At 50.4% G+C, this 49724-nt stretch carries 33 protein-coding genes; 17 read left to right on the top strand and 16 right to left on the bottom strand.

Annotation, left to right across the window (positions count from 1 at the left end; translation table 11 throughout):
- Both ACO6V1_RS05700 and ACO6V1_RS05695 read left to right on the top strand, forming a co-directional pair.
- Nucleotides 1-1709 (top strand): tetratricopeptide repeat protein (locus tag ACO6V1_RS05700; protein WP_422466127.1); only part of this gene is annotated, 1709 nt, incomplete at its 5' end.
- An 88-nt stretch (nucleotides 1710-1797) separates the two neighbouring features.
- Nucleotides 1798-2469 (top strand): hypothetical protein, encoded by a 672-nt coding sequence (locus tag ACO6V1_RS05695; protein WP_422444482.1) that lies wholly within the window; start codon nucleotides 1798-1800, stop codon nucleotides 2467-2469.
- Between the two features lie 77 nt (nucleotides 2470-2546).
- Here ACO6V1_RS05695 and lpcA read toward each other — a convergent pair whose 3' ends face one another.
- The 5 genes from lpcA to dnaA form a co-directional block, all read right to left on the bottom strand.
- Nucleotides 2547-3131 carry a D-sedoheptulose 7-phosphate isomerase gene (gene lpcA, locus ACO6V1_RS05690; protein ID WP_422444480.1) on the bottom strand — a complete coding sequence of 195 codons (585 nt, stop codon included), beginning with the start codon at nucleotides 3129-3131 and terminating at the stop codon, nucleotides 2547-2549.
- 67 nt (nucleotides 3132-3198) lie between these two features.
- Nucleotides 3199-5613: a DNA topoisomerase (ATP-hydrolyzing) subunit B gene (gene gyrB, locus ACO6V1_RS05685; RefSeq protein ID WP_422444478.1), complete on the bottom strand. Its 2415-nt coding sequence runs from the start codon at nucleotides 5611-5613 to the stop codon at nucleotides 3199-3201.
- Nucleotides 5606-6757, bottom strand: a complete 1152-nt coding sequence (recF, locus tag ACO6V1_RS05680; protein ID WP_422444740.1) for a DNA replication/repair protein RecF — start codon at nucleotides 6755-6757, stop codon at nucleotides 5606-5608. Before recF ends, gyrB begins: the two co-directional genes overlap by 8 nt.
- A 98-nt stretch (nucleotides 6758-6855) precedes the next feature.
- Complete coding sequence (dnaN, locus tag ACO6V1_RS05675; RefSeq protein WP_422466125.1) at nucleotides 6856-7959, bottom strand: DNA polymerase III subunit beta; 1104 nt, start codon at nucleotides 7957-7959, stop codon at nucleotides 6856-6858.
- Nucleotides 7960-8021: 62 nt separating this feature from the next.
- Nucleotides 8022-9656: a chromosomal replication initiator protein DnaA gene (gene dnaA, locus ACO6V1_RS05670; protein ID WP_422444474.1), complete on the bottom strand. Its 1635-nt coding sequence runs from the start codon at nucleotides 9654-9656 to the stop codon at nucleotides 8022-8024.
- Nucleotides 9657-10804: 1148 nt separating this feature from the next.
- Between dnaA and ACO6V1_RS05665 the strand changes: the two genes are divergently transcribed.
- The 10 genes from ACO6V1_RS05665 (at nucleotide 10805) to ACO6V1_RS05620 (ending at nucleotide 26014) form a co-directional block, all read left to right on the top strand.
- Nucleotides 10805-13084: a hypothetical protein gene (locus ACO6V1_RS05665; RefSeq protein ID WP_422461244.1), complete on the top strand. Its 2280-nt coding sequence runs from the start codon at nucleotides 10805-10807 to the stop codon at nucleotides 13082-13084.
- A gap of 112 nt (nucleotides 13085-13196) precedes the next feature.
- A complete protein-coding gene (rpmH, locus tag ACO6V1_RS05660; RefSeq protein WP_081622094.1) occupies nucleotides 13197-13331 on the top strand; it encodes a 50S ribosomal protein L34 in 135 nt (44 codons plus the stop codon).
- Nucleotides 13332-13361: 30 nt separating this feature from the next.
- Entirely contained in the window at nucleotides 13362-13739 is a 378-nt protein-coding gene (gene rnpA, locus ACO6V1_RS05655; protein WP_101748624.1) for a ribonuclease P protein component, read from the top strand.
- A 223-nt stretch (nucleotides 13740-13962) separates the two neighbouring features.
- The gene (yidD, locus tag ACO6V1_RS05650) at nucleotides 13963-14301 is read left to right on the top strand and encodes a membrane protein insertion efficiency factor YidD (protein ID WP_347710303.1); all 339 of its coding nucleotides are present in this window, start codon (nucleotides 13963-13965) and stop codon (nucleotides 14299-14301) included.
- Nucleotides 14277-15941 (top strand): membrane protein insertase YidC, encoded by a 1665-nt coding sequence (gene yidC / locus ACO6V1_RS05645; RefSeq protein ID WP_422444469.1) that lies wholly within the window; start codon nucleotides 14277-14279, stop codon nucleotides 15939-15941. The genes yidD and yidC overlap by 25 nt, the downstream gene beginning before the upstream one ends.
- A gap of 220 nt (nucleotides 15942-16161) precedes the next feature.
- Nucleotides 16162-19224: a LysM peptidoglycan-binding domain-containing protein gene (locus ACO6V1_RS05640; protein ID WP_422466123.1), complete on the top strand. Its 3063-nt coding sequence runs from the start codon at nucleotides 16162-16164 to the stop codon at nucleotides 19222-19224.
- Between the two features lie 66 nt (nucleotides 19225-19290).
- Nucleotides 19291-20679 (top strand): tRNA uridine-5-carboxymethylaminomethyl(34) synthesis GTPase MnmE, encoded by a 1389-nt coding sequence (mnmE, locus tag ACO6V1_RS05635; protein WP_422466121.1) that lies wholly within the window; start codon nucleotides 19291-19293, stop codon nucleotides 20677-20679.
- A gap of 127 nt (nucleotides 20680-20806) precedes the next feature.
- A complete protein-coding gene (locus ACO6V1_RS05630) occupies nucleotides 20807-22228 on the top strand; it encodes an F-box/WD repeat-containing protein (protein ID WP_422466119.1) in 1422 nt (473 codons plus the stop codon).
- A 260-nt stretch (nucleotides 22229-22488) separates the two neighbouring features.
- Nucleotides 22489-23997 carry an F-box/WD repeat-containing protein gene (locus ACO6V1_RS05625; RefSeq protein WP_422444461.1) on the top strand — a complete coding sequence of 503 codons (1509 nt, stop codon included), beginning with the start codon at nucleotides 22489-22491 and terminating at the stop codon, nucleotides 23995-23997.
- A gap of 553 nt (nucleotides 23998-24550) precedes the next feature.
- A complete protein-coding gene (locus ACO6V1_RS05620; RefSeq protein ID WP_422461234.1) occupies nucleotides 24551-26014 on the top strand; it encodes an F-box/WD repeat-containing protein in 1464 nt (487 codons plus the stop codon).
- A gap of 86 nt (nucleotides 26015-26100) precedes the next feature.
- Here ACO6V1_RS05620 and ACO6V1_RS05615 read toward each other — a convergent pair whose 3' ends face one another.
- The 6 genes from ACO6V1_RS05615 to ACO6V1_RS05590 all read right to left on the bottom strand — a co-directional run bounded on the left by ACO6V1_RS05615 (nucleotide 26101) and on the right by ACO6V1_RS05590 (nucleotide 33965).
- Nucleotides 26101-28317 (bottom strand): TonB-dependent receptor, encoded by a 2217-nt coding sequence (locus ACO6V1_RS05615; protein ID WP_422444457.1) that lies wholly within the window; start codon nucleotides 28315-28317, stop codon nucleotides 26101-26103.
- 98 nt (nucleotides 28318-28415) lie between these two features.
- Nucleotides 28416-30434, bottom strand: a complete 2019-nt coding sequence (locus tag ACO6V1_RS05610) for an iron ABC transporter permease (RefSeq protein ID WP_422466117.1) — start codon at nucleotides 30432-30434, stop codon at nucleotides 28416-28418.
- Complete coding sequence (locus ACO6V1_RS05605; RefSeq protein WP_422461228.1) at nucleotides 30431-31354, bottom strand: iron-siderophore ABC transporter substrate-binding protein; 924 nt, start codon at nucleotides 31352-31354, stop codon at nucleotides 30431-30433. Before ACO6V1_RS05605 ends, ACO6V1_RS05610 begins: the two co-directional genes overlap by 4 nt.
- Nucleotides 31355-32185 (bottom strand): ABC transporter ATP-binding protein, encoded by an 831-nt coding sequence (locus ACO6V1_RS05600; protein WP_422466115.1) that lies wholly within the window; start codon nucleotides 32183-32185, stop codon nucleotides 31355-31357. It lies immediately after the preceding gene.
- Nucleotides 32186-32301: 116 nt separating this feature from the next.
- Nucleotides 32302-32694, bottom strand: a complete 393-nt coding sequence (locus ACO6V1_RS05595; RefSeq protein WP_422444449.1) for a hypothetical protein — start codon at nucleotides 32692-32694, stop codon at nucleotides 32302-32304.
- Nucleotides 32676-33965, bottom strand: coding sequence for an MFS transporter (locus ACO6V1_RS05590; RefSeq protein ID WP_422466113.1), 1290 nt, complete (start codon nucleotides 33963-33965; stop codon nucleotides 32676-32678). Before ACO6V1_RS05590 ends, ACO6V1_RS05595 begins: the two co-directional genes overlap by 19 nt.
- Before the next feature lie 252 nt (nucleotides 33966-34217).
- Between ACO6V1_RS05590 and ACO6V1_RS05585 the strand changes: the two genes are divergently transcribed.
- From ACO6V1_RS05585 to ACO6V1_RS05570, 4 genes are read left to right on the top strand one after another with little or no spacing between them, the layout of a single operon-like run.
- Nucleotides 34218-36137, top strand: coding sequence for an IucA/IucC family protein (locus ACO6V1_RS05585; RefSeq protein WP_422466111.1), 1920 nt, complete (start codon nucleotides 34218-34220; stop codon nucleotides 36135-36137).
- A gap of 29 nt (nucleotides 36138-36166) precedes the next feature.
- Nucleotides 36167-37195: a GNAT family N-acetyltransferase gene (locus ACO6V1_RS05580; protein ID WP_422466109.1), complete on the top strand. Its 1029-nt coding sequence runs from the start codon at nucleotides 36167-36169 to the stop codon at nucleotides 37193-37195.
- Nucleotides 37192-39030 (top strand): IucA/IucC family protein, encoded by a 1839-nt coding sequence (locus tag ACO6V1_RS05575; RefSeq protein ID WP_422466107.1) that lies wholly within the window; start codon nucleotides 37192-37194, stop codon nucleotides 39028-39030. The genes ACO6V1_RS05580 and ACO6V1_RS05575 overlap by 4 nt, the downstream gene beginning before the upstream one ends.
- Nucleotides 39027-40364 carry a lysine N(6)-hydroxylase/L-ornithine N(5)-oxygenase family protein gene (locus tag ACO6V1_RS05570; protein WP_422466105.1) on the top strand — a complete coding sequence of 446 codons (1338 nt, stop codon included), beginning with the start codon at nucleotides 39027-39029 and terminating at the stop codon, nucleotides 40362-40364. The genes ACO6V1_RS05575 and ACO6V1_RS05570 overlap by 4 nt, the downstream gene beginning before the upstream one ends.
- 143 nt (nucleotides 40365-40507) lie before the next feature.
- Here the strand turns inward: ACO6V1_RS05570 and ACO6V1_RS05565 are convergent, their stop codons facing one another.
- The 4 genes from ACO6V1_RS05565 to ACO6V1_RS05550 form a co-directional block, all read right to left on the bottom strand.
- On the bottom strand, nucleotides 40508-42577 hold the full coding sequence (locus ACO6V1_RS05565; RefSeq protein WP_422466103.1) for an F-box-like domain-containing protein: 2070 nt from the start codon (nucleotides 42575-42577) through the stop codon (nucleotides 40508-40510).
- 212 nt (nucleotides 42578-42789) lie between these two features.
- Entirely contained in the window at nucleotides 42790-43977 is a 1188-nt protein-coding gene (locus ACO6V1_RS05560; protein ID WP_422444435.1) for an ABC transporter ATP-binding protein, read from the bottom strand.
- Nucleotides 43974-45611: an ABC transporter permease gene (locus ACO6V1_RS05555; protein ID WP_422461214.1), complete on the bottom strand. Its 1638-nt coding sequence runs from the start codon at nucleotides 45609-45611 to the stop codon at nucleotides 43974-43976. The genes ACO6V1_RS05560 and ACO6V1_RS05555 overlap by 4 nt, the downstream gene beginning before the upstream one ends.
- Nucleotides 45612-45624: 13 nt before the next feature.
- A complete protein-coding gene (locus tag ACO6V1_RS05550; RefSeq protein ID WP_422444431.1) occupies nucleotides 45625-46635 on the bottom strand; it encodes a Fe(3+) ABC transporter substrate-binding protein in 1011 nt (336 codons plus the stop codon).
- A 672-nt stretch (nucleotides 46636-47307) separates the two neighbouring features.
- Here ACO6V1_RS05550 and mnmG point away from each other — a divergent pair.
- Nucleotides 47308-49188 (top strand): tRNA uridine-5-carboxymethylaminomethyl(34) synthesis enzyme MnmG, encoded by a 1881-nt coding sequence (gene mnmG / locus ACO6V1_RS05545; RefSeq protein ID WP_422444429.1) that lies wholly within the window; start codon nucleotides 47308-47310, stop codon nucleotides 49186-49188.
- 55 nt (nucleotides 49189-49243) lie between these two features.
- Here mnmG and ACO6V1_RS05540 read toward each other — a convergent pair whose 3' ends face one another.
- Nucleotides 49244-49489 carry an ArsR/SmtB family transcription factor gene (locus ACO6V1_RS05540; RefSeq protein ID WP_422444427.1) on the bottom strand — a complete coding sequence of 82 codons (246 nt, stop codon included), beginning with the start codon at nucleotides 49487-49489 and terminating at the stop codon, nucleotides 49244-49246.
- Nucleotides 49490-49724: the final 235 nt, after the last annotated feature.

Below are 49724 nucleotides of genomic sequence, written 5' to 3'. Positions count from 1 at the left end.
AGGATAAAAAACTGAATTATCTTGCCCTTGGCCTACTTTACCAGCGCATGGGAGAGTATCAGAAAGCACTGACCATCATTAAGAAGCTGCGCACTGACCTCTTTGGGCATGAAGACACCCCCTGCGACGACAAGGAGATTGAACTGGCCATTGGTCGGCTATACCAGGACATGGGACGGTATCAGGAGGCACTGACCATCTTTAACAAGCTGCGCACTGACCTCTCCGGGCATGAAAACACTCCCTGTAACGACAAGGAAGTTGAACTGGCCCTTGGTCGGCTATACGAGGACATGGGACGGTATCAGGCGGCACTGACGATCTTTATCAAGCTGCGCACTGACCTCTCCGGGTATGAAGACACTCCTTGCAATGACAAGGAAATTGAACTGACCCTTGGTCGGCTACACCAGGACATGGGACTGTATCAGAAGGCACTAACCATCTTTATCAAGCTGCGCACTGACCTCTCCGGCTATGAATGCACTCCTTGCAATGACAAGGAAATTGAACTGGCCCTTGGTCGGCTATACGAGAACATGGGACGGTATCAGGAGGCGCTGACGATCTTTATCAAGCTGCGCACCGACCGCTCCGGGCATGAAGGCACTCCCTGCAATGACAAGGACATAGAGTTAACCCTTGGTCGGCTATACGAGGACATGGGACGGTATCAGGAGGCGCTGACGATCTTTATCAAGCTGCGCACCGACCGCTCCGGGCATGAGGGCACGCCCTGCAACGACAAGGAGATTGAACTGGCCCTTGGCCGACAATACCAGATCATGGGACGGTATCAGGAAGCCCTGACGATCTTTATCAAGCTGCGCACCGACCGCTCTGGGCATGAAGGCACTCCTTGCAATCACAAGGAAATTGAACTGGCCCTTGGCCGACTATACCAGCTCATGGGACGGTATCAGGAAGCCCTGACGATCTTTATCAAGCTGCGCACCGACCGCTCCGGGCATGAAGGCACTCCCTGCAATGTCAAGGAAATTGAACTGGCCCTTGGTCGGCTATACGAGGACATGGGACTCCATCAGGAGGCGCTCACAATCTTTATCAAGCTGCGCACCGATCGCTCCGGGCATGAAGGCACTCCCTGCAATGACAAGGACATTGAACTGGCCCTTGGCCGACTATACCAGGTCATGGAACAGTATCAGGAGGCGCTGACGATCTTTATCAAGCTGCGCAGCGACTGTTCCGGGCATGAAGTCACCCCCTGCAACGACAAGGAAATTGAACTGGCCCTTGGCGACATTCACATCAATTTAATGAACTGGCATCGGTTTGACCAAATGCAACTTGATGACCAGGGTTTTGCCGGGCCTGAAGTGGACTTGTGTATTAGCATCCGTTACTTCAAAGAGTGTATTTATTCCGGTCAAGACAAGGAAATTTCAGGGCTTTTGACTAAAGCCATTGAGCATGCATGTAATGCAATAGATAAAAGCCAGGATCTCGACGCATCATCTTTCAGTCAGTTAGGGCACTGCCTTCGTATCGTAGCATTATTACCTGTTGGGAAAGCACCGGATCTCTTTTCAAGGGATGAATTGAATAACCTTGTTTCTAACTATTTTACCGAAGCTAACAAACTGGACCCTTACCGACAGGACCAGCTAAAAACTGAAGACTGGAGGAAAATAGAGCGTGCTTTTTTAGCAAGGCTACATGCAGGACTTAAGACTGTCCGAGAATAACCTGGGTTCCGAAAAAATTCAGCCATAGGGAACCAGAGCCATATAAAGATGTCCTAAGGTTTTCAAAGCAGTAAAAACAAGAGATGTTATGAACGTCACTAACGGTGTTTCATGCTCTATATGTCATGACGCAGAAAACTGTGAAATCATCCAACTGAACTGCGGGCATACGTTTGGCCGATCATGTATGCGACTATGGTTATATACTTCTGACCAAAGGCACTGTCTGCTGTGTGAACAACCATTAACTGATTATGATTTGCAGCGGATAAATTATATTCCGTTGTCTGAACGTGTGGTTGCTGTTTCGACCGCAGCCACTAGCATTTTTAAACAACATTGCCCACAAGCTATTATGCGTGGCTTACATATACTCACGTCTGCAACACGTGTGGCTTGTGCCGGGCTTCTTATAGGTTATATTTCCACTGCTGATAAAGATCGCCAGGCTGAGCTCTTAGACGCTTTGCCGAATGCCATTGGTCATACTTTGGCTACTTATGTGACTGTCTGCACTATCCTGGCTCTCGGTTCTGCTGTTGGTTCTTTCGGATCTGCGGGGGGAGTTTCTAAAGTTTTCGGAACTGCTGTCGGGATGACTTCCGGAGCTTTAACATCGGCTTGTGCCTGTGACATATATAGCGATACCAATGGCATCCGGTTCCCCACCACACTTCGCAACGCCATTATAGCTTTAGGGGGGCTCATTGCAGGTACCAGTGCTTTTACCGCCTATGGTATAAAACCGATCAACCGATAAACAGGCCTGACCACAAGGCAAACCACTACCTTCCCGCAGCTACCAGTCCCCCCAAAACTGGTATGACAGTGATTTTTTTATTCCATATATTTTTCAACAAGCTGAATCATAATATGGATTGCCTTGATATGGACCTCCTGAATCCGATCCGCATAACCAAAGTGAGGCACACGAATTTCAACATCCGCCATCCCCGCCATCTGGCCGCCATCTTTGCCTGACAGCAGAATAACCTTCATCCCTTTTGCCCTGGCCGCTGCTACCGCCTTGATAATATTCCCGGAATTACCACTGGTGCTGATGCCAAGCAGTACGTCCCCTTCCCTGCCTACCGCTTCAACGTAACGTGAGAAGACATACTCATAACCAAAGTCGTTGGATACACAGGAGATATGACTGGGATCGGAAATGGCAATAGCCGCATAGCCAGGGCGATTATCGCGGAAACGTCCGGTCAACTCCTCAGCAAAGTGCATGGCGTCACAGTGGGAACCGCCATTGCCACAGGACAGTACCTTGCCACCAGCTTTAAAGCTCTCAGACAATAACCGGGCAGCAAGATCAATGGATTCAAGATTGGCGTCATCATCCAGGAATCGGCTCAGTACAACCCTCGCCTCTTCCAACTCCTGTCGAATCATTGCTTTACATTCTGGAGACATTAGCAGAGCACCTGAGAATCAAAAAAGTAAAAAAAGTGCCGGTTAAAACCGGCACGACTGAACTGGATTAAATATCGAGATTGGCAACATTCAATGCATTGCTTTCGATAAACTCTCTGCGGGGTTCGACATGATCCCCCATCAGCGTATTGAAGATCTGGTCTGCGGCAATCGCGTCTTCAATGGTGACCTTCAGCATTCTGCGGACATCCGGATCCATGGTGGTCTCCCACAGCTGATCCGGGTTCATCTCACCCAGTCCCTTATAACGCTGGATGTAATGGCGTTTGGTGGATTCACTCATCAGCCACTCAAGGGCTTCCTCAAAGGAAGCGACATCCCTCTTTCGCTCCCCTTTCTGGACAAAGGCACCCTCCTCGATCAATCCCTGCAATTTATGACCGAGGGAAACGATCTTGCCATAGTTGGCAGATGAGAAGAAATCCGCATTCCAGCGATAGTGGCTATCGACACCGTGGGCAATAATCGTCACCTTGGGCAACCAGACATTGAGCTCCCGATCTTCCTCTACCGAGAAGGTCATGGTACTGCCGGCGTCTTTCAGGTTCTCAATTCTCTCGCTCAGTTGGGCAACCCAGGACTCCATTATGCTCTTATCAGCCAGGCTCTCCGCCGTCACTTCGGGCATGTAAATCATTTCACGGAGCACCGAGACGGGGTAAATACGGGACAGCTTATCGGCCACTTTATGGACATCTCTGAACTCTTTCACCAGTTCTTCAAGGGGCTGATCGCTGATCCCGGGAGCATTTTCGTTAACATGCAGGCTGGCATTTTCCAGTGCTGACTGGGTCAGGTAACCATCCAGCGCACCATCATCTTTCAGGTACTGCTCCTGCTTGCCACGCTTAACCTTATAAAGTGGCGGCTGAGCAATATAGATGTAGCCATTTTCAATCAGCTCAGGCATCTGCCGGAAGAAGAAGGTCAATAGCAGTGTACGGATGTGCGATCCATCCACATCCGCATCGGTCATGATAATGATGTTATGGTAGCGGAGCTTGTCAATATTGAACTCCGTACGACCAATACCACACCCCAGGGCTGTAATCAGGGTTCCGACTTCCTGGGAGGAGAGCATCTTGTCAAAGCGGGCTTTCTCAACGTTCAGGATTTTACCCTTGAGAGGCAGGATCGCCTGAGTCTTCCGGTTGCGGCCCTGCTTGGCGGATCCGCCCGCCGAGTCACCCTCTACTATATAGAGTTCAGAAAGTGCCGGGTCTTTCTCCTGGCAGTCCGCCAGTTTGCCTGGCAAGCCGGCAATGTCCAGGGCACCTTTACGGCGGGTCATTTCACGGGCCTTACGGGCGGCTTCACGGGCCCTGGCAGCGTCCAGCATCTTACCGACAACCGCTTTGGCTTCCTGGGGGTTTTCTACCAGGTAGTCCGCCAGGTATTTGCCCATTTCTTGCTCTACTGCGGTTTTTACCTCGGAGGACACCAGCTTGTCTTTGGTCTGGGAGGAGAATTTAGGGTCCGGCACTTTGACAGAGATGATTGCCGTCAAACCTTCACGGGCATCATCACCAGACGTAGCCACCTTGGCCGTCTTCTGGAAACCTTCCCGTTCGATATAGCCATTCAGGCTTCGGGTCAGCGCCGCACGGAAGCCCGCCAGGTGCGTTCCACCATCGCGCTGAGGGATATTGTTGGTAAAGCAGAATACCCCTTCCTGGAAGCTGTCATTCCACTGCATGGCCACTTCTACACCAATACCGTCATCCCGGGTGATTTCAAAGTGGAAGACTTTATTGATGGTGCTTTTATTCTGGTTCAGGTGCTCAACAAAGGCCTTCAGACCACCATCGTATTTGAAGTCATCAACCTTGCCGGTGCGCTCATCCGTCAGCTGGATATAGACACCCGAATTCAGGAACGAGAGTTCACGCAGGCGCTTGGCCAGAATGTCGTAACTGAACTGAATATTTGAGAAGGTCTCCGGGGAAGGAATAAAGTGCAGTTCCGTACCGGTGACATCCGTTTCACCAATAATCGTTAATGGCTCTTCCGGAACCCCTTGATGGTACACCTGCTGATGAACCTTGCCATGTCGGCGGATGGTCAGTTTCAGCTGACTGGACAAGGCATTAACCACTGACACACCCACACCGTGCAAACCGCCGGATACCTTATAGGTGTTGTCATCAAATTTACCACCGGCATGAAGCACCGTCATGATTACTTCAGCGGCAGAAACGCCCTCTTCCTCATGAATATCCACAGGGATACCACGGCCATTATCCTTAACCGTGATGGACTCATCCGGGTGGATAATGACCGAAATCTTGTCACAGTGCCCCGCCAGCGCCTCATCGATGGAGTTATCAACCACCTCAAACACCATATGGTGCAGACCGGTACCATCATCGGTATCACCAATGTACATCCCCGGGCGCTTGCGGACAGCATCCAGGCCCTTGAGGACCTTAATATTGGATGCGTCGTAGTTTTGTTCACTCATGCTCTATCTCCAAAGACTCAGCCCGGCGAATACTTTGCTGACCAGGGTTCTCATGTGATGTAACAGTAACCTGCCCATGTTTCACGTGAAACATTTTCAATTCCGTTTCAGGCAACCAGCAATGTTCCAGTGCCTCCTTCTCAACACAGGTGATGAAGGTCTGGCAGTCCATTTTTTGAAACAATCGACAAAGCTTTTGTCGATTAGGGGTATCCAGTTCTGATGGCAGGTCATCGACCAGGAAGATGCACTGTTTGTCTTGCAGCGCTTTGTATAGAAAGCCCTGAGCGAGTTTCAGTGCACAGACCACCAGTTTTAATTGACCTCGTGAGAGGATATCAACCGCACTGCCTTTGCCAATCCGAATCCTTAAATCTGCCCGTTGCGGCCCGGCATGGGTATAGCCCGATTGGACATCCCGTGCCAGTCCGCTACTGAGTACTTCATGCAGCTCTCTCTCCCTATCCCAGCCTCGGTAATATTGGATAGAAAGATTATCCAGATCGGCCAATTCCGAAAGCACCTCATTGAAGACGGGCGTCAGTCTCTGGATATAATCGCCGCGTAACACGTCGATGGCATTGGCTGCTTTGGCAAACTCTATGTTCCACGAACTCAATTCAGAACCGTTTATTCTACCATGACGGAGCAGACTGTTCCGCTGTTTCAGCGCCTTCTGCATGCGTTTCCATAGCGGGAAAAAGTCATGATGTTTCACGTGAAACACGCCCCAATCGATAAAGTTCCTTCTCAGCTTTGGGGAGCCTTCAAGCAAACGGAAGGTGTCCGGATTAATCACCTGTAAGGGCAGTAACCTGGCCAGCTCAGAGGTGGACTTCAGGTTCTCTCCGGACACCCGTATCTGCAGTGTTTCATCCCGAAGGTTTCTGGAAACACCAATCGGTATGGATCCCGATGGCACACCGATTCGACCAAACACCGTGCAGACCTCGGCATCACGATTGATCACCGGTTTAATTCGGGAGGTCCGAAATGATCGGGCGACCCCGAGAAGATGTATGGCCTCAAGCACGCTGGTTTTACCACTGCCATTGAGCCCGTAGAGCACGTTTACAGAAGGGGAAGGGGTAAGCGAAACAGAGGAGAGGTTTCTGATATCGGTTATGGAGAGCTGTTGAATCATATTCTGTTTATTTCCGAACCTGAGTAGCCCGGAAGCCGGATCAGGGCGAGTGTCTGATGCCACAACATCAGACACTGACTACTTCTGCCGACAGGCTGTTACAGCCTCATAGGCATAACAACATAGGTGGAGTCACCAGACTCAGACTCCTCAAGCAGCGCACTGCTGTTCGGGTCGGAGAGGGTCATCTTGATGGCCTCACCAGAAAGCACAGAAAGCACATCCAACAGGTAGCTGACGTTAAACCCGATCTCCATGGAGTCACCATGATAAGCCAGGCTCAACTCTTCTTCGGCTTCCTCCTGCTCCGGGTTGTTAGCCATTACCTTAAGCTGACCATCGGAAAGAATCAGGCGGATACCCCGGTATTTCTCATTGGACAGAATAGACGCACGCTGGAATGCCTGACGCAGTTCCTGGCGATCACCAATAATGATTTTATTGCCGCCTTTGGGAATTACCCGCTCATAGTCAGGGAACTTACCGTCCACCAGTTTGGAGGTGAACATAAAGTCGCCGGTTTTGGCTCTGATATGATTCGCACCCAGGGTAATATGAACACTCTCTTCCCCTTCGGTGAGCAGACGCGCCATCTCAAGAATACCTTTACGGGGCACGATGACCTGATGCTTGTCCTGCTGGTTGATATCGGCATCCACGCTGCACATGGCCAGACGATGACCATCGGTAGCCACCGCACAGAGACAGTTCTGGCTGACTTCGAGCAGCATGCCGTTCAGGTAGTAACGAACATCCTGCTGGGCCATGGCAAAGCCGGTACGATCAATCAGGCGACGAAGACGTGACTGGCCAATGGTAAAGGATACCGATCCGGCCTCCTCTTCAATACTGGGAAACTCATTGGCCGGTAGCGTGGAGAGGGTAAACCGGGACCGGCCAGCCTTTACCTTGACCTTCAGATCATCCTGATGCACTTCAATCAGGGTGTTTTCAGGCAGGGACTTACAGATATCCATCAGTTTTCTGGCCGGTACCGTAATCTCTCCGGCCTCCGCAACATCTTCCAGGGCGACACGGCCAACCAGTTCGACTTCCAGGTCAGTACCGGTTAACGAGAGCTGGTTTCCATCGACTACCATCAACACATTGGACAATACCGGCAGCGTCTGTCTGCGCTCAACCACACCGGCAACCAGCTGAAGTGGCTTAAGCAATGCTTCCCGATTAATGGTAAATTTCATCGCTTTCCTTTCTCTTGATATAAAAAGGTATTCACCTTTTTATGAGGTTGAATAAGGTGGAATTAACTTGTCAGTGAGCGCAACAGGTTTTTGTAATCGCTTTTGATCTCGTTATCCACTTCGACCAGTTCTTTTACTTTACGGCAAGCGTGAAGAACGGTGGTATGATCACGTCCGCCATAGGCATCACCAATCTCGGGTAAACTATGACTGGTCAACTCTTTGGAGAGTGCCATGGCGATTTGCCTTGGCCTTGCCACAGAACGACTGCGACGCTTGGAAAGAATATCCGCCACTTTGATCTTGTAGTACTCAGCAACCGTCCTCTGGATATTATCTATACTGACCTGTTTGTCCTGTAAAGCCAACAGGTCTTTCAGGGACTCGCGGATCAGATCAATATCAATACGGCGTCCCATAAAGTGCGCACTGGCGATCACCCGCTTCAGGGCACCTTCGAGTTCACGCACATTGGAACGGATTCTCTGGGCAATAAAGAAGGCGGCTTCATGGGGCAGTTCCACTTTCTGCTGTTCTGCCTTTTTCATCAGAATGGCGACACGGGTTTCCAGTTCGGGCGGCTCCACGGCTACCGTTAAACCCCAGCCAAATCGGGACTTCAGCCGCTCTTCAACGCCGCTGATCTCCTTTGGGTAACGGTCACAGGTCAGAATCATCTGCTGACCACCTTCCAGCAACGCATTGAAGGTGTGGAAAAACTCTTCCTGTGAACGCTCTTTACCGGCAAAAAACTGGATATCATCAATCAGTAGCGCATCAACAGAACGATAGTACTTTTTAAAGTCATTAATGGCATTCAGCTGCAGTGCTTTCACCATATCCGCAACAAAGCGCTCGGAGTGTAAATAAACAACTCTGGCATTACGGTTCTGCTTGACCAGGAAGTTACCCACCGCATGCATCAAGTGAGTTTTACCCAGACCAACACCGCCGTACAAGAACAGCGGATTGTAGGAAGCACCGGGGTTTTCTGCTACCTGCCGAGCAGCCGCCAGGGCCAGCTGGTTTGATTTACCCTCAACAAAGGTTTCAAAAGTGAACCCAGTGTTCAGCGAACTGTGATGCTTGATAGACCCTTCAACTTCAACCTGCCGCACCGGGACAGGCTCTTCAGGCGTAGCACTCACCGACTCTTTCAGCGGGTTTACCTTGATCTGGGCGGGCTCTTCTGTCTGCCTGCTGTCATCTTCCTGAAAACCGGAGTCTGATACCAGATCCGGCTCAGGGGTATTGTCCTGCGCGACCGTTAAAGCCGACACCAGCTCATGGGTGACCACAGAACGCTCAATAGCGGCATGTTTCAGCGGGTTCTCAATGGGTTTCTCAGAAACGGTCACCGTTGCCGCAGGCTGAATCTCTCTGGGTGGCACTTCCCTGAGCTGAGGCTCTCTTGGCCGTGCAGATCGCTTGCTCAGTGAGGGGGGCCGACGATTGGACACCGCCAACGCGACGGCTGGAGAGTCCCCATCGGACAGTTCATCCAGAATCTCTTCGATTCTTGGCAAAAACTTCTCTTTCACCCAGTCGGCAACAAACCGGTTGGGAGCCAGTAAACACAAATCGTGTTCGTCCCCCATCACTTTCAAAGGGCGAATCCAGGTATTGAATTGCTGAGAAGACAGCTCATCCTGCAGGATATCGATACATTTTTGCCACAGCTCAAGGGGTACAGGCACTCTCCTACTCTCCTACTCTCCCGCTCTCCCACCCATCTCCGGATATAGATAAGGATCAGAATCAGGATCAGGATTTAATACGGGTATCACTGAAGCCGGTCAGACAGCCTGCTGAAGACCTTCAGGTATGAAATAACGATTGGATAGACAAAAGGGAATTGTATCCTTTCTGGCAAAAGTTATCCACACCTGCAAAACAGGACAACAGATCATCCGCCAGTAATAATATCCTTATAATTCAATAAGTTGAAAATAAAACAGCCATAATGCGGAGGAAAATATTGCTTGCTACTCCCTGTGGGTAGGTCCGTTTATGAATGGCAATAAACCTTATGATTTTCCTGTGGGTAAATTGAATAACAAGCGAGCTGTGGATAACAGTCATAATTATCCACAAGCCATCAAGACCAAAACAACAACATACCTCCGGGATTTCTACAAAAAAGCACACATCCTCAAAGGCAGACGATAACTGGCATAAACGGAGTTATCCACAGAAAAAACCTCCCTAAATAATTACATTAAAATCAAAAACACATCACATAAGAGATAACTTATCTATTTATATATCTGTGAATCGCTGCCTGGTGATTAACATTATTTGATCTTTTGTACTAACTTGAACAGGGTGTTCCAAGGCCATACCAACAAAATAAAATTCATTCATTATGTTAGATCCGCTATCAAGGCTAACGGCTGTGCTGGATGCACAAATGCCCATGGCTAACAATGAGGTCACAGGGCACTTGGCTAGCCAGGGTGCTTTCGGGCGATGTGTGAAGGATGCCAGTCAAACAGAAAAGAAACTGCCCGAGCAGTCCGTGGCCAATATAAACTCGACTGCCCGGGAAGGTAGAAATGGATTCAGGCAGATCTCAAAGGGAACCGTTTTTCAGCTGAACCGGTACAAGATAAATCCTTTGTTAGAAATGGAATTTATGCCGACATACGGGGGATTTAAGGCAATCGGGTACTATTGTTGCCTGGATAGGAATCAATTGCAGAGTAAAATCAGTCTGTTCCGTAAAATGATTCCAAAGTTGACCCTGGAAATCGGTCAAATTGCCAGGAACAAAAACTTGTCAATGTTGTCTGAGAGGATTCAGCGTTTGTGTTTTAACTGCATATTCGTGCAGGATGCGTTGAGTTTGGATCCATCGATGAGGAACAACTGCAAGCTCCACAGATTGGAACAGCAGATGTGCCATTATGACGATCAGCTTGTGGAGTGTTTGCTCAGTTACCAGCCAGATACTCCTGATGAACAGCAAGAGCTGTTTATTATGTGTATCTGGTATCTGAGCCTGCTGGTAATTTCTGATAGAGGTCGAAGTGCTAACACTCTGGTTATCAACCGCAAGGTGGTCGCTCTTTTGGACGATGGCCTAATTCGGGAGATTGATAAAGAGAGAGCCCGGCTGCGTATGTCCTGCCTCTATTCGGCCGATGATCCCACCATGGACGATCAGAGATTGTCGAAGATTCTGTTTGGCCAAATCATGACTTCGTTGGGGAACATCCGCTGTTACAGTCTTGATATTGCCAAATGTGAAAAGCTGTATGACATTGTTGAACAACTGGTTACCTCAGACCCGATATTCCGCCTGGAACAGGATGCTGAGGATTTGCCCACTCAATGGCAGCAGATAAAAGCGCATTTGCTTGAATTAACCACCACCACGATCCAGAACGTCAAGGGCATAAGAAAGGATTTTATGGGCGTTGGCGAATTCGATGAGACCTGTACGCTCGAGTATGCGTTCTACTGTCTTGGTTTTTGGCAAAGCGGATTCTGCTCGCCGGACATTGGCCTGATCGCTTTGCAGACTCTGTACCAGAACCGCTCGCTGCCATCCGTCAAAGAACTATTGGTAAATTCGCAGAAAGCGGCCTGTAACGATGGCCAGGATAATCCGGCGCTGTATGCCCTTATGGAGTTTCTGATCAATTATGCCTGTGAGGATAGTGTTGCCAGAGTCGAGAATGATGACCTGAGATATTACCTGAAAAGCCTGATCTTTTATCTGGATGGACAGCTCGACAAGGCCATTGCTCAGGCCCGGTTATCCCGTTTGCCAGAGGCTTTCTGGCTGCTTGGCTCACTCCAGATGAGTAAAGAAAATGCGAATACTGAAGAAGCCATTGCCAGTATTGAATCAGCCATTATGCGTGGTGTGGAAGCGGGCAAGCTGAAGCTGGCTCTGCTGTTGTTAAAATCCAGGGAACCGGACCTGTTGAAAATTTCCGGTTTACTCAATGATGTGCTGGAACACTATGGCAGTTTAGGTGCAGTCAAGCTGCAGAGTGAGCTGGCCGAGGTCCGCGACAGCCTGGAGTTAAGTGCTGAAGCCAGTTCAGTGGTGAATTCCCCTGCATTGAACGATGACTGGCTGCTGAGTGATGACATGCCAAAACGGTCATCGGCTGTAGCCCCCAGAAATAAAAACAAAGGCAAGCGGTCCAAACATAAAAGAGCGGGCTCCAGGGGCGGCAAAGAGCGTTCAGCAGCCGACAGCCACAAAACAGGCAGGGCAAATAAAGCAGCTGGTGCTGAAAACCGGCCGGCAGTGGATATTGCCCAGGCCGTTGTTCCGCAACGTCAAACCCAATGGCTTACCCAATACGATATGGCGATCCTGAGTCTGTCGGTTACCCATGCCATATCCTGCCGGGGGTACGACCAGGCCTATGAGTTGCTCCTGGCAGCCAATGAAAAGGTCAACTGGGATTTTCAGCAAGCCACCATCGCCCGGCTGGATTTGTGGCGCCTGCGGGAGCTGGCCAATAACCGCCAGTATTTGCAGTTGTTAAGTCAATCAGTGCAGGCAGGGGAGCAGATCATTGAATTCTCGGTAATCCCCCAGCAAAGCCCCCTGCTTGGCCAGTTCGGGCTGGCCCGGAGTGAGTGCATTCCCCTGACCGCCGACATCAGAGTAGCCCGTGATGCACTGCGTCATCTGGTGATCGATAAATCCTTAAACTGGCTCTGTTTTCTCCATGCAGAACCGTTGGCTCTGGAGAATCACAAACGGCGATGGCAAGATCATCCGCTGGAGACGGCCAAACAGCAGTTAACAGATTTTGAGCACAGTCTGTCCATGGCATTTACCACCGCTTCCTATCTGTCGATGCTTGGGCATCTCTACGGAGATATTGCCCGGGACCGGGACCCTGCTGATGGTACCGAAGAGATCCGGCGGATCAGGGCATTGTCGGCCGCGTTTTACGAGGCTGCCAACAAGTTCAATGAATGGCGCAACCGCCTGAAAAATGATGGTGTATTAAACAGCCGGATCGCTAAGGCCACCCCTTTGGGCAACCTGCAGAAAATTCGTGCAATGCAGGGCAGAACCTGCCGGGAAAAAATTGAAAACCAGCTTTACGGCGATGATCATCAACCCGGGACGGAAAGAGCGAAGGAAGTGTAGGGAGAAACAACGGGTAGTAATGCAGTGCTTCTTGACAAATGCAAATTGACGCTAACCCTGCAATTACTTAGAATGCCCGTCTTTTGTAAGTCCATTAAGACGAGTAACCACGATGAAAAGAACTTTCCAGCCAAGCAACCTGAAGCGCAAGCGTAACCACGGCTTCCGTGCGCGCATGGCTACCAAGAACGGCCGTGCGGTAATCAACCGTCGTCGAGCTAAGGGACGCAAGCGTCTGTCAGCCTGATCAACCGCCTGTGGCTAAGAGAGCATCAGTGTGAGCTTATCTTTTAGCCGTGCATCACGGCTACGCTCCTCGGCTGATTTCAAACAGGTATTTGATACAACGGATATCAAGGTATCCAGCAGACAGCTTCTGATACTGGCAAAAGCCAATGAGCTTGGCCGGGCAAGACTGGGACTGGTGGTTGCCAAAAAAAATATTCGTACTGCCGTTGGCCGAAACCGGGCCAAACGTCATATCCGGGAAACCTTTCGTCTGCAACAGGATGAAGTTGGTAACCTGGATATTGTCGTTCTGGTCCGGAAAGGTTTCAGTGATCTGAATGACAGTGACCTGAACCTGCTACTCAACCAGCAGTGGCAAAGGTTGAAACGAAGGCTGCACGAATGGGAAGCGTCGGCATCACGTTGATATCCAACCTGAAGAAAATGCCAGAGTTAACAGGAAGCCCCGGGGTTTTTCCTGTTCGGCTCGACCAGGCTCAGAAAGCTTTCTTATAAACAGCCGCAGTTGAGTGTCGACTGTCTGAGGCTGTTGCCCGCACAGGGCATGTTAATAAGCAATAAGGCTTTGATCTGGCTAAAGGCTTGCTATAGAGCCAAGGGTTTTCTATAGGACTAAGGGCGCCGACAAAATGAAGGCATTTATGGGCAGATTAGCAACTATCCCCCGATCATTGCTGACCGGACTGATCAGGATATACCGCTATGCGCTAAGTCCTCTGATGCCCAGCCGGTGCCGCTTTTACCCCTCTTGCTCTGCCTACGGCCTGGAAGCCTTAAATCGTCATGGTTTTCTGACTGGTAGCAAGCTTATCTTGCTCCGACTACTGAGGTGCCACCCCTGGCATCCAGGAGGATTTGACCCGGTACCGGAAAAAGATTCTGGTGATCATCGGACACAATCAGACAATCATATTCATTCACCTGAATGTGTGGCCCGGAACTCATGGATTTCCAAAGAACACTCCTGATCGGCGCTATTGCTGTAGTTGGTGTTTTAACACTGCAGCAATGGAATGAAGACTATCCCGGTACGCCGAAGTCGGCATCCGTCGCTCACTCCGTATCCAGCAGTCAAGCTGGTTCCGATCTGCCGTCGCTGACTGATGGCAACACTATTCCCGCCACCGACGATGGTGCGGTAAAACCTTCTGCCCAGCTTATCAGCGTCAAGACCAATACCATTGATGCGCTGATTGACCCTGCCGGTGGCGATATCATCAGCCTGACCCTGCCGCAATACCCGGCATGGTTGCCGGAAGAAGGTGAGCCAACGGTGCCTTTCCAGCTTCTGGTGAACAGCCCGGACTGTCAGGGAGAAACCACCTGTGTCTTCACTGCACAGAGTGCGCTGGCAAAAACCGATGGCCCGGACGCGAACAACCTTCGCGGGGTTTACCAGGTAACGCAGGCCAATTACACGCTTGAGGATGGTGAGAACACGTTGACCGTTGATCTCCATAAAACCATGGATGGCGTCGACATTACCAAAACCTTCACCTTCTATCGTGACCGCTACGATGTTGCTGTTCATTACCAGGTGATCAATAACAGCAATAAGGTGTGGCGTGATCAGTTTTATGCCCAGCTGAAGCGGGATAATTCAGAAGATCCAAGTCAGCTTAACTCCAAAGCGCCAATGAATACTTACCTGGGCGCAGCGGTTCGTTCGAATGATGAGCCGTACACCAAGCTGCCATTTGATGATTTTTCTGATAAGGCATTTGCAGAGCGGGTTCAGGGTGGTTATGCCGCCATGCTCCAGCACTACTTTGTCAGTGCCTGGGTTCCTGATCAACAGAAAGCCCATCAGTATTACACCAAGCAGAACAAAGATGGCTACAACTTCGTCGGCTTCTATGACGATGCCATGGTGGCTCAGCCCGGTGAAACCATTGAGACCGGTGCCACTTTGTATGTTGGTCCAAAGAACCAGGAAAACCTGAAGTCTTTGTCCGATGGTCTTGAGCTGACCGTTGACTACGGCATGCTCTGGTTCCTGGCGCAGCCACTGTTTACCATCCTGAAGTGGATTCACTCGCTGGTTGGTAACTGGGGCTGGTCCATCATTCTGCTGACGGTACTGGTCAAGGCGGTATTCTATCCATTGAATGCCACCAGCTTCCGCTCCATGGCGAAAATGCGCAAACTGGGGCCCAAGCTTCAGGAGATGAAAGAGAAGTATGGCGATGATCGCCAGAAAATGTCTCAGGCCATGATGGAGCTGTACAAGAAGGAGAAGGTCAACCCGATGGGGGGCTGTCTGCCGATTCTGGTCCAGATGCCGGTGTTCATTGCCCTGTACTGGACTCTGCTGGAGTCGGTGGAGTTGCGTCAGGCTCCATGGCTGGGCTGGATTCACGACCTGTCCCAGATGGATCCGTACTTTATCCTGCCGCTGATCATGGGGGCTTCGATGTTCATTCAGCAGATGCTGAACCCGACACCGCCAGATCCTGTGCAGGCTAAAGTGATGAAGATGATGCCGGTGATCTTCACCTTCTTCTTCCTGTTCTTCCCGGCGGGTCTGGTTCTGTACTGGGTGACCAACAACGTGCTGTCGATTATCCAGCAGTACATTATTACCCGCAAAATCGAACAAGAAGGCTAAGCCTTTTGCCAAGCAGCTTTCCCGGTTAAAGCTGCTTCGCTCCCCTCTCTTCTCCTCACCTTCGCTTTGATAAAACCCTCTTCTGAAAAGTGCCTGCCCATAGGCATGCTGATGCGGTAAAAAATAGCGCCTGAATTTTCTACAGTTGCCGGGGGCTGAACCGATAAACAGTTAGTAACTTGGCCTTCCCACGTTGGGCTAACTGGATAAGATCAGCAACATGATTAAAAAACTGATAAGCACAGCCATAGTAAGCAGTGTTATCGGGAGCGCATCAGCCAATCCTGAGCTGGGGTATATGACCATTGGTACTGATCAGTACCAACTACTCAATGCGACCATTGCCATTGATGCTCTGCCGTCAGAACTTACCAATAAGAAGCTGAAGGTAAAGCTTGGCTCTATTACCGAATTTTCCCGGCATAATATTGAGTATGACAAGCAGGTCTCCAGTCTGCGCTTTAAAGTGGCCAAAGATAGTGATGGCAAGCCGCTGATCAAGGTTCGCTCTGTTCGGGAAATTACCACCAACAAACTGAAGGCTGTGATCAAGTTGACGGTGGGAAGTCAGAAAATATATGGCATCTATGATTTCAAGTTAACGCCCGGTAACAAACAGCAAGTTACCTTAAATCTGCTTAACGCTGACCATAAGCCTGAACAGCCGATTACCACCGCCAAAGCCCGACAGCCCTACACTTCGGTTCAGCCATTACCCTCTGAGACCAGTATTACCGCGTCAGACGCCGATGTTTTTACGATGTCTTCCGGCGGGCATTACCGGGTCAAGGCGGGGCAAAGCATCAGTGGCATTGCCATGGAGTTGCTGCCCCGGTATCCGGAAGTGGCCAACTGGCGAACCCTGATGAACCAGCTGGCCTCTCTGAATCCAGAGGCCTTCATTAATGGTGATATCAATAAACTGCGGGTTAATACGCGGTTGCAACTGCCAGGAACGCTCCAGGGAAACAATCAGGTATCATGGGCTTCGGTAAAAACATCTGATACAGCCAAGCCTTCGGGCAAAACCAACGTTGCCCACAGTCAACACGGGCAAGCACCCTCGACGGTCAGCCACTCGCTAAACTCAACCATTATCATCAAAGACCTGCCAGAAGGCCTTGCCGGCAAAGACAACCTCAAGGTTCAGTTGGGCTCAATTACCGACTATTACCGACAAGGCATCGATTATAATCAGCAGGTTGCGGGTCTTCAGTTTGATATAACGGCGAATAGCAACAGAGAAACGGTGCTTAGGGCTCGCTCGACCCGTAACATCAATGCCAGGCAACTGACGGCTGTGGTCAGGTTTTCGGCGGGAAGAAAAAAGGCCTATGGCATTTATGAAATTCGTCCCGGCAACAACGGGCGACACATTGCTTTTAACCTGTTAGATATCAAGGGCGGGAAAAAGCCACAAGTTGTCAAGAATAGCGCCCCGGCAAAAACACCCGATGACACCGCTAAAAAGCAGGCGTTGGCGGCATTAAGCAGCAAACTGAAGTCCTACGAACAGGAACCGAACCACTCTTCCGACCAATCGGTTCATCAGGATACCTCACCGTCAAAGACCTCCGGTGATGTTGCCAAAACGCAGGCATTGGCAGCATTGCGTAAGAAACTGGATGGATACAGGCAGGCCGGGGAAAACCGTCCATCCGGGACAGCAGATAACGTATTGACCGGAAGGATCAACCGTAACGATGCTCAACCCTCGTCGATGGCAGGGCAGAAAACGTACCGCGTTGCCAAAGGTGAAAGTCTAAGCTCCATCGCCATGAAGCTAAGCAACGCTTACCCGGGCAGCTGGCGAGAGGTCATGAAAGGTCTGGTGAGCAGTAACCCAGGCGCATTTATCGGCGGTGATATTAACAAGATACGTGTGGGAACCCTGTTAAACCTCCCTGACGCCGGTCATTCTGATCGTCTTGATAAAGCCATGCCCCGTGGCAATTTGATGGCAGGACAGAAAACGTATCGGGTTGCCAAAGGTGACACGCTAAGCACTATCGCCATGAGGCTAAGCAAGGCTGACCGGGGCTCAATGGGCTGGCGGTGGGTAATGAAAGGTCTGGTGAGAAATAACCTTGATGCATTTATTGGCGGTGATATCAACAAGATACCCGCTGGAACCCTGTTAAACCTCCCTGATGCCCGTCAAAATGATCATCTTTATAGAGTCGCGGCTGGCGACAATGTCAGTACGATTGCCTGGAGAATGAAGTATAAATATCCCCATCCCACTGGATGGCGAGGGGTGATGCAACAGATCGTTTATATGAACCCCGGGGCTTTCACTGACGGTAATCCAAACAGGCTTCGGGCGAATGAAATACTGATCATGCCCAGTGCCGCTGTTGTTGAGATTGAGGCGGAAAATCAGGAGTTGGCTGAACAGCAGCCAGAAATAAAGAGATCAAACGCTGATAATCACCGTAAGCGGCAGGAATTACGGCAGAAGTTGGCCGAAATAGCCAAAAAGAGGGCCGCTGCCGCTCAGCAGTCGTCAGCAGCACTGGCAACCGATACGAAAAGCAGTCAGCCGAAAAAAACACATCAGGCGTTAGCAAAGCAAGAGCAGAGGTTCTCTCCCACTTCGGAGCAACCAGAAGCGCAGACAGCAAATACCGATATTCACCGTAAGCCGGAAAAAACACGTCAGGCGTTGGCAAAGCTGAACCGAAAAATGCCATCGACGTTTGCAGAGCAGCCGGTGCAGCAGAAGACAGAAACTATTTATAAGGTCACTGCAAGTCAAAGCCTTGCTGCCATTGCCCATGAGCTGATCCCCGATTATCCACAGTTCGACAGCTGGTATGACTTACTCCAGGAACTGGCAAAGCTAAACCCCTCACTGTTTGTCAATAATGATATTGGTGCGATCAAAAAAGGGACTGTGTTGCAGCTACCAGAGAAACAATCCCCCAAACACACTATGGATCGCACATCCACATCATCCAAACCGGTGGAACGTATGAAAGGGGAACCCCTCAGCGTAAGACAGCCTGAGGAAACCACAGGGAATGTGACCGCCCCTTCATACAATAAAATCAGTAACTCACTGCTATCCAGAACCGGTAAGGCTCCGGTATACAAGGTTCCTGAAGGCTATACCATCAGCATGGTGGCGATTAAACTCTTGCCTCTGTATCCGGACTATGACAACTGGACATCCTTGATGGAGGACCTCTATAAACTCAACCCGGATGCTTTTATCAACAGAGATATCAACAAGCTCCGTGACAACAGCCAGTTGAAATTGCCCCGCAAGATAAGCTCATGATCCTGTACTAAAACAGGCACCGGGCATAGACTATGCCATCGTTTTAGCAGTTACCGATGGCTCGTTATGTCTGATTTCAGCAACCTTCACCAGGATACCATTGTCGCCCAGGCCACAGCCCCCGGTCGGGGAGGCGTGGGTATTATTCGGGTGTCGGGTCCTGATGCCCTGCGTGTGGCAAGAGAAGTACTGACGCTGGAGCCTAAACCGCGCTTTGCCCACTACACCCCATTTCATGATGCCTGTGGCCAGATTCTGGATGAAGGCATCGCGCTTTATTTTCCCAGCCCCAACTCCTTTACCGGTGAGGATGTGCTTGAGCTTCAGGGCCATGGTGGCCCCATCATCCTTGATATGCTGCTGAAACGCATTCTTGCCCTGGGCGTCCGTCAGGCAAACCCCGGAGAGTTCTCCGAGCGGGCTTTTCTGAATGACAAACTGGATCTTGCCCAGGCTGAGGCCATTGCTGACCTGATCGACAGCACTTCAGAGCAGGCGGCACGTTCCGCCTTACGCTCACTGCAAGGCGCTTTCTCGCAACGGGTCAATGCACTGGTGGAGTCGTTGATCGAACTGAGAATCTATGTTGAGGCCGCTATTGATTTCCCGGAAGAGGAAATTGACTTCCTGAACGATGGCAAAGTTACCGGTGAGCTGGCCAGTATCGCGCAACAGCTTGGTGAGGTTATCCGTGAAGCGGGCCAGGGCGCGATACTCAGGGATGGCATGACCGTGGTGATTGCCGGTCGGCCCAATGCCGGAAAATCCAGCCTGATGAATGTTCTGGCTGGCCGGGACACGGCCATTGTCACCGATATTGCCGGCACTACCCGGGATGTATTGAAAGAGCATATCAATATCGATGGCATGCCACTGCATGTGATTGATACCGCTGGTCTGCGTGAAACCGAAGACCGGGTGGAACAGATCGGTGTCGAGCGGGCTTTTAAAGCCATTGAAGAGGCTGACCGGGTATTGCTGATGGTGGATGGATCATCAACCGAGGCAACCCATGCTCATGATATCTGGCCTGAGTTTGCCGACCGTTTGCCCGTTCAGGAGAAACTGACCATCATTCGCAATAAAATCGACCTTACCGGTGAACAGCCCGGGTTTTCAGAAGTTGATGGTGTTCCGGTTATACGACTTTGTGCCTGTAATGACCAGAAAAGCGAGCACGGGGTTGGTGCTCTCAGGGAGCACCTGAAAGCCTGTATGGGATTTGAAGGGGCGATGGAAGGCAGCTTTTCTGCCCGGCGTCGCCACTTGGAAGCGTTGCGACAGGCGGGAGAGTATATTGAGAACGGTCGTCAACAACTGGAGCACCTTGGAGCAGGCGAGCTGCTCGCTGAAGACCTTCGCCTTGCTCAGAAATCCCTGGGAGAAATTACCGGAACCTTTTCCAGTGATGATCTGCTGGGGCGTATATTTTCGTCCTTCTGTATCGGGAAATAGCCTATAAATACCGGGGTTGGCAAACTGAATGATCCACATTTTTCATAATGTGGATTCAGCAAGCGGTTAAATCGGATTTATTGTCTTTGCAGGAAAGAACTTTAAAACTGTTTACCGGTCAGAGGATGTGAAAAAAAATATCGCTGATATTGATACCATTTACCCTGACCACTACCAGGCAACAAGCCCGTCTGGTAACCAGGCAGGAGAAACAACGACAGAGGGGGTTTCGGTTGTTCCTCCGGAACAGGTGTCGCCTTTACTGGCATTGCCAAATGAGCTCCTGATTAAAATTTCTGACTACCTGTCTTTCGTTGATGTTAGCCATTTGGCTACAACCAGCAAGCGCTTGATTACACTTTTCAACACAGCAGAAAAACTGAAAAAACTGGCCGCTCAATATTATGGCTCTGCCTATGATGCCTATAGAAAAATGATTGAAAACAGGGATATACCTGCTGTTCCGGGCAATGAAATTTATGACCCTTTATTACGGCTTGCTTATCATCGATGCTTAAGCAATCAATACCTGGCGTCTCTGGAAAGTAATACCCTGCAAACCTCCGTGGTGACGCTGAATGGGCATACCTCCGGGGTGATCTCAGTCACGTTATTGTCTGATGGGCGGTTGGCTTCCTGTGCTGGCCAGACCATAAAGGTGTGGGACCCAGGCAAGCCCCACGGGCAGCAATGCGTCATGACACTCCATGGGCATACCTCCCTGCTGAGGTCTGTCATAGCATTGGCCGATGGGCGGCTGGCTTCCTGCTCTGAAGACAAAACCGTAAAGGTGTGGGATCTGAGCAAACCCGACGACCAGCAATGCGTGGCGACGCTCAACGGGCATACCAGGGAGGTAGATTCAGTTACGCAATTGCCCGATGGGCGGCTGGTTTCCTGTTCTCATGATCGGACTATTAAGGTGTGGGACCTGAGCAAACCCAACGGCCAGGAATATGTGACGACGCTGAATGGGCATACCGATTCGGTAACCTGTGTTACGACATTGCCCGATGGGCGCCTGGCTTCCTGCTCTCTTGACGAGACCATTAAGTTGTGGGACCTGGGCAAGCCCGCCGGTGAGGCATGTGTGGCAACGCTGAATGCGCTCCGCTGGATGTTCACAATCACGCCATTGCCCGATGGGCGGCTGGCTTTCTGTTCTCATGAGGGGCCTATTAAGGTGAGGGACCTGAGCAAGCCCAACGGCCAGGAATGTGTGGTGACGCTGAATGGGCATACCGATTGGGTGAAGTCAATTGCGCTATTGCCCGATGGACGGCTGGCTTCCTGTGGTGATGATCAGACTATTAAGGTGTGGGATCTGAGCAAGCCCAACGGCCAGCAATGTGTGGCGACACTGAAAGAGCATAGCAAAGACGTGTTCTTTGTTACGCCATTGCCCGGTGGGCGACTGGCTTCCTGCTCTCTTGACGAGACCATAAAGTTGTGGGACCTGGGCAAACCAGACGAGCTGCAATGCATGGTAACGCTGAATGGGCAGCCGACTTCCTGCTCCCCCCCGCGAAAAAGAAGAAAAATCGTTTAATGATGTAAAAATTACCGGTGGTATCTGAAGTGAAAGTTGCCGCGCAATGGCCTGCCTTGAGTCCTGATCATGCTTTCGGGACCGGATTCCTGCATTCACTAATTCATTTATTTATTGAGTTAACGACGTTTTTATCGTCGGGTAGGGAAGTGGATAGAGATTTACTTTTTATCAGGGCCCAGTGATATTACCTGAATTCAGGCTGCTGATTTTTGCATTTCGAGAAAGAACTTTAGAACTGTTCACCGGTCAGAAATGGTGTGAAAAGAAATATCGCTAATATTGATAATATTCCACCTAACCACTATCAGGGAAGCAACCCGTCTGATAACCAGTCAATAGAAAAAACTACGAAGGGGGTTTCGGTTGTTCCTCCGGAACAGGTGTCGCCTTTACTGGCATTGCCAAATGAGCTCCTGATTAAAATTTCCGACTACCTGTCTTTCGTTGATGTTAGCCACCTGGCTACAACCAGCAAGCGTTTGATTACACTTTTCAACACAGAAGAAAAACTGAAAAAACTGGCCCTTCAATATTATGGCTCTGACCTTGAAGCCTATAGAAACCTGATTGAAGACAGGGATATACATATACCTGCTGTTCCGAACAATGAAATTTATGACCCGGTATTACGGCTTGCTTATCATCGATGCTTAAGCAATCAATACCTGGCTTCTCTGGAAAATAATACCTGGCAAGCCTGGGTGGCGTCGAAAAGGTATACCGTCGAAATGAACTCATGCACCGCATTGGCCGATCAACGACCGGCTTCCTGCCTACGGCTTGCTGATCATCGAAACACAAGTAATAAATACCTGAAGTCTCTGGGAATTAATACCCAAAAAACCTGCGTGGCGACACTTAAGGGGCACACTGACAGGGTGAGCTCAGTCACGGCATTGGCCGATGGGCGGCTGGTTTCCTGCTCTTTTGACAAGACCCTGAAGCTGTGGGATCTGAACCAGCCCGACGGGCAGCAATGCGTGGTGACACTCAATGGACATAGTGACAGGGTGAACTCAGTCACGACATTGCACGACGGTCGGCTGGTTTCCTGCTCTGATGACAAGACCCTGAAGGTGTGGGATCTGAACCAGCCCGACGGGCTGCAATGCGTGGCGACGCTGAATGGGCATACTGGCAGGGTGAAATCAATCACGACACTGGCCGATGGGCGATTGGCTTCCTGTGCTACTGACAGGAGCGTAAAGATCTGGGATCTGAACAAGCCCGACGGGCAACAATGCGTGGCGACGCTGGAAAGTCATAAGTCATGGGTATATTCAGTGACGCAATTGCCTGATGGGCTGCTGGTTTCCTCCTCTGAGGACAATACCGTAAAAGTGTGGGATCTGAGCAATTTCCGGGGGCCTCCATGCGTGGCAACGTTGAATGGGCATACTAACAGGGTGAATTCAGTCGCGCCACTGGCCGGTAAGCAGCTGGTTTCCTGCTCTTCTGACCAGACCGTCAAGGTATGGGATCTGAGCAATCTTTACGGGCAACCCTGCGTGGCGACGCTGCGTGAGCATAACGGTGTGGTGGACTCAGTCACGTTATTGCCCGATGGGCGGCTGGCTTCCTGCTCTTTTGACAATACCGTAAGGGTATGGGATCTGAGCTTGCCCGACGGAGAGCCGTGCGTGGCGACGCTGCATGGACATACCGACTGGGTGGTCTTTGTTACGTCATTGCCCGGTGAGCGGCTGGCTTCCTGCTCTGCTGACAATACCGTAAAGGTATGGGATCTGAGAGAGTCCAACGGGTAGTACATGGTTTCAATGAGTTTGACGGGTTGTCGTGCCTCCGCACACCCTTCGTCCCAAGCCTGTCGAAGGACCCATAGGGCCTAAAGGCGGAAACTCCGGTCTCTGATAGATCGTGCCAAGCACCCTTCGACTCCGCTCAGGGTGAACGGAGATTGTACACGTCAAACTCATTGAAACCATGTAATAGGGTAGCCATGCGTGGCGGCGTAGAATGTGCACATCGACAGGATGAACAAAGTCATGGATGGCTGGCTCCTTGTTCCTCCTCATACAAAGAAGAAAAATCGTTTAATGATGTAAAAAATAGCAGTGGTATCTTAATGAAAGTTGCCACGCAATGGCCTGCCTCGAGCCCTTATTCTTCTGTCTTCAGGAGCAGATTCATGCACTCATTAATTCATTTATTAATTAACGAATTTTTTATAGTCGGGTCAGGAGGTGAATAAGGCTTTACTCTTTATCAGGGCGGAGTGATATAACCTGAATTCAAGCAGACTGAAATATTATATTTCCGGGAAAAGAACTTTAGAGCTATTCACTGGTCAGAGACTGCATGGCTAATAATATCGCTGATAGTGCTAACGGTTCTTCCCCTCATTATCCCCGGGAAACATATCCATCGGGCAACCAGACAGGGGAAAAAACCACTGCGGGGATTTCGGTTGTTCATCCAGAACAGGTGTCTTCTTTAATGGTATTGCCAAATGAACTCCTGGTTAAAATTTCTAACAACCTGTCTTTCGTTGATGTTAGAAGCCTGGCTTTAACAAATAAGCGTTTAATGACACTGTTCAACACAGAAGAAAAACTGAAAAAACTGGCCATTCAATATTATGGCTCTGCCTTTGAAGGCTATAGAAAAATAATTGGAAACAGGCATATACCCGCTGTTCCAGGCAATAAAATTCATGACCGTTTATTACGGCTTGCCTATTACCGATTCGTCAGCAATCAATACTTTGCTGATCTGGGAAGCAAAGCCTGGAGAGCCTGTGTGGCCGTTCTGAGAGGGCATAACAGGAGTGTGAACTCAGTTACGGCATTGGCCAATGGTTTGGTGGCTTCCGGTGCTGATGACCGGGCCGTGAAGTTGTGGGATCTGGGCAGGTCAGGTCGGCGGAAATGCGTGGTGACGCTAATTGGGCATACTCAAAGGGTGAACTCAGTCACGTTATTGCCTGATGGACGGCTGGCTTCCTGTTCTGATGACGGGACTGTAAAGGTGTGGGATCTAAGCAAGCCAGACGGCCAGCAATGTGTGGCGACGCTGTATGGGCATAGCGGTTGGGTGCAGTCAGTCACGGTATTGCCTGATGGGCGGCTGGCTTCCTGCTCTGTTGATCAAACCATAAAGGTGTGGGATCTCGGCCAGCGATGCGTGGTGACGCTGTATGGGCATACCGGCTGGGTGAGGTCAGTCACGGTATTGCCCGGTGGGCGGCTGGCTTCCTGCGCTCATGACGGGACCGTAAAGGTGTGGGATCTGGGCAAGCTCGACGGTCAGCAATGCGTAGCGACGTTGATAGGGCATTCTGGCTGGGTGGTGTCAGTCACGGTATTGGCCGATGGGCGGCTGGCCTCCTGTTCATCTTTTGACAATACCGTAAAGGTGTGGGATCTGGGCAAGCCCGACGGCCAGCAATGCGTGGCGACGCTGAATGGGCATACCGGCATAGTGTTGTCAGTCACGCAATTGCCCGATGGGCGTCTGGCTTCCTGCTCGGGTCCTGGTGATCTGAGCGTAAGAGTGTGGGATCTGAGCAAGCCAGACGATCAGCAATGCGTGGCAATACTGAAGGGGCATACCGCGTGTGTGACATCCGTCACAGCATTGCCTGATGGGGGGCTGGCTTCCTGTTCTCTTGACGGGACCATAAGGGTGTGGCGTCTTAACAAACCCGAAGAGAAGCGACGGAGGGTGACACCCCATGGAAAACACAACCGGTTGAACTCAGCCCAGACCGGTGGGCGGCTGGATTCCTGCTCACCTCCCACGAAAAAGAAGAGAATTCGTTGATTGATAATGTAAAAACAAGCTGTCGTATATCAGCAACCTGACAAACTGAGCCCGCAACGAAATGTCAACAGGCTCTTGATGCCTTATCAGTACTCGACCCGGTAGCTCAGGTTATAGGCTCGACCTTCAGCCTTGTGTGCACTGATACCATTGTAGGTTGTCCTGGCCCACTGGCTGTATACGGTTTCGTAGTCCTTATTCAACAGGTTGGTTATTCCTGCTTTAAGGGTGCCCATGGGAAGGTCGTAGGAAACCAGAAGGTCAACGGTTGTGTATCCATCAATTTCACGGTCTGTCACCGTCTGGCTGGAAGAGCTGTAACTTTTCCCCTTGTCATAATCCAGGAAGGTCATGGATTGCAGGCGGACATTAAGATCTCCCTGATCATAAGCGACAAATGTTGTAAATTTCTCCGGTGAGACATCCGCTGCTTGCAGGTCCAGCCACTCCCCTATTTCCTTGTAATAGCTGCGTCCTTCAGTAAAGGCGTAAGTACCCCCGACGTACCAGTAATCATTCAGGAAATATTCAATAGCACCCTCAATACCGTAGACTTTTCTTTTTTGATCCAGCAGGTCTACATTGTAATCTTCATTAAAGGCAATGGTTTTGTCCGATTCGTTGTAGAAGACGGAGACATTGGCAAAGATATTGTCAAAGCTGCCCCGCCATCCAAGCTCGAAACTATCCGTCTTGATGGCATCGAGGTTTGCTTCAGAAATATTGGTTCGCGGGAGCGGCAGGCTATTAGGAAGACGACTAACCGGGGAGACCGTATCACGCAGAATTCTCGACGCATCGGGTACATCAAAACCCTGTGAGTAATTAGCGAACAGCTCATTACTTTGATTCAGATGGAAGACGAAGCCAAGATTAAACAGCGTATCGTCGTATTTTCTAACGGCACCTTCCAGTGGAGTTTTTGTTATCCCTAATTGTTGTGCAATCCAAGTTTCAGCGAGAGGCATATGATCACTGATATCCAGCCTTGCACGCTCATACCTGATACCGCCATTCAGCGTCAGCTGTGAGGTTAAATCATAGGAGGTTTGCAAATAAAGCCCAAGGGTTTTGGTTTCAACATCAGGACCATATTCATACTCTGGGCCTGTGGGCTCAATAACTCTGCCACCACTGGCTATATATTTTGCTAAATCATGCAGCTGCCCTCTTTGCTCGCCATCGTCCACATCATAATCAAGGCCGTAGGAAAGCTTGAGCTGATTATTCAGCGAACGGTCAAGGTTCAGTTTTACTCCAAAAACCTCAGCGGTAGACGTCGATTGGTTTATAAATGTACCTACTCCTCGAATGACGTTGGGATAGGGAAAGAATCGGGCTTCACGCCCACGATAGTAGGTCTGTGCCTGAAGGTTATTGCCCAGAAAATCGTCGTCTTTATAAACAAGGTCAATAGACTGTCGCTGACTGTAAGGCTGTTTTTCCAGCTCAAGTCCTTTCAGGGCTGCGGGTGAGTCGGCAATATTGCCACCAGGTACGGATGAAATATCGGGTGCAAAATCAGAATCCATCTGGTCATCAAAGAATTGCAGCGTTGCCTCCAGTCGCTGCTGGTCGGTCAGGTCATACCCAAGTTTAATCAGCGCATCTTTGCTATCGGTATCCATGCGGCTGACCTGGGATGGATCAGGGTTAACCCGGTTACCGTCTGCATCAAAAATACCACCACGACTTTCATAGGTGCCACTGAACAGATAGTCAAAGGCACCGGAGCGGCCACTGATATTCTGGTTAAGTGTCCAGGTGGTCAGTTCATCACCGGATACTTTGAATCCTGCTTCCGAAGCAAACTGCAGCTCATCGGTTTCAGGCTTACGGGTAATGACATTGATAATCCCGCCAGTAGCGCCACCACCATAAATTGCACTGGCACCGGAGATAACCTCGATGCGTTCAATATTTTCTGGCCGGATAGAGTTCAGTTGTCGGCTGATCTGACGGTTCTCCGCTTGGGATATGCCATCGATCAGGACCAATACTTTCCGGCCACGGAGGCTTTGGGTTCTGTCTGTCACCGTTTGCGTGCTGGGTCCAAACCCTGGAATCACCTGTTCAAGAACATCCGCCAGCTTCTGTCCCGGCTGGGACTGCTGAATAATCTCCTGCTGGCCGATTACCTGAACCGTACCAGAAATATTGGAAATGCTGGATTCTGACCGGGAGGCGGTAACCACTATCTGGTCCACGGTGGTCACCGCTGTCTCTGAAGCTGCGGTCGCCTGAGCGGCGGTAACCAGAGAAATCGCCGCCATGAGTGGCAGAGGTATTTTTTTACACGTCATTTTTCGACTTTTCCATGAGTAATGATTGTCATTCTTATTAAGTCCTTGTAGTTATGCAGGACCTGCTTCCTGCAGGCCTCTTTACTTCTTTTATTAAATTAACGTTGCTGGATGTATTTTCCGCTGAGCAGCAGAAGAATGAAGTAAATACCACCGGCACCGGAAACCAGAAGGCCTGAGGGTATTTCAAAGGGAGCGATAACGGTTCGTGATAACCAGTCACTGCTGACCAGTAACAATGCCCCGGTAATGGCCGCGGCAGGAATAAGATGGCGGTGACTGGACATACCGGTCACTCTGCAGATATGGGGAGCCATCAGTCCGACAAAGGACACCCCGCCTACGGCAGCCACACTGAAAGCACTGAGCAACGCGACGATTACCAGCAGCAGCGCAATGGTTACGGATACACGAATACCGAGCAGTGTGGGCAGATAAGCACCAAGCTGAAGAATATCGAGCCTGCGCCACATCATCCACAAAATGGGAAGCAGGATGATAACGGCTGAAAACAGGGGATAGGTGCGTTCATCCGTCACGGCATAGGTGCTGCCGGACAGCCAGATCAGCACTTCACTGGACTGGTTGCTGCCCAGAACCAGCACCATACTGATCAGGGTGGTGGCAACCGCCGAAAGGCACAGACCGCCCAGGGCAAATAATAGTGGATTGAAACCGGTCAGACGGCTCAGGGTCAGCAACAGGATCAACGCAATACCACTGCCGGATATGGCTAACAGCATTAAACCAAAACTGTCTATTCCCGGGTAGAGGACGGCACCCAGAACAATAAATAAAACAGCGGTTGTCGTTAATCCCGATACGTCCGGGCTGGTCAGTGGGTTTCGGGTTAATGTTTGTAACACGAGACCGGAAACCCCAAGTGCCGCACCCGCAAACGCAGCGCTCATGACCCTGGGCCAGCGCAGATGCATAAACGTCATCTCTATCTGGCTGAACAGGCTCAATCCCATCAATATCAGACACAGTAAGGACAGAACTGCCAGAGTGCGGTTCGGATTCATAGAGAACAGTGCGCGTATACCTGTTTCTCCCGGCGTTGTCCCCAGTGCACCGACCCGGTTTCTCCGCGTCAGTAGAAAAATCATAAACGGGGCTCCAACAATGGTGGTCATGACGCCAGCGGGAAAGCTGTAATGGGAGTCCGAGACCATTATCGGGATCAATCGTGCGGCGATATCAGCACTGAGCAGCAACAATGCCCCCACCACCGAAGCCAGCAGCAGTCGCGACCATACCGGCTGACAGCCCAGGCCCCGGGCAATATGAGGTGCGATCAGGCCAACAAAACTGATCATCCCTACCTGACTGACAACGGTAGAAGACAGGATCACGGCAATCAGCAACGAAAAGCCAACGGTATGTCGTACATTTACCCCAAGGGTTTGGGCCTGTTCTGCCCCCAGGGTAATCAGGTCAAGTTGCCGGGCAAAGAATAACGCGATAAGGGTGAACAGCAGGATTATTGGCCAGCTGTGCTGAACCGCCTGAAAATCGAACTGGGAGAGATTACCGGCCCCCCAGGTATACAACCCATCCAGACGGTTTTCGAAAAACATCAGCATGCCAGCACTGATAGCACCAAAAGAGAGGGTGATTGCCATCCCCACCAGCACCAGGTTAACCGGTGAATTGCTGATGGCACTGGCCAGACGGAAGACCAGTAATGTGGTGATTATTGCGCCGGTAAATGCCACCACGACCGGGTATTGCCCGGTAATATCCGGCAGCAATACCGATCCCATCACAATCGCAACCATGGCCCCGGCATTAACGCCCAGGGTTGCAGGGCTGGCAAAGGGATTCCTGGTTGCGCCCTGAATCAGTACTCCGGCCGCGCCCAGGGCTGCACCACAGAGTAAAGCCATCAGGGTTCTGGGCAGTAACAACCAGGTAACAATGGTTGCATTGAGGGGCTGATGCTCGCGGATACTTCCGCCCGGTACTGACGATGGAAAAAATGGCATATCAACCAGCAAACTGGGGTCAATGCCTGATGGGACGGTCATTAATGATATTGCCACGGCCACCACATACAGCAGAAATACCGACAGGAAGACGCTGGTTGCTTTAAAGGGTACGGAGTAACTCATCATGCCTCCGGTGCCAGTTGTGACACGATTGCCGTTGCCATGCGGGTTGCGGACAACGGTCCTCCGAAGGACCACAGTGCCGGCAAATAGTGAACCCGCCCTTCCCTGACCGCCGGGATAGCCTGCCATACCGGAGAACGGGTCATGGCCGGAAGGTCATCAGGCTGACTACCGATAATAAGCAGGCTGGCATCACCAATGGTGGTCAGCTTTAACAGGTCAACATGGGTAAAGTCCCGCCCGGGCAGAGCGCTGTGCCAGCTATTCACCAGACCCAGCTCATTAACGATGGCCCCCGCCATGGACGCATCGGCATAGACCCTGAGCCCAAGGCCCATTCCCACAAATTTGCCAACCACTACTGACTGTCCAGTCATACCGGCTTGCTGGATACGACGCCGTGCCTGACCCATTAGCTGCTCCATTTCCCGCAGCTTTTCCTCAGCCAGAGTCGTCTGATCGGTCAGCCGGGCGACAGAGCGAAAGACACTCTGCATCCTGTGGTAGTAGTTTGAAGGGTTGTCTGTTGTGGGATACTGGGTAAACAGCACCGTGGGAGCAATGGCTTCCAGCTCTGCAATAATTCGATTGTGTCGCCATTGGTAGCCCAGTATTAAATCCGGCTTGAGCGCCGCAATGGCCTCAAGTGATGGTTCGGATCTTAAGCCCAGCTCCTGAACCCCGTCTGGCATTATCGGACTATTGGATTGCCACTCCTTATACCCTTTGATTGACGTGACCCCCGCAGGTGTAATGCCCAGGGTCAGCAACATTTCCGCCTGGGTCCAATTAAGGGCGGCAATCTTATCGGGTCTTTTTTCGCCTGAATCGAAAGATGATGCCCCGGCTGACTGAGCCGCAGTGGTGAGTAGCAAGAGTAAGGTAAAAGCAGCGTGTAGCCTGGCATTGAAAGATACTGACATTCAGGCAACTTCCTTGTCGGATACACTCGGCAACGGCTCTGGTGAACTGTTCGCTGATGGCAAAAACAGGTGGTGATCATAACCTTCTGGCTGAACCCTGGTGGTTTTAACACCAAACACATCAGCAATAACGTCCGTGTCGATTACCCGGTCCGCCCTGCCCTGTCGTACCAGCTCTCCCTGGTTCATCAACACCACATCATCACTGAATTGCAGCGCCTGATTAAGGTCGTGAAGAACCCAGACGACTGTCGTATTTTGCTCAAGGTTCAACGTCCGGACGATATCGAGCAGCTGGAGTTGATGGGCAATATCAAGCCATGAGGTGGGCTCATCCAGCAATAAAATGCCGGTCTCCTGGGCCAGTACCATTGCCAGCCATACCCGCTGCATTTCTCCCCCGGACAGGTGATCGACCCGTTCCTTGGCGAAGTCCACCATATCTACCCGAGCCAGCGCTGTGTTGATTGCCCGGTGATCACTGGCTTTCATCCGGCCAAAGGGGCCTGCATGGGGGTAACGGCCACAGGCGACCAGTTCAGAAACTGACATTCCCAAGGGCACGGGTGAGTGCTGAGGTAACAGTGCCAGCTTCCGGGCCAGTGCTTTTCTGTGCCATTGCACCAGCGGTTTTCCAGCGAGTAACGCTGCTCCGCTATCGGGCGTGATCAAACCGGAAAGCATCTTTAACAGCGTGCTTTTGCCCGAACCATTAGGTCCGAGAATGGCGGTTATTCTGCCGGGAGCCAACTCAAGGCTGATCGGCTTGATCACCTGCTTGCCATTAACACGGTAACTTGCCTGATTAAGGCAGAGTGTATGATTAGACATCCATTTTTCTTTTTTGATGAACTGTTTCGTTTGTCTCAGGCTGATCCGTTTTCTGCTGGTTTATTGATCAGTTGTTTTGAGATGGTTGCGAATGATATTGATTATCATTTGATCCTTCAAGTAATTTTCTTGTTATCCTGTATTCGATCCATTGCCCAATCCCTTGCTTCGCTCCAATCCAGGCACGCCTTCATGGGAAACGGCATGGCATTTTGCATGTTTTTACTGACCACACGGTCGCCCTCTTGTTCCGAGCCAACCAGTCTGGCGACACCGGAACAATATAAGCCCAGCAACTGCCGTTTCTCCTTAAACCAGACTCCAAGCAATTTACGGGCTACAGGTGAAAATTCACTATTAGGCTGTGCATGTATTACCATGCTGAAGGGCTCTTTTCTGTCCAGAAGCCCGGATAACTCATGTAACCAATCCTGTGCATCCTGATCCGTTGCCGGAGCATTAAAGCGGATGGTAACCATGGGCCAACCCATCATTTGAATCGCAGACATAATGACTTCCCGTGTTTATGATCAACCCATAAAAAAGTGATCATCAGTGATACGCTGGCAACCAGCACCCCGACCAACTCCTGCTGCCAGCCATTACTGTTCATCGTGCCGGCCAGCAAAGCACCCAGCGTATAGCCAATGGTATGAATCATAGTGAGCATGCCGGTAAGAGCACCCTGCTGACTGCTGGCCTGAGCAGATGCCAATGCCGTATAGGCGGGGGTTAATAAAGCAACCGAAGCGGCGCTGATGGTCAGTCCGCTGGCCAGCCAGAACAGGCGCTCACCGGTCACCATGAACATACTGCCGATCAGCAACAACACACTCCCACACTTCAATGCCATGACCAGATTTCGCTGAACCCACCGGGCAGCGACCAGATGGGCAATAATGGTCGACAGTGCTGCCAGCATCATCAGGATTGACAGTAATCGGGTGGTGGTGACTCCGTCATGAACAATAAGATGAAGTCGGGGACCGGCCAGGTATTGCAGAAACCCAAACAACGTAGTGACTGAGCACGCCAGTAACAGCAACGGCCAGGTCTCTGTCATTAATCCCAATAAGCGCACATTGCCATTACTGGCTGCTGACATCTTGTCATGCCTGACTGATACAACGGGTAAAATGACTAGCAGAATGAAGAGAACCATAGCCAGCAGCGATACGACACCGATGGGAAAAGCACTTCCCCAGCTGATGAATATGGCTGGCACCAGGGGGCCTGATAGCCGACCTACATTAATACTGGCGGTGATGCGGCTGAGCATTCTGGCTCGATTTGACGGACTACTGTCGTCAATTACCCATGCCTGAACTGCCGGGTACAAGCCAGATGCAAGCAGCCCATAGACGATGCGGGCAGAGAACATTAAGAAAATTGCCTGCTGTTGATTCAGCACGTCAGACACTACTCCCTGAATAGACAGGGTCAGCATCAAAAAGCTCAGGGCTATGCCGGCAGTACCCGAGATGATTACAGGTATACGACCATATCTGTCTGATATCCGTCCCCAGATGGGGGCCGATACGATAAACAATCCTGTACCGAGAGCAACCATGGTGCTGAGCACACCATAGCCAATTCCAGTCTCTTCCAGAATGGCTGGCAGGCTGATCAGCAGTGTTGTCTGGCCAGTTCCCAGCAGGAATACCGCGATCAAACGACAGAAGTTATTCCGGGCAGGGTTTTGTCCGAAAGAGCGTTGTCCGAAAGAGCGCTGCCCGGAATGGGTGTCTGTTGAAACGTGATATAACGCATTTTCCGGCATGTTCAATTCTCAATGCTGCACATTTATTATTCAATTTGTTGCAAATGATAATTGTTATCATATAGGATGACAACCCAATCCAGAACGGGATCGATTTTAAAAAGTGAAAATAACAGACCGTTGAAAAGGAAAATGGGTTGGTGAATAAGTTAAGAATTGATGACCAACCCCTATTAAAACTTTTAATAACTAACTCTCAACAACGTTGTTGATGAGAGCGTAATTCGTTGAACCATAAAAACTGAAATAATAATGATGTCCTCAGATTCAATACTGAAATCGTCGGCTGATAAAATAATGTCCGGCATATCCCCCGATAGCGTGGATGCTCAACGGCGAAGTGATGCGGCTATTGTCAGAAACCAGGCTGAAGTGCTGAGCGCTAACTGTTTTTTTAATGCGCTCCTGCGAGAATGGCAAGGCTGGACATTACATAAAGTTAATGAGTTTAAAGTGATAGAGCGTTATCGATCACAATTGAACTCTGCCATCGGGAAGAACATTGATCATGTGATCAATATCCCTGTTCATGATGTATCGCTATTGGTATGTATCAGTCACTTTTCAATAACCGGGCGTCACCAGTTTTTAATGCCAGTCATTTTATCGAGCCCGGCAAAAGCAACGGCTACTCCCATCACTTTTATAGAGGCCGTTCAGTTGCTGGTCAGTGGGGATATTCTCTGGCAGAGCGATCCACAGAGCCGGAGAAACTTCCTGGAACGGGTTCATCACAGTGTTAACAATATTGAAACCAATCTGAGAGTCCGTCAGCCATCATTAGACGCTATTTTTAATGCTCCCGGGGATTTTCAGACTTCAGAACAGTCACTGCTGGCAGGGCACTCTGTCCATCCCTGCCCGAAAAGTTATGATCAATTCAGTCGGGATGATGCCGCCCGGTATATGCCTGAGTTTGGTAGCAGCTTCAAGCTACATTGGTTTGCCATAGACTCCGACCTGCTCGATGCCGACAGTGTTCATACACTGTCGTTCAGTGAACTGACCAGACAACTGGCAGAAGAAGACCAGAACTTTCCAGCTGCATTACTCCATGGAACCCCGGAGCATCAAACGCTCTTGCCTGCCCATCCATGGCAGGCTGAACAGTGGCTGAAAAGTAACTATATACGTCAGTTGATTCAGGAAAAAAAACTGGTTGATTATGGATTAAAGGGCAGTGACTGGAGAGCAACATCATCCGTGCGTTCCCTGCATGCCAGCCACGCGTCTTTCATGTTGAAGTATTCACTCAGCGTAAAACTGACCAACTCTGTGCGCCACCTGTTACCTAAAGAGGTGATTCGCGGCAAAGAGATCCATCAGGTGAAATATCATACGTCCATTGGCACGGAAATGAAGCAGCGCTACCCGGACTTTGAGGTGATCACCGAGCCTGCCCATGGGGCGATCAGGGGACCGGATGGACAGATATTGCCAGAGACCATGATGGTTCTGCGGGAAAATCCATTCAATAACGTTCAAACATTGAGGTCAACCGAGTTACTGGCGAGCCTGACCCAGGATAATCCTGACGGTGCATCAAAGCTGGTTTCACTGATCCGGAAACTGGCTGACAAAGAGCAGCTTCCACCAGAAAGAATAGCTGTTCGCTGGTTTAACCAATACCTGTCAACCGTCGTAGAACCGCTAATGATCGGGCAGTCAGACTTTGGTCTTTTATTTGGTGCCCATCAGCAGAACCTGTTGATCACTCTGAAACAGGGTTATCCCCGGAAAGTCTATTTCCGTGATTGCCAGGGAACGGGCTACAGCCATACCGCCCGTGAACTTCTGGCGGAGACGATCTCAGCAGAAACCAGACAGCAGGAGCATCATGTGGATGGTGAACTGGGCAACTGGTTGTTTACCTATTATCTGATCATCAATTCCACCTTTGGTGTCATCAGTGCCCTTGGGGCCGGGCAAGTCACTTCAGAATCTTCACTGCTGATGGCTCTGAGAGAGTTTCTGATGAAACTCAGAGCGTCTGATCCCAGAGATACAGGTTGTCTGGACTACATTCTCAACAGTCCTGAACTCTGGTCAAAAGGCAACTTTTATTGCTCTTACTGCGATATGAATGAGAACACCCTGGAAAATCCTCTGGCAGTGTATCACCCGCTATCAAACCCACTCGTGGGGTTGTCACAGGACGAACTTCTACCTTAATCGCCAAAAATCCGTAAACAGGGACAGCAATGACAACAACAATGAAACTTCCGGGAAAAACACTGCCGGGTATTCTGCATCCGGAGATAACACTGAAGCCTCTCAGCACCAACACACTGTTGATCAATGATGCTACCACTTCACTGCATTTGAGCATCTCTGGCACCGACAGGCTGGTTATTTCTCCGGCCAATAGCTCCGACCTGCAGGACAGGATTCCCGATCATCTTATGGCGGCAGGCCTGGATTATCTGTATGCAAACCATCCAACGCTGGAACAAATTCACTTGTCTCCCCTGATATCTGAACAGCTGGAGTCTGGGTCATGGCCACATGATATCGATCAGACCTCCGGGGAGAGCATCAACGTCAGAACCGGTTTTTACCAGAATCGTACGCTTTGGCATTGGCAAAACAACAATGTACTGACACCAGAAATCTGGACGGAAAACAGCAATGGCATTTCCCACCCACTGCGGCCGTTACAACCTTCCGGTGTCGTTTATCAGCGTTATGACTATCAGAATGATCTCACTATTTCGTTCCGCTCCATTGATCCGGAGGAAGACCTGGCCACTTTTCATCAGTGGATGAATCAGCCGCGAGTTGCTGAGTTCTGGGAACTGGCAAAGAGCAGGGAAGAGCTGCGCAACTACCTGCAAACGCTGCTCAAAGACAGAAAAACCTGGCCCCTGTTGGGCAGTATTAACGGTGAACCTTTTGGTTACTTTGAGCTTTACTGGGCGATGGAAGATCGCATTGCTCCCTATTATGACTGCCAGCCATGGGACCGTGGTTTTCATCTGCTGGTGGGAAACCCGGACTTCCTGGGAAAACGGTTTTCCAACAGCTGGACCAAATCCATAACCCACTTCCTCTATCTGGACGATCCGAGAACCGGCCGATTGGTTGGCGAGCCAAGGGCCGACAATCGGCGTTTATTGAAGTTACTGGCACCTGCCGGCTGGTCGTTTGTCAAAACATTTGATTTCCCCCATAAACGGGCAGCCCTGGTAAACGGTTATCGACGTACGTTTTTCAGGGAGGTACAGCTATGAATCAGGCGGTCACACAGTCTCTACTAAAGAGTCTACTGAAGAGTCCACTGAAGACCAAACCTTCCTCTTTCTGGTTACAGGCTAATCAACGTTTGCTGGCCAAAAGTCTCAGTGAACTGAGCTGGGAAGAAGCAATTTCACCACTGGAGCTTGATAACGGTGATTTCACCCTGGAGCTGCAAAGTGGCACCCGCTATCAGTTTGCAGCCTGGCGAACCGTCTGGGATCAATTGATCATTGACCCGGCCTCCATTATTCGTACCGGATCTGATGGTCAGTGCTCGTCATTTTCGGATGTCAGTCAGTTATTTATTGATGCCCGGACAGAGCTTCATCTCACGTCGGTAATATTGGCAAATTTTCTGGAAGAGCTGGCCAACACCCTGATGGCCGAAGTTCGGGTACAGCAGAACTACCATCAAAAAACTGCCGCTGAGTTGATTGACCTGACCGATGATGAACTCCAATGTTATCTGGATGGTCACCCGAAAGTGACCGTCAGCAAAGGCCGTATCGGTTGGGGGGGCAATGACTATGAGGCCTATGCCACCGAATTTCTGCCGGAGATTCAACTGGAATGGCTGGCCGTCAGCCGAAACCATTGCCAGCTATCTAAAATAGATGACCTTTCTGAGCAGGCATTATTGTCGGCAGTGCTTGATACAGACGCTCAGGCTAAGCTTTTAGACGTCTTTCATGGAATGAATTTAACAGCAGACGCGTATTTCCTGCTGCCGGTTCACCCATGGCAATGGCAAAACAAGCTGGTGAATTTATTTGCTGGCGAGATTGCTGCGGGTCGTATCGTTCATCTGGGGGCTTTTGGTGACCCGATGTTGCCGCAACAGTCTCTGCGTACGCTATCAAACCGGCAGAGACCCAAACAGTTGAACATTAAGCTGCCGCTCTCGATTTTAAACACCTCCTGCTATCGGGGTATTCCCGGTCAATACATCAAGGCCGGGCCGATGATATCCAGGTGGCTGGCCAATATTGTGAAAACTGACCCAACGCTGGCAAACCGGGGCGTCATCATCCTTGAAGAGCCCGCAGGTGCCTTCTACCCCAACCCGATATTTACCCAGGTTGAGGATGCTCCCTATCGTTATCATGAGATGCTGGGCTGCATCTGGCGACAGAGTGTACACGACAAAATCAAGACATCTGAACGTGCTGTCCTGATCTCCACCCTGTTTCAACGGGATGGTTTCAATGAACCGCTCATCCATGAGTACATTCGCCGTTCAGGGCTGTCAGCCAGACAATGGTTGACCCGACTGTTCAATTCAGTGGTCATCCCACTCTACCATTTGCTCTGTAAATACGGTGTTGGCCTGGTGGCCCATGGCCAGAATGTCACGGTGGTTCTTGAGCATCATCAGCCTGTCCGTGTTGCTCTTAAAGATTTTCAGGGGGACTTGCGTCTTATTGATCAGGACTTTCCTGAGCTGGAAAGCCTGAGTGACTATGCCCGCTCAGTGACTACGAGACTGCCCGCTGAATACCTTATTCATGACTTGCAGACTGGGCACTTTGTCAGCGTTCTGCGCTTTATTTCCGCTTGCCTGGCAGAAAAAGGCCTGGCGGAAAAAGGATTTTCTGAGGTGGACTTTTACGGACTCCTTGGTAAACAACTGCAGTTGTATATGAAAGCACATCCGGAACTGAACGGGCGCTTTAAACTGTTTGACCTGTTCCAACCGGAAATGGCCCGTGTTTGCCTGAACAGAGTCCGATTCAAACAGGGTTATGGTGACGCCAGTGAACGTCCACTGCCGGAACTGGGTACACCGCTTAACAACCCATTAGCAACGACATTCAGGGAAGTACGATGAGATTGCAAAAAATCACGGATTGCGAAACCGATATTCTGGAACTGGCTGGACTGGGTGCCGGGCCATTCAATTTGAGCCTGGCCGCCCTGCTGGATAGTCAGCCCACCATTTCAACCCGGTTTTTTGACAAAAAAGCAACCTTTGGCTGGCATCCGGGTTTAATGCTTCCGGGGGCTCATATGCAAACTTCCTGCCTGAAAGACCTGGTTACTGCTGTTCAGCCAACAAGCCCATGGTCGTTTATTTCATTTCTGGTCAATAAAGGGCGTTTTTACTCATTTCTCTCCACCGAAAAAATGGTCATCAGTCGTACAGAGTTTGTTGAATACCTGAGCTGGGTGGCAAATAACCTGAGTTCGGTCACGTTTGATACTGAAATTCGGGAAGTCAGCTTTACCGATCATCACTTTGTGCTGAAGTCTGACCATCAATCCTTTAAAGCCAGAAATCTCTGTCTGGGCACCGGTAAATCACCCTATACCCCGCAGTGTACCCGGCGATGGCTTGGCCCGCACTGCTTCCATGCCGGTAGCCTGATGACTCAGGATGTAGATTTAGCCAATAAACGGGTGGCGGTTATTGGTGGCGGACAGACCGGGGCCGAAGTCTTCCTGAACTGTCTGCGAGGCCAATGGGGAAAGGTTGCTCAGGTGAACTGGGTATCCCGGCGAGCGGGCTTTGAACCCCTGGATGAAAGTCCCTTTACCAATGAGTATTTCACTCCGGGCTATGTCGGCCAGTTTCTGTCACTGCCCGGTGATAAAAAAGAGCGCATCGTCAATTATCAAAAGCTGGCAAGTGATGGAATTACCCCGGCCTATCTGCTGGAACTCTACCGGGAGCTTTATGACCGAACCTATCTGGGCAATGGCGATATGAGCTGGCAATTGCTGCCGGATCGAACGTTAGCAGATATGTCCTTAACGTCCACAGGCTATTATGATCTGCGTTTATTCAATGCATTGTCAGAATGCGATGAACAGCTGGCCGCTGACGTGGTTATTCTATGTACTGGCTTTCAGAATGCACTGCCTGAGTATCTGGAACCGATTCGGGAACAGTTAACGATGGATCAGCAAAATCGATTCAAGCTATCCCCAAGTTTTAAAGTGGCCTGGGATGGCCCGGAAGACCGACGGATTTATGCGGTGAATGCCGGTTTACACAGTCACGGCATTGTTGAGCCGCAGTTAAGTCTCACGGCCTGGCGCTCAGCAACCATCATTAATGACTTGATGCACGAAGACGTCTTTCCGGTCAATCAACCACCCGGTTTTATCCACTGGCTGAGCAATACGGATTTTCTGCCCAATGGCAAAGGAGAAAATGGGTAGTCTTTTTTCCACCGGCCTCTATCTACAAGGTTGGTAGAATAGTCCTTGAAATTCAGATTAAAGAAGGGCAAGCAGTCTGGTGTAAGAGGCTGTCTGAGAATGGACTGCCCTATCGGGCAGCTGCTGCTACATTCATACGGTGGCTATTCCTGGTCAACCTCCCGGGATCTCGGTAAATGCATTCTTTGTTGCCTGTCAGGTTCCCGCTCGATCTGCCAAAAAGACAGGATTTTCTGGTCGCCATCCATAGAGCTGACCTGTATGGAGTGACCGCAAGGACTGAATTTGAAGCTGTCAATGTAACCCTCCGCTTGCAGGCGGCCCTTTTCCTGCCAGGTACCCTTTGGGGTTATGCCCAGTACAACCAGGCAAGATTTGTCGTTAACATCAAGGCCGACAAAAAGGGACCCACTGTGATTAAAATCAGGTTCACAGAGTCGTAAATCAGAGTCCGGGGTTTGCCGGACCCATTCACCGTATTTCTTTTGCACCTGGATATCCAGCCTCCCCCGATCGTCAGTACAAATAATCGAGTGTCCGTCCGGGCTGAGCTTCTGGGCAGTAGGAACAGCGGAGTTTGCATACCTGCGAGGATATCCCCTGTCACAAATATAAGTAAACATGTGCTGGCAGTGCCACATTCCGGCCCCGTCCAATTGCCAGATCATTGCAGATCCCTCCTGAAACAGCACAAATACCGAGGAGTCCACATTGAATGTCACCATTGAATTAGGCAAAACCCAGCGGGACTTCTGGAAATAGTCATGATCTTTTATTTCCGCTACCCAACCGTTGTTATCCGTTAAATGCCAGATATCAAAATTATCTTCGCCATGAACAACCAGATACCGGCTATCGGGACTGAAGGTTACGTCCAGCGATATAATATCAACGGGTTGCGGCTGATGTTTGGTGATTCTTAATGCTTCAGACCATCGACCGTTATCACCAAGACTAAAAACAACCACGAAAAAATCCTCTACATTTATATCCATGTCGTCGGAATCTTCCCCGGCATCATTGAAGCATGCAGCAAAATGTTGACTGTCCGGACTGAATTGAATGGTGTCAAAACCACAATAATCCTCTACTCTTTTTCTCGCTTCTGTCAGAGCCATGGTAGGCATGCTAAATTCCAGTTTCCCGTTGGCTAACCAACGGCCATCCTTTCTTTTTCCATAGAAATCGATATATCTTCCACAATTTATGGCAATATGATTACTGTCCGGGCTGAAAATACTGCGACGTCCGATGCAAACACCGTTGTTTTGCCATTGACCATTCAATTGCTGGCCTAAAATCAGGCTCATCCGGTAAGATTCAGAATAAATCAGAGATTTCCCATCAGGTGAAATCTGAAAAGATAAAAAGCTGAAATCAAGGCTTTTTATTCCATAAGGATCGGGAAAAAGCTCAGCGACAGTCATTCGCTTTGTTTCAGTCCATAAGCCTTTCCCATCCCGCTGAATAATCGACAGTAAAGCGTCTTTAGCACCATAGGTTTTAAAAGCAGATCTATCAGAGGGGGGAGGATCAACAGGTATAAAAACAGTATTGCCATGGTATCGATCAATGCTGTTAAAGCATTCGAAGAAACTGCGAGCTTTAATGGTGAATTCCCTGCTCCAGCAACCATCACTTCCCGCCGTCCAGATAGAACACTGAGAGCTGTGACTATCATTAATGAGCAGCCGACTGTGATTCTCATTGAGATAGTATTCACTAATGTTATCTTCCCTGCCAAACGAGTTTTGCAGCACAAATTTAAGTGAGGTGGCATTAATGGTTTCATTGCGTAAATGATCAGCGTGATATGCGCAGATTGCCGGAAAATTTTCAGTACAATACGATTGCCCGGCAATGACTTGTATTTTTGATGTCCGCAGATGATGAATCAGTGGTTGATTGGTAATACTCAGACCCCGGTAAAACAGCTGTTCATTCTTACTCAGATTCCCGTAGCACCGAACAACTTCAAATAATCCATATTCATTCAGGACAGTGTGCATTCTTCTGGAAACAAGTGCCAAATTACACGCGTCCTTAAGCGGTAAATAACCGGTAATTTTCAACAATAATTCCACCGGTAGCGAGGTAATACTCCACCTGTGAAAATGAGCTGATTGTTCAGGAATAACCGGATTCGTTTCACTCAGACAAGGTTCATCTGGTTTTTCCTGTGCAGGAGGCAATGGCAAGATAGACTCTCTCATCAGATCACTCCGGAAAAATCTGATAGAGGTTAGTCCAGAGAAGTCATATCTGAAATAATTCTCAGGACTTTGTCGCTCTAAGGGATTTTGTGAGGGAGCGCCGTACCGGGGAGTACGGTCGACTGAGCAAAACTCACTTAGAGCGGCAAAGGACAAACGGGAGCAAGTTTCTGAAATATCCGGGTTAGCCTGACATCAGTTATGTCTGGGCATCATGGTGCGGTTCCTCTTTTTCGCCGTGCGTTCAGGCCATCAGCATCAAACAACACCAGATCATGGGGAATAATGTTCAGTTGAACGTTGGCATTCCCGGCTACCGGGTTTGAATGCTCTGCCACCAGCTGATAACTCCCCTGGCAACAGTCCAGATGAATCTCGCTGCGTATACTTTTGCCCATAAACTGCTGCCGGGTAATCGTTGCCTGTGGAAAAGTATCGGCAGAGGTCTGAGACAGTAAGCCTTCAGATTTATCCACAGCCGAGAGGGCCACCATCTGTGGCCGGATAAACAACTCCAGGCTTGTGCCTGCCTTTTCCACAGAGAGCGGTTGGGTGGATGCCACAACGCCCAGCGGGGTGCTCACATGAAACTCATCTTCAATGGTGGCCGGCAGAACATTTCCGGCCCCCATAAAGTCGGCAATAAAACGGTTATCAGGGTAGTGATAGATATCGAAGGCCGTCCCCTGCTGCATGATTCTGCCCTGCCCCATGACGGCGATGGTATCCGCAAAAGCAAAACCTTCTTCACGACTGTGGGTCACAAACAGTCCGGCGACTTTTTGCTGCTTCAGAATATCCCGTATTTCCCTGACCAGATGCTGACGGACCTGGCTGTCGATATTGGAAAACGGTTCATCCAGCAACAGAATGGAAGGCTCGTTGGCCAGTGCCCTGGCGATGGCCACCCGTTGTTGCTGCCCTCCGGACAGTTCATGTGGATAGCGCTGGTCAAGACCATAAAGATTCACCAGCTGCAGCATATCCTGAACCCGTTGCCTGACCTGTTCGGAGGTCTGTTGGTTCTGGCCGAAGGCACCCTTAAGTCCAAAACTGTTAAGTCCAAAACTGATGTTGTCAAACACCGTCAGGTGGGGAAACAGGGCATAATCCTGAAAGATCATGCCGATGCCCCGCTGCTCTGGCGGTGTTACCCGGGCAGCTGAGCTGACTTCCCGGCCATGCAGTTCAATGGTGCCGGATACCGGTTGAATCAAACCGGCGATCGCTTTTAATAAGGTCGACTTACCACAGCCACTGCGACCCAGCAGGCAGACAATTTCACCATCCTCTATGGCCAGGTTTACCCCGGACAGGACCAGAGGATCGCCAGTGGCGCTGCTTTTTCTGGCTGACCGATCATAAGCACAGGCAAGTTCAGTGATGTTCAGGGCACTCATTGCTGTTCCTGCCTTTCCAGAGAGCGATTAAGCATAATAAGGGGCACCAATCCTACCAGAACCAGCACCAATGCGGCAGGTGCCGCATATTCCAGCTGCTCATCAGACACATATTGGAAGACCCGGGTGGCCAGTGTTTCAAAATTAAAGGGGCGCAGTAGCAGTGTGGCAGGCAGCTCTTTCATACCCTCAATAAATACCAGCAGCAGCCCTGCCAGCATGCCTTTACGGATCAACGGCAGATGCACACGCTTGACCATTTCCCCGGGGTTACACCCCAGGGTTCGGCTGGCCATATCCAGTGAAGGAGACACTCGCCCAAGACTGGACTCAACGCTGCCAACCGCAACAGCGGAGAACCGCACCACGTAGGCAAACACCAGGGTAATGGCAGAGCCACTGAAAATAAGCCCAACCGGTGACTGGTGCCAGTGAATCAGCAGTTCGTTGAGCACATTATCCGAGAGCGTCAGAGGGATCAGTACCCCAATGGCCAGAACATTGCCCGGCAGGGCGTAACCGGTGGAGGCCAGGCGAGCAGGGATACGGGACAAGCTCGTGCGCTGTAAACGCTGATAAACGCCCAGGAACAAGGCAATAAAGCAGGCAACAGCAGCTGCGGAACCGGAAACCATCAGACTGTTGATACCATATTCAAACAGAGCACTGCTCCATGAATCATCGAAATAGACAATCAGGTACTCCACCAGCACCAGAGAAGGCAGCAAAAAGCCCAGGGTGACCAGCAGCCAGCACCAGCCGATAGCCAGCCATTTTGACCAGCCAGAAAGCTCGATCAACTCCCGCTGCTCCTGCCCGGTATTTTTCTGGTACAGCTGCTGTTTACGACGGCTGTATTTTTCCATGCTGATCAACAACATGACCACCAGCAACATCATGGCCGAGATTTTTGCCGCCGCATTCAGGCTGCCATAACCTAGCCAGGTGTCGTATACCGCCGTGGTTAATGTGGGCACGGAAAAATAGCTTACCGTGGCAAAATCACCCAGGGCTTCCATGCCCATAAGCGCCAGACCGGTAATGATGGCGGGACGGGCCATGGGCAGGGTTACCCGGAAAAAACTGTGCAGAGGTGAGCAACCTAACAGTCGGCTGGCCAGGGTCTGGCTTTTCGATTGCTCAAGAAACGCGGTTCTTGCCAGCAGATACAGATAGGGATAAAGCACCAGGGCAAGCACTATAATGGCACCGCCCAGGCTGCGTATCTCCGGGAAGGAATAGTCTGCGGCTGACGTCCAACCCGTGAGCGCTCTGAGAAAACGCTGCACTGGTCCGGCAAATTCCAGCAGGTCGGTATAGATATAGGCAATAACGTAGGATGGCATGGCCAGTGGTAATACCAGTAACCACTGGAGCTGATCTCTTGCCGGAATCCGGGCATTGGCCATCACCCAGGCGGCAGGGATCGCCAGAACAGCCCCAAGTCCCCCTACCCCGAGAATCAGAAGAACACTGTTCACGATGTAGGTGGTCAGGACGGTATCCCAAAGATGATCAAATAACTCACCGGCAGGGGTGAAAGCCTCCAGGATCAGGGCGATAACAGGGGAAAAAAGCAAAAGGGCCAGCAGCCAGCTGCCAGCCCTCCAGTAGGTTGGTAAGTTGTGATTCATGCACTAATGAGATCTATAGATCAAATTTTACTTCGTCCAGAAGACGTTGAGCCTTGGTTCGGTTGGCGGCAATGTCTGAAATAGGCAGTGGATCCGCCTTGAATTCTCCCCATGCAGCCACGGTGTCAGACACTGGAACGTTCGGGTTGACCGGGTATTCCATATTGTCCCGGGCATAAATGGACTGAGCCTCTTCACTGGCCAGGTACTCCATCAGCCTGAGGGCATTATCCTTGTTCGGTGCGTACTTTGCCATCACCATGCCACTGATGTTGACATGGGAACCCACCGTCTTCTGGTTCGGGAAGTTAATATAAACGGCATCAGCCCAGGCTTTCTGATCATCATTCTTCATCATCTTGCCAAAGTAGTAGCTGTTGCCCAGAGAGACATCACAAACCCCCTCTTTGATCGCTTTGACCTGGGCCCGGTCATTCCCCTGGGGACGACGGGCCAGGTTGGCTTTTACCCCTTCCAGCCACTGTTTGGTTTGTGCTTCACCGTTATGGGCGATCATCGAGGCGACCAGACCAATGTTGTAGGGGTGCTTGCCGCTGCGGGTACAGATCTTGCCTTTGAACTTGCTGCTGGCCAGGTCTTCGTAGTTGATATCAACGGGCTTGTCGCTGCGTTTGGAGCTGTAAATATTCCGCACCCGCATGGTTAATGAGTACCACTGGTTGTCCGGATCCCTTAAGTGCACAGGGATGTTCTCATTAATGGTTTTACTGTTCACGGGTTGCACCAGTTGGCGATCAACCAGATCAAAAAGACTGATCATGTCGGAAGTCAGTACGACATCTGCCGGGCTGAATTTGCCTTCCCGCTCAATACGCTCCTCCAGTCCTTTCTTGGCAAACACCACGTTCACCTTTACGCCCGTTTCCTGTTCAAAGTCTTTCAGCATGGGCTCTATCAGAAAAGGCTGACGATAAGAGTAGATATTGACCTCTTCAGCAGCCTGGGCCAGCAAAGAAGAACAGGAAATAGCAATAGCGGAAGTAATAGAGAGGAGTTTTTTCATAGCAGTCTGCAAACAAGAATTATTATCGTTTGCGAATTGTACTTATTTTCCCTGACTTCGCAACTGCTTTATTGCGCTGTGGATAAATTCAATGGCGATAAATCCACCGATTACCCGGCAGATCCCATCACAGCGGGTTGTCGGGCAAAGTACCCGGGCGTTATGGAAATGTGGAAATATACACAGATAAGCTATGAACAACGCAGGGAATAACCTTTTTATAAAATTGCCCTGTGGATAAGGTCGTTTTTTTCCACAGTTTAATGACAGGTTAACTAAACCTTGTGACCAGCAACATAACAGGGTTGTTCAATTTATAATGTGTTGAAAATAAAGAGTTTTGTACGTTTATCCACAGATTTTATCAACACTAATATCAATAAAAAAAATAAGATAACACTAAAAAACAGCTATTCGCTGTTATTACTGTTGTTTAACTGGAAGAACTTCGTCGTTTGATAAGAAAAAACCAAACTTTTTGGGCAGATCTACGGGCTGTGAGTAAAATTACGTGACCGGTTGCCACTCACGCCCGTTATGCAAGCCTGGTTATCGGGCGGGCACTGTGAAGTCTTCAGGTCACGCTTATCCAATGATGGGTCACAGCACTGGCTAACCGGTGTATAATTGCTAGCCTTATCTTCTCTTGATAACAGGTGACAGACGTTGGCAGTGGATTTCCCAAAACAATTTGATGTGATTGTGATCGGTGGTGGTCATGCCGGTACGGAGGCCGCCCTGGCGGCAGCTCGTATGGGCGTTAAAACGTTGTTGTTGACCCATAACATCGAAACTCTGGGGATGATGTCCTGTAATCCGGCCATTGGCGGGATTGGTAAAAGTCATCTGGTCAAAGAGGTGGATGCCCTTGGCGGTGCCATGGCAACAGCGACGGATCTTGCCGGTATCCAGTTTCGGGTGCTCAATGGCAGAAAAGGACCGGCGGTCAGGGCTACCCGGGCACAGGCTGACCGGGCACTTTACAAGGCCGCCATTCGTTCGATTCTGGAAAACCAGGAGAACCTGTGGATATTTCAGCAGTCTGCGGATGATCTGGTGGTTGATGACAACACCAGCCAGGTGCGTGGTGTCGTGACCAACATGGGCGTTCGTTTTCTTGCCGCAAACGTTGTTCTGACCGCAGGGACTTTTCTGGGGGGGCGAATTCATATTGGTCTGGAAAACCACAGCGGTGGCCGGGCCGGTGATCCGCCCTCCATTGCCCTGGCCAACCGGCTGAGAGAACTGCCCCTGGATGTTCGACGCCTGAAAACAGGGACGCCTGCACGTATTGATGCCCGAAGTGTGGATTTTTCCGTGATGGAAGCGCAACCGGGGGATACGCCGATGCCGGTGATGTCTTACCTTGGCACGGTTGAGCAACACCCTGAACAGGTGTCCTGCTATATCACCCATACCAATGAGCGTACCCACGAGATCATCCGTGGAGGACTGGACCGTTCACCCATGTTTACCGGGGTAATTGAAGGGATAGGTCCGAGGTATTGCCCATCCATTGAGGATAAAATTACCCGGTTTGCGGATAAAACCTCCCATCAAGTCTTTCTGGAGCCGGAAGGGTTGTCCACCAATGAGCTTTATCCCAATGGCATCTCCACCAGTTTGCCCTTTGATGTGCAGATCAACCTGATCCAATCCATTCGTGGCCTGGAAAATGCCCATATTACCCGTCCCGGTTACGCCATCGAGTACGATTACTTTGATCCGAGAGGACTTAAGTACTCCCTGGAAACCAAAGCCATTGGAGGCCTGTTCTTTGCCGGTCAAATCAACGGTACCACTGGCTATGAAGAAGCGGCCGCACAGGGACTGTTGGCGGGTATGAATGCGGCGCTCAGGGCACAGGATAAAGAGTCCTGGTGCCCACGTCGTGATGAAGCGTACATCGGTGTGCTGGTGGATGACCTGATTACCAATGGCACCAGTGAGCCTTACCGCATGTTTACCAGCCGGGCAGAATATCGGTTGATCCTGCGGGAAGATAACGCCGACCTGCGCCTGACGGAGAAAGGCCGGGCACTGGGGCTGGTGGATGATCAAAGGTGGATGGCCTTCAGTGACAAGAAGGAGCGTATTGAGAAGGAGTCTGAGCGCCTCAGGGCAGCGTTTGTTCATCCCGGTAGTGATGCTGCCCGTACCCTGGAAAATAAGCTCAGCAAACCTTTAAGCCGTGAATACAGCCTACTGGAACTGCTGCGTCGTCCGGAACTGACCTATAACGATGTGGCCGGACTGGTGGGAGACGCGGAAACCCATGATCAGGTCGCTGAACAGGTGGAGATACAGACCAAGTATCAGGGTTATATTGACCGTCAGACCGAAGAGATAGACCGTATGCGACGTTATGAGAACACCCGCATACCACAGGCGCTGGACTACACATTGATCGAAGGGCTTTCCAACGAGCTGAAGCAGAAGCTGACGGATGCCCGTCCGGAGACACTGGGCCGTGCTTCCCGTATCCAGGGGATGACGCCTGCTGCCGTATCTCTATTGCTGGTTTATATGAAAAAGCGCTCTATGGCTGCTTAATTGATCCGGTTACCAGTTCCTGATGGATCAGGCACTGGTAACCTACCCCGCCTGATTACGTTGACTCGTCCGCACAACACTCCTCGCTGAGAAACCCCATGACCTCATTGAAGGTGGCGAACTGGGGAATGCAATACAGTGTCCTGCCATCCCGCTTCTGCTTAACCAGCCCCACAGAGACCAGGGCTGAAATATGATGGGAAAGGGTTGAACCCGGAATGTCCAGCTCTTTTTGCAGGGCTCCCACCGGCACACCCTGATGGGGTATTGCGCCCATTCCCTCGAAAAGTTCACTGTACATAAAACGCACTATCCTTTGAGTGCAATTTCCTCATGTTTCTGAAATTTATTCCCCTGCTGAATTTACGACATTTTTATAGTGAAGGTCTCTGTACACGACAAAAAAAGTGAGCTGACAGAATTTTTGCTATGAAACTTAGAGACAAAACCAACGTTTCAAGCAGTCATGAATCTTATGGGTGAAAGTCTCATACTGAGCACAACTACAGACCCTGGAGCATAGAATTTACGTCCCA

The sequence above is a fragment of the Endozoicomonas sp. ALC013 genome (assembly GCF_049310205.1).
GTDB lineage: Bacteria > Pseudomonadota > Gammaproteobacteria > Pseudomonadales > Endozoicomonadaceae > Endozoicomonas.
This window is presented reverse-complemented; position numbering and strand designations above follow the sequence as displayed.

Coding starts and splice junctions, on each gene's coding strand:
- ACO6V1_RS05695 (WP_422444482.1), top strand. CDS start 1,798: ATGAACGTCACTAACGGTGTTTCATGCTCTATATGTCATGACGCAGAA.
- lpcA (WP_422444480.1), bottom strand. CDS start 3,131: ATGTCTCCAGAATGTAAAGCAATGATTCGACAGGAGTTGGAAGAGGCG.
- gyrB (WP_422444478.1), bottom strand. CDS start 5,613: ATGAGTGAACAAAACTACGACGCATCCAATATTAAGGTCCTCAAGGGC.
- recF (WP_422444740.1), bottom strand. CDS start 6,757: ATGATTCAACAGCTCTCCATAACCGATATCAGAAACCTCTCCTCTGTT.
- dnaN (WP_422466125.1), bottom strand. CDS start 7,959: ATGAAATTTACCATTAATCGGGAAGCATTGCTTAAGCCACTTCAGCTG.
- rpmH (WP_081622094.1), top strand. CDS start 13,197: ATGAAAAGAACTTTCCAGCCAAGCAACCTGAAGCGCAAGCGTAACCAC.
- yidD (WP_347710303.1), top strand. CDS start 13,963: ATGAAGGCATTTATGGGCAGATTAGCAACTATCCCCCGATCATTGCTG.
- yidC (WP_422444469.1), top strand. CDS start 14,277: ATGGATTTCCAAAGAACACTCCTGATCGGCGCTATTGCTGTAGTTGGT.
- ACO6V1_RS05640 (WP_422466123.1), top strand. CDS start 16,162: ATGATTAAAAAACTGATAAGCACAGCCATAGTAAGCAGTGTTATCGGG.
- mnmE (WP_422466121.1), top strand. CDS start 19,291: ATGTCTGATTTCAGCAACCTTCACCAGGATACCATTGTCGCCCAGGCC.
- ACO6V1_RS05620 (WP_422461234.1), top strand. CDS start 24,551: ATGGCTAATAATATCGCTGATAGTGCTAACGGTTCTTCCCCTCATTAT.
- ACO6V1_RS05615 (WP_422444457.1), bottom strand. CDS start 28,317: ATGACGTGTAAAAAAATACCTCTGCCACTCATGGCGGCGATTTCTCTG.
- ACO6V1_RS05610 (WP_422466117.1), bottom strand. CDS start 30,434: ATGATGAGTTACTCCGTACCCTTTAAAGCAACCAGCGTCTTCCTGTCG.
- ACO6V1_RS05605 (WP_422461228.1), bottom strand. CDS start 31,354: ATGTCAGTATCTTTCAATGCCAGGCTACACGCTGCTTTTACCTTACTC.
- ACO6V1_RS05600 (WP_422466115.1), bottom strand. CDS start 32,185: ATGTCTAATCATACACTCTGCCTTAATCAGGCAAGTTACCGTGTTAAT.
- ACO6V1_RS05595 (WP_422444449.1), bottom strand. CDS start 32,694: ATGTCTGCGATTCAAATGATGGGTTGGCCCATGGTTACCATCCGCTTT.
- ACO6V1_RS05590 (WP_422466113.1), bottom strand. CDS start 33,965: ATGCCGGAAAATGCGTTATATCACGTTTCAACAGACACCCATTCCGGG.
- ACO6V1_RS05585 (WP_422466111.1), top strand. CDS start 34,218: ATGATGTCCTCAGATTCAATACTGAAATCGTCGGCTGATAAAATAATG.
- ACO6V1_RS05580 (WP_422466109.1), top strand. CDS start 36,167: ATGACAACAACAATGAAACTTCCGGGAAAAACACTGCCGGGTATTCTG.
- ACO6V1_RS05575 (WP_422466107.1), top strand. CDS start 37,192: ATGAATCAGGCGGTCACACAGTCTCTACTAAAGAGTCTACTGAAGAGT.
- ACO6V1_RS05570 (WP_422466105.1), top strand. CDS start 39,027: ATGAGATTGCAAAAAATCACGGATTGCGAAACCGATATTCTGGAACTG.
- ACO6V1_RS05565 (WP_422466103.1), bottom strand. CDS start 42,577: ATGAGAGAGTCTATCTTGCCATTGCCTCCTGCACAGGAAAAACCAGAT.
- ACO6V1_RS05560 (WP_422444435.1), bottom strand. CDS start 43,977: ATGAGTGCCCTGAACATCACTGAACTTGCCTGTGCTTATGATCGGTCA.
- ACO6V1_RS05555 (WP_422461214.1), bottom strand. CDS start 45,611: ATGAATCACAACTTACCAACCTACTGGAGGGCTGGCAGCTGGCTGCTG.
- ACO6V1_RS05550 (WP_422444431.1), bottom strand. CDS start 46,635: ATGAAAAAACTCCTCTCTATTACTTCCGCTATTGCTATTTCCTGTTCT.
- ACO6V1_RS05540 (WP_422444427.1), bottom strand. CDS start 49,489: ATGTACAGTGAACTTTTCGAGGGAATGGGCGCAATACCCCATCAGGGT.